This window comes from Mucilaginibacter sp. (assembly GCF_028288225.1).
Taxonomy (GTDB): Bacteria; Bacteroidota; Bacteroidia; order Sphingobacteriales; family Sphingobacteriaceae; genus Mucilaginibacter.
In genome coordinates this window covers 1-57,671 of sequence record NZ_JAQBOC010000028.1, presented here as the reverse complement: position 1 = coordinate 57,671, position 57,671 = coordinate 1, and the positions used below count along the sequence as shown (strand labels likewise).

Annotated in this window: 44 protein-coding genes (1 of these 44 running past the window's edge); 21 read left to right on the top strand and 23 right to left on the bottom strand. The window is 41.5% G+C overall.

Annotated elements, in window-relative coordinates:
* The 4 genes from JWQ54_RS08315 to JWQ54_RS08300 all read left to right on the top strand — a co-directional run.
* Positions 1–879: the 3' portion of a CehA/McbA family metallohydrolase gene (locus JWQ54_RS08315; protein WP_299582935.1), read on the top strand. Its footprint begins 354 nt before the window's first position; 879 of the gene's 1,233 nt are visible here — the last part of the coding sequence; the start codon falls outside the window, past its left edge; it ends in the stop codon at positions 877–879.
* A 249-nt stretch (positions 880–1,128) separates the two neighbouring features.
* Positions 1,129–1,815, top strand: coding sequence for a DNA alkylation repair protein (locus tag JWQ54_RS08310; protein WP_299582932.1), 687 nt, complete (start codon positions 1,129–1,131; stop codon positions 1,813–1,815).
* A gap of 566 nt (positions 1,816–2,381) precedes the next feature.
* The gene (locus JWQ54_RS08305; protein ID WP_299582929.1) at positions 2,382–2,816 is read left to right on the top strand and encodes a hypothetical protein; all 435 of its coding nucleotides are present in this window, start codon (positions 2,382–2,384) and stop codon (positions 2,814–2,816) included.
* Between the two features lie 5 nt (positions 2,817–2,821).
* Positions 2,822–5,338 carry a DUF5686 and carboxypeptidase-like regulatory domain-containing protein gene (locus JWQ54_RS08300; RefSeq protein WP_299582926.1) on the top strand — a complete coding sequence of 839 codons (2,517 nt, stop codon included), beginning with the start codon at positions 2,822–2,824 and terminating at the stop codon, positions 5,336–5,338.
* Between the two features lie 62 nt (positions 5,339–5,400).
* Here the strand turns inward: JWQ54_RS08300 and JWQ54_RS08295 are convergent, their stop codons facing one another.
* From JWQ54_RS08295 to JWQ54_RS08270, 6 genes are all read right to left on the bottom strand, one after another.
* Positions 5,401–8,676, bottom strand: coding sequence for a GH92 family glycosyl hydrolase (locus tag JWQ54_RS08295; RefSeq protein WP_299582923.1), 3,276 nt, complete (start codon positions 8,674–8,676; stop codon positions 5,401–5,403).
* Positions 8,677–8,724: 48 nt separating this feature from the next.
* The gene (locus tag JWQ54_RS08290) at positions 8,725–10,920 is read right to left on the bottom strand and encodes an alpha-N-acetylglucosaminidase (RefSeq protein ID WP_299582920.1); all 2,196 of its coding nucleotides are present in this window, start codon (positions 10,918–10,920) and stop codon (positions 8,725–8,727) included.
* Positions 10,921–11,036: 116 nt separating this feature from the next.
* Entirely contained in the window at positions 11,037–12,512 is a 1,476-nt protein-coding gene (locus tag JWQ54_RS08285) for a RagB/SusD family nutrient uptake outer membrane protein (RefSeq protein ID WP_299582917.1), read from the bottom strand.
* A 4-nt stretch (positions 12,513–12,516) separates the two neighbouring features.
* On the bottom strand, positions 12,517–15,885 hold the full coding sequence (locus tag JWQ54_RS08280; protein ID WP_299582914.1) for a TonB-dependent receptor: 3,369 nt from the start codon (positions 15,883–15,885) through the stop codon (positions 12,517–12,519).
* Positions 15,886–16,081: 196 nt separating this feature from the next.
* The gene (locus JWQ54_RS08275; RefSeq protein ID WP_299582911.1) at positions 16,082–17,173 is read right to left on the bottom strand and encodes a FecR family protein; all 1,092 of its coding nucleotides are present in this window, start codon (positions 17,171–17,173) and stop codon (positions 16,082–16,084) included.
* A gap of 459 nt (positions 17,174–17,632) precedes the next feature.
* Positions 17,633–18,613: a GlxA family transcriptional regulator gene (locus JWQ54_RS08270; RefSeq protein WP_299582908.1), complete on the bottom strand. Its 981-nt coding sequence runs from the start codon at positions 18,611–18,613 to the stop codon at positions 17,633–17,635.
* Positions 18,614–18,742: 129 nt separating this feature from the next.
* On the opposite strand from JWQ54_RS08270, the gene JWQ54_RS08265 reads away from it, so the two are divergent.
* From JWQ54_RS08265 to JWQ54_RS08250, 4 genes are all read left to right on the top strand, one after another.
* Positions 18,743–19,153, top strand: coding sequence for a VOC family protein (locus JWQ54_RS08265; protein WP_299582905.1), 411 nt, complete (start codon positions 18,743–18,745; stop codon positions 19,151–19,153).
* Positions 19,154–19,165: 12 nt separating this feature from the next.
* A complete protein-coding gene (locus JWQ54_RS08260; RefSeq protein WP_299582903.1) occupies positions 19,166–19,777 on the top strand; it encodes a DUF1801 domain-containing protein in 612 nt (203 codons plus the stop codon).
* A gap of 133 nt (positions 19,778–19,910) precedes the next feature.
* On the top strand, positions 19,911–20,339 hold the full coding sequence (locus tag JWQ54_RS08255) for a VOC family protein (protein WP_299582900.1): 429 nt from the start codon (positions 19,911–19,913) through the stop codon (positions 20,337–20,339).
* A 5-nt stretch (positions 20,340–20,344) separates the two neighbouring features.
* The gene (locus JWQ54_RS08250; protein WP_299582897.1) at positions 20,345–20,731 is read left to right on the top strand and encodes a nuclear transport factor 2 family protein; all 387 of its coding nucleotides are present in this window, start codon (positions 20,345–20,347) and stop codon (positions 20,729–20,731) included.
* A gap of 25 nt (positions 20,732–20,756) precedes the next feature.
* Here JWQ54_RS08250 and JWQ54_RS08245 read toward each other — a convergent pair whose 3' ends face one another.
* The 8 genes from JWQ54_RS08245 to JWQ54_RS08210 form a co-directional block, all read right to left on the bottom strand.
* Positions 20,757–21,293 carry an RNA polymerase sigma-70 factor gene (locus JWQ54_RS08245; RefSeq protein WP_299582894.1) on the bottom strand — a complete coding sequence of 179 codons (537 nt, stop codon included), beginning with the start codon at positions 21,291–21,293 and terminating at the stop codon, positions 20,757–20,759.
* 387 nt (positions 21,294–21,680) lie between these two features.
* Entirely contained in the window at positions 21,681–22,838 is a 1,158-nt protein-coding gene (locus JWQ54_RS08240; RefSeq protein WP_299582891.1) for an aminoglycoside phosphotransferase family protein, read from the bottom strand.
* A gap of 114 nt (positions 22,839–22,952) precedes the next feature.
* A complete protein-coding gene (locus JWQ54_RS08235; RefSeq protein ID WP_299582888.1) occupies positions 22,953–24,755 on the bottom strand; it encodes a DUF5107 domain-containing protein in 1,803 nt (600 codons plus the stop codon).
* Between the two features lie 11 nt (positions 24,756–24,766).
* On the bottom strand, positions 24,767–26,590 hold the full coding sequence (locus JWQ54_RS08230; RefSeq protein ID WP_299582885.1) for a glycoside hydrolase domain-containing protein: 1,824 nt from the start codon (positions 26,588–26,590) through the stop codon (positions 24,767–24,769).
* Positions 26,591–26,625: 35 nt separating this feature from the next.
* Positions 26,626–28,278, bottom strand: a complete 1,653-nt coding sequence (locus JWQ54_RS08225; protein WP_299582882.1) for a RagB/SusD family nutrient uptake outer membrane protein — start codon at positions 28,276–28,278, stop codon at positions 26,626–26,628.
* 8 nt (positions 28,279–28,286) lie between these two features.
* The gene (locus JWQ54_RS08220; protein ID WP_299582880.1) at positions 28,287–31,658 is read right to left on the bottom strand and encodes a TonB-dependent receptor; all 3,372 of its coding nucleotides are present in this window, start codon (positions 31,656–31,658) and stop codon (positions 28,287–28,289) included.
* 278 nt (positions 31,659–31,936) lie between these two features.
* Positions 31,937–33,070, bottom strand: a complete 1,134-nt coding sequence (locus tag JWQ54_RS08215) for a FecR domain-containing protein (protein ID WP_299582878.1) — start codon at positions 33,068–33,070, stop codon at positions 31,937–31,939.
* A gap of 98 nt (positions 33,071–33,168) precedes the next feature.
* The gene (locus JWQ54_RS08210; protein WP_299582877.1) at positions 33,169–33,747 is read right to left on the bottom strand and encodes an RNA polymerase sigma factor; all 579 of its coding nucleotides are present in this window, start codon (positions 33,745–33,747) and stop codon (positions 33,169–33,171) included.
* 340 nt (positions 33,748–34,087) lie between these two features.
* Here JWQ54_RS08210 and JWQ54_RS08205 point away from each other — a divergent pair, with 340 nt between their 5' ends.
* Positions 34,088–34,378 (top strand): hypothetical protein, encoded by a 291-nt coding sequence (locus JWQ54_RS08205; RefSeq protein ID WP_299582875.1) that lies wholly within the window; start codon positions 34,088–34,090, stop codon positions 34,376–34,378.
* A 182-nt stretch (positions 34,379–34,560) separates the two neighbouring features.
* Positions 34,561–34,998, top strand: a complete 438-nt coding sequence (locus JWQ54_RS08200; RefSeq protein ID WP_299582873.1) for an Hsp20/alpha crystallin family protein — start codon at positions 34,561–34,563, stop codon at positions 34,996–34,998.
* Positions 34,999–35,227: 229 nt separating this feature from the next.
* Here JWQ54_RS08200 and JWQ54_RS08195 read toward each other — a convergent pair whose 3' ends face one another.
* Complete coding sequence (locus tag JWQ54_RS08195; RefSeq protein WP_299582871.1) at positions 35,228–37,300, bottom strand: beta-galactosidase; 2,073 nt, start codon at positions 37,298–37,300, stop codon at positions 35,228–35,230.
* A 149-nt stretch (positions 37,301–37,449) separates the two neighbouring features.
* Positions 37,450–38,484, bottom strand: coding sequence for a WYL domain-containing protein (locus tag JWQ54_RS08190; RefSeq protein ID WP_299582868.1), 1,035 nt, complete (start codon positions 38,482–38,484; stop codon positions 37,450–37,452).
* Between the two features lie 383 nt (positions 38,485–38,867).
* Between JWQ54_RS08190 and JWQ54_RS08185 the strand changes: the two genes are divergently transcribed.
* The 7 genes from JWQ54_RS08185 to JWQ54_RS08155 all read left to right on the top strand — a co-directional run bounded on the left by JWQ54_RS08185 (position 38,868) and on the right by JWQ54_RS08155 (position 49,683).
* Complete coding sequence (locus JWQ54_RS08185; protein ID WP_299582865.1) at positions 38,868–40,337, top strand: RtcB family protein; 1,470 nt, start codon at positions 38,868–38,870, stop codon at positions 40,335–40,337.
* 256 nt (positions 40,338–40,593) lie between these two features.
* Complete coding sequence (locus JWQ54_RS08180; RefSeq protein WP_299582862.1) at positions 40,594–40,971, top strand: hypothetical protein; 378 nt, start codon at positions 40,594–40,596, stop codon at positions 40,969–40,971.
* Between the two features lie 19 nt (positions 40,972–40,990).
* Positions 40,991–41,809, top strand: coding sequence for a hypothetical protein (locus tag JWQ54_RS08175; RefSeq protein WP_299582859.1), 819 nt, complete (start codon positions 40,991–40,993; stop codon positions 41,807–41,809).
* 276 nt (positions 41,810–42,085) lie between these two features.
* A complete protein-coding gene (locus tag JWQ54_RS08170) occupies positions 42,086–45,583 on the top strand; it encodes a hypothetical protein (protein WP_299582856.1) in 3,498 nt (1,165 codons plus the stop codon).
* 777 nt (positions 45,584–46,360) lie between these two features.
* Complete coding sequence (locus JWQ54_RS08165; RefSeq protein ID WP_299582853.1) at positions 46,361–46,969, top strand: hypothetical protein; 609 nt, start codon at positions 46,361–46,363, stop codon at positions 46,967–46,969.
* A 764-nt stretch (positions 46,970–47,733) separates the two neighbouring features.
* A complete protein-coding gene (locus JWQ54_RS08160; protein WP_299582850.1) occupies positions 47,734–48,231 on the top strand; it encodes a hypothetical protein in 498 nt (165 codons plus the stop codon).
* A gap of 363 nt (positions 48,232–48,594) precedes the next feature.
* The gene (locus JWQ54_RS08155) at positions 48,595–49,683 is read left to right on the top strand and encodes a glycoside hydrolase family 43 protein (protein WP_299582848.1); all 1,089 of its coding nucleotides are present in this window, start codon (positions 48,595–48,597) and stop codon (positions 49,681–49,683) included.
* A gap of 231 nt (positions 49,684–49,914) precedes the next feature.
* Here JWQ54_RS08155 and yiaA read toward each other — a convergent pair whose 3' ends face one another.
* Together yiaA and JWQ54_RS08145 are read right to left on the bottom strand one after the other, a co-directional pair.
* A complete protein-coding gene (yiaA, locus tag JWQ54_RS08150; RefSeq protein WP_299582846.1) occupies positions 49,915–50,331 on the bottom strand; it encodes an inner membrane protein YiaA in 417 nt (138 codons plus the stop codon).
* Between the two features lie 174 nt (positions 50,332–50,505).
* On the bottom strand, positions 50,506–50,928 hold the full coding sequence (locus JWQ54_RS08145; RefSeq protein WP_299582842.1) for an SRPBCC domain-containing protein: 423 nt from the start codon (positions 50,926–50,928) through the stop codon (positions 50,506–50,508).
* A gap of 229 nt (positions 50,929–51,157) precedes the next feature.
* On the opposite strand from JWQ54_RS08145, the gene JWQ54_RS08140 reads away from it, so the two are divergent.
* Positions 51,158–51,622: a hypothetical protein gene (locus JWQ54_RS08140; protein WP_299582839.1), complete on the top strand. Its 465-nt coding sequence runs from the start codon at positions 51,158–51,160 to the stop codon at positions 51,620–51,622.
* Between the two features lie 3 nt (positions 51,623–51,625).
* Here JWQ54_RS08140 and JWQ54_RS08135 read toward each other — a convergent pair whose 3' ends face one another.
* The 5 genes from JWQ54_RS08135 to JWQ54_RS08115 form a co-directional block, all read right to left on the bottom strand.
* Positions 51,626–52,000 (bottom strand): DUF1684 domain-containing protein, encoded by a 375-nt coding sequence (locus JWQ54_RS08135; protein ID WP_299582836.1) that lies wholly within the window; start codon positions 51,998–52,000, stop codon positions 51,626–51,628.
* A gap of 20 nt (positions 52,001–52,020) precedes the next feature.
* Positions 52,021–52,227 (bottom strand): hypothetical protein, encoded by a 207-nt coding sequence (locus JWQ54_RS08130; RefSeq protein ID WP_299582833.1) that lies wholly within the window; start codon positions 52,225–52,227, stop codon positions 52,021–52,023.
* A gap of 157 nt (positions 52,228–52,384) precedes the next feature.
* Entirely contained in the window at positions 52,385–52,744 is a 360-nt protein-coding gene (locus tag JWQ54_RS08125; protein WP_299582830.1) for a hypothetical protein, read from the bottom strand.
* Positions 52,741–53,385: a TNT domain-containing protein gene (locus JWQ54_RS08120; protein ID WP_299582827.1), complete on the bottom strand. Its 645-nt coding sequence runs from the start codon at positions 53,383–53,385 to the stop codon at positions 52,741–52,743. Before JWQ54_RS08120 ends, JWQ54_RS08125 begins: the two co-directional genes overlap by 4 nt.
* Positions 53,386–53,502: 117 nt before the next feature.
* Positions 53,503–54,333, bottom strand: coding sequence for an SDR family oxidoreductase (locus JWQ54_RS08115; RefSeq protein ID WP_299582824.1), 831 nt, complete (start codon positions 54,331–54,333; stop codon positions 53,503–53,505).
* 384 nt (positions 54,334–54,717) lie between these two features.
* On the opposite strand from JWQ54_RS08115, the gene JWQ54_RS08110 reads away from it, so the two are divergent.
* The 3 genes from JWQ54_RS08110 (at position 54,718) to JWQ54_RS08100 (ending at position 57,307) form a co-directional block, all read left to right on the top strand.
* Positions 54,718–55,824 (top strand): AI-2E family transporter, encoded by a 1,107-nt coding sequence (locus tag JWQ54_RS08110; protein WP_299582821.1) that lies wholly within the window; start codon positions 54,718–54,720, stop codon positions 55,822–55,824.
* Positions 55,825–55,868: 44 nt separating this feature from the next.
* On the top strand, positions 55,869–56,099 hold the full coding sequence (locus JWQ54_RS08105) for a DUF4287 domain-containing protein (RefSeq protein WP_299582818.1): 231 nt from the start codon (positions 55,869–55,871) through the stop codon (positions 56,097–56,099).
* A 77-nt stretch (positions 56,100–56,176) separates the two neighbouring features.
* Positions 56,177–57,307: a hypothetical protein gene (locus JWQ54_RS08100; protein ID WP_299582815.1), complete on the top strand. Its 1,131-nt coding sequence runs from the start codon at positions 56,177–56,179 to the stop codon at positions 57,305–57,307.
* Positions 57,308–57,671: the final 364 nt, after the last annotated feature.

The following is a 57,671-nucleotide window of genomic DNA, read 5'->3' as shown; positions in this document are numbered from 1 at the left end:
TTTAAGTCAGACTCTGTCCTGCTTCTGTATGGCGCGGAATGGACAACTACCCGGGGCCACGGCAATGTATTCTCGGCCAGGCCATATGATCACCAGCGGCTGTATGATGTTCGCGATCAGCGCGACGTGGTGGTCGGGGCTGTGAAGAAGGAGCTTGGAATTCATCTGTCGGCAAACCATCCAAGCGGAAAAGACCATTTCGGATACTCTTATGACATGGTAGAATCGATAGAAGTATGGAATTCTGCGGTCTGGCCCAAAAATGCCAATGCGATCATGATTTGGGACGACATGCTCTCGTCGGGCCGCAAGCTAACCGGCAGAGGTGGAAGTGATGCGCATCATGGTACCCCGGATACACCCGACAAGGCAACGAAGAACAGTTACCAGGCTAAAGCCAATTATGTTGGAACCCCAACGACCTGGGTGTTTGCCACAGCGCGGACCTCACAGGCGGTTGTGGACGCCCTTACGAACGGGCGGGTTTGCATCAGCGCAAATCCCTATGCGCCCCGGGTTGAATTCTATGCTGACCTCAACCAGGACGGCAAGATGGACATGATGATGGGTGATAATGCGAGGGCGACAGGGAAACCCGTTAAATTCCGTGTTCAATTAACAGGGAATACTGTTCCGGAAGGGACCTATACCGTCAGCATAGTGAAGAATGGCAACGCGTTCGGCACTTTCAAAGCTACCGGTAAGGCGCCTACGATCGAGTTCACCGATACCCCCGCAACACCTGGCCGGACTTATTACCGCGTCGTAGTTGAGGGTCCGCCTACTGCTTATCCGCAGGTTCCTGAATCGATGGCGCTGAGCGGGAACATGGTCGGACTGTCGAACCCGATCTACTTCAATTTCGACCCGAACTTTTGATCGCGGCAGATAGCTTAATTCCCTTTAAGGTGCTCTAAAACGGCTCTCTTTGTCTTTGTTTTAACATCATATTTGAAAATACGATTTCAAATCCTTCACAAAACACTTCAGGATTTGCTACTTTAGGGTCATTTGAAAGCCTTTCAGCATTACTGAAGGGCTTTTTTATTGGTGTAGATGTCTTACAAACAAAGTTTGTTTGTAGTGAGAAACTATGGACAGCGGAAAAATTAATAGCTTCGCAATTAAATGAAAACGTCCGGTTATACCGTTCAATTACAGGAAGTATTAAGCCACCTCCGCAGCGTGCAGGGAAGTGTACCGCTGCACCGGCGGGAATCCAGACGGGTGTATTCCTTTTCCGCATTGCCGTTTGCGGAGCAACTGGCTATTTGGGACGAGCTATGGCATACCGAAAATAACTTCTGGGTAAAACTGCATGCTTTTTTCTTTTTGGAGCGTCACCTGAAAAAAGACAGCGAGCTGCGGGAAATGTGGCCGGTCATAGTCCGCTGGCAAGACCAGGTGGATGACTGGGGGCTTTGCGATGCGCTGGCTAAAGTTTATACCAAGATCCTCGAAGTGGAAGCTACCACCGTTTATGAACAGCTCAAAACATGGAATATAGACCAGGACTTATGGAAGCGCAGGCAGTCAGTAGTTTCTCTTTTATATTACAGCCGTACCAAGAAGCACTTTTTAACATTCAGCCAAATTGAACAACTCATCAGTCTCTTGTTGGCCGATAAAGCATATTATGTGCAGAAAGGGGTTGGATGGTCGCTGCGCGAATTGTATACCGTGTATCCCGGCGAAACACTTCCCTGGTTAAAAGTACATATAAAACTGATAAGCAGCATTGCCTTTACTATTGCCATTGAAAAAACGGATGCAGTAACCCGAGGTGAGCTCAAAGTACTCCGAAAGACAAGTTAAAATCTTCCCTTCTTGTTTCTAAATCAAAGTAGTTTGTCAAGTGAACCAGTACAACTTATAGTACGGTATTATCGCTTTTAAAATTGCTGTTTTTTTTATTCTCCAAATTTTAAAGCCACAATTCTCTTCCCTACCCTATAAGTGTTCGGAAGATTGTAAAAAGCCCTTTTTCTCATTCTGAGTCCCAACCAGGCTGGACTGGAAAAACAGCGACGACGTAAAAAAAACAATCTTGATAATCAGCCGCTTAAACCCACGCTATTACAAGCGAGAGCGAAGAACTATCTCTTTAGCTTCGGCGAAAAATCTTCTCTGTGCGACATAAAAGCCGGACAAGCATGTGAGCTACCTATCTATTTTATAAGATCCTTTACTGCGTTCAGGATGACAAATAGAGGTAAGGTTAAAAGAAGTTAAATAATTTGATGGCAGACGAAATACCAAAATAAATCAGAATTGAGTTGGATGTTTATGTAACAAACCTATTACAGTAGTTATAGTGTGACTTGTGCCTCCTGATCAATGTTTAAATCATGTGGGCTTACAAATAAATAAGTCAGGTAAATATGAAAAAGATCATTTTAAGTATGTTAATGGTTGTGGCAGCAGTCACTGCATTAAATGCACAAAAAGTAAAAAGCCCCATTGTCCCTGAAAAAGTAAGATCGGCTTTAACTGTAAAGTATCCCGCTGCTGTTAACATAACCTGGGGAAAAGAAAAAGGGAACTATGAAGCAAACTGGGGTGGTAAGTCAGGAGAAGATATGTCTGTACAGTTCACACCTGAAGGAACTTTTATTGAACAAGTTGCAGCCATAAAAGTAAGTGATTTACCGGCAGGTGTAGCCGCTTATGTTAAACAGCACTATAAAGGTGTTAAAATAACTGAAGCAGGTAAAATTACTGATGCTAAAGGTATCACTATGTTCGAAAAGGCAGGGACCTGGTATTTGATAAAAAAGGTAGTTTCCTTAAACAAGATTAATCCGCTATATTTATAAAACCTATGAGCAGATCATTGCTTTTCTTTCTCGTATTATTATTATTGGGAACACAGTTGGTTTGCGGGCAGAAGGTAATAATAAAAGGTAAGGTTACAGATGCCAACACCGGCGAGCCGGTTACCTATGCTACCGTTGGGATTAAGGGTACAGGGATTGGTATAAGCACAAATTTTGATGGCTTATTTAAATTGGAGTTTATAAGAAAAAGTGATTCCATCTCAGTAAGCTGTATTGGTTATTTGCAGCAATCATTTCCGATCGGCCATGCAGCTGAACAGTTCATAAATATTCAGTTAAAGCCTTCCTCCCAGTTGTTGCATGAAGTCAGGATCAGCCCTAAAGGATATATTAATCCGGCCTGGGTGATCTTAAAAGAAGTAATTAAGCACAAACCGGTGAATGATCCCCGTGGTTTGAAATCATATCAACTGGAAAGTTATAGCCGGATTGAATTGGATGCCAGCAATCTCAGTTCCAATCTGCTAAAAAAGAAATTTATCCAACAGGCTATTTCTATGGCTGACAGTATGAAAATAGCAGGGGCCGATAATATGCCGTTGCTCCCTTTATTTCTTTCAGAAACTGTTTCCGACTTTTTTTATCAAAGTAATCCGGAATCTAAACGGGAGTACATTAAAAAAACAAAAACCAATGGCATTGGTTTTGAAGACGGCACCCTGCTTGCCCAATTAACCGGCAGCACCTTTCAGCAATATAACTTCTATAAGAATTTCGTAAGCGCTGCAGGGAAGGAATTTGCATCGCCAATTGCTGACGGTTGGAAGAGTTGGTATGATTACGAGCTGGAAAACCGGAATGCCATAATAGATGGAAAAGCCTGTTACCAGATCTCCTTTAAACCCAAACGTCCCCAGGACCTGGCTTTTACGGGTACCATATGGATAGCACAGGAAAATTATGCTTTATACCAGGTAAGGGCAACTATTGAACCATCAGCAAATTTAAATTTCATTCACCGGATCTCTGTTCAGCAACAGATGGACGGCAAGGCACCGGATCAGCCCTGGCTTCCGGTAAAAACCCGTATTTTAGTAACTGTTGATCAGCTAACCAGTAATACGAGCGGCCTGCTGGCCAAGTTTTATACCGTAAATAAAATTATAAATACTGATAAGGTTTATCCTCCCGGCTTCTTCAAGGATAATATTATAGTGGCGGCAGATGCACAACAGGCCGATAACTCCTTTTGGGAAACGAACAGGCCAGATTCCTTAACAATGGCTGAAAAATCGGTATATCGTTTGATCGACACAGTTAAAACACTTCCCACTATTAAAAATTACCTTACAGCTGCAGATATGCTGATCAATGGTTATTACAGAGCCGGAAATCTCAGCCTTGGTCCTTTTCTGAATACCTACAGTTATAACAATGTAGAAGGAAACCGGATCAGGTTGGGTTTCAAAACAAATTCAGGCTTTGATAAAAAATTGATCCTCGGAGGCTATGTTGCTTATGGCTCAAAAGATCTGGATGCAAAATACGGCGCTTCGGTTGACTACATATTATCACGGAAACACTGGACGGAAGCAGGGATCAGCTTTACACACGATCTAAACCAGGTGGCGCTGTTGAGTGATAGCTACCTATACCAGCGTAATAATCTGTTCTCTGCGCTTACCCGGTTTGGCCGTATTGACAGGCGAAAGGTATTTGATCAGAATTTGCTGAACTTCTATATTAGCCGAGACCTTTTTAAGGGCTTTACAGAGAAGATCAGTTTTTCAAGCTGGTCTTTAGACCCCCAGTTTTTATTTAACTTCAATGATCCAAAAAGTGGCTTAAGTAATCAGCTATTTGTTTCAGAATTTCAGTTTGAAACCAAATGGGCCCCGGGAGTTCAACCGTTGCTTTCCGAAACCATCAACCGCCCTGTCAATATTAAAACAGACATTTCCAAACCCGTATTTACGTTCCGCTACACTTTGGGTTTGAAAAATATATTTGGCAGTGATTTAACTTATCATAAATTCAGTTTTAATATTATGCAGACCTTAAAAATGGGGAGCCTTGGCAGAGGGAAATATTCATTTTCGGCAGGGTATATCCCTTCAAGCGTTCCTTTTCCTTTATTGGAAAATCACCTGGGTAATGCCACTTTTCTATATAACCCCAATGCTTTTAATCTGATGCGCTTTTTTGAATTTGCCAGTGACAAATACGCCAGTTTAAATTACACCCAGCACTTTGAAGGGTTATTGTTAAATTCAATACCCGTAATTAAGAATTTCAAATGGCGTTTGGTGGGGACAGCTAATATTTTGTACGGAAGCATATCCCGAGCCAACCAGAACAACATATTTGACCATAATAAATCTCTTGACTTGCACGGCCTGGGTAGTGTTCCATATGTTGAAGCAGGTTATGGAGTTGAAAATATCCTTAAATTCTTCAGGGTCGATTTTATTCATCGCCTTAGCTACAAGGATAATAACAATGCTTTGGATGGAAGTGCCAAAAATTTCGGGATCAAAATTTCAGCACAGATCAGGCTTTGATCATAGACGAAACTAAATATTATCGACTTGTGTAAAAATAGTGGGGTGTCAAGTTACAGCTTTTAAAAAGCCCACTTAATTACCGGTTCTTCCTTGGTAAATACAACCTGGATTTCCTTAGCAGATAAAGCTTCCTCAAAAACTTTTACACCATCCATATAACCATGGAAGACCCTTTCGGATGGAAACTCTTCATTTCTGCCGATCTGCCATTTATTGCCTATGGATAAATTAACAATCCCTTCAACTTTTGAGGTTCCGCTTAATTTGCCATCAATGTAAACGGATAAAATATCGCCCTTGCACACGCCTGCAATATGGTGCCATTGCTGTTTCCAGTTAGCCGGCAAGTTAACGGTACAATCGCCCCTGCCCCATCCTCCAGCAAAAAAGGTAAGTGTTTTATTATTCATCATTTGTAAAACATGGCTGTCGCCTTTGGTTAGCAGGTCAACAAGGCCGGTTTCATTCCCTTTTGGATAAACCCAGGCCATCATGGTGATGTTTTCGCCCATGTTATCAAGGCTCTGTGAATTGGGCACTTCTACAAAGCAACTGTCTCCCAATGAAATTCTGCTGCCTTTTACAGCTTTACCCGGTTTCGGCCTCATAACGCTGCCATTATTTTCAAAACCTGACTTGTCAGCAACAGTATTGCCGCTCTCAGTTAGGGAAAGGTCTAATAACAAAGTAGATGTGTTACTGCTGTAAACCTTATATTTTACCTGGGCGCTACCTGCTTTAATGGTTGTAAGTCCTGCTTTACTTACGATCAAACGGTGCATTATTGCTTTCCTCTCGCCGGGCTTGAGCTTGATGGAATCACTATACAACAACGAATCATCAGCTGTTACCGGGATGGTAAATAACTGATCTTTGCCCGTAAGGTTTTTAATATGATATTGGATTTGTTGCTCGCTATTGATTTTTATAACAGGTTTTACTGTTAAACCGGATATCATAAAAGGATGCGCTACAGGATGAGCTGGTTCAGCAACTTCAACCATCTTTGCACCGGTACTGTCCGAACCTACCGTTGCCTGCCCCAATTTATACAGGCGGCAGCTAATAGAATCTGTTAAAATTGTTCCTTGAGGGACAAGGCAATTCTTAAAACCATATTCTTTTCCGTTTACAAATACTATAACCTTTTTAGTTCCCAGGCTACCTTTGTTTGTGATTGAAAATCGCAGCCAGAATTGTTCGTTCGGCTCAACTTTGGTTTTTGAGAGGGAATATTTCAGGATTTGCAGATCAGCGGCACTTTTGGTTTCTGAAAGTTCCAATGGGTCTTTATTTTTAGACCATTGTTCATTCGCATTTTCACTCATTACAAACTGCATCGTCCCTCCCTTTAGCAATAGAGAATGCGGGATGCTTAGTTGTTCATAAGGCTCGCCATTAACGATTAATGATCGTACATATTTGTTTTTAGCCGATTGATCTTTGCTTTCGATCACAAAGATTTTTTTATTGGCCAGGTGCAGCTTTACCGACTGAAACAATGGTGCACCAATTGCATAAAGCGGGCGCCCCGGGCATACCGGGAAAATCCCCATGGCATTAAACAGGTAAGCACTTGACATTGCTCCAAGGTCATCATTCCCGGGCAAACCATCGGGGCTAGCCTTAAATCGCGAAAGCATGATGTCCCTGCACCACTTTTGGGTAAGATCAGGGCGACCGGCCTCATTAAAAAGATAAGGCAAATGAATAACCGTTTCGTTATCAAATAATATCACCTGATTAGTTAAAGCCGAATCAAGGCGATTGGAGAATGCTTTATTTCCGCCCATTAAGTTTACCAGGTCTTTTGTATTTTGCGGCACAAAATAGGAATACACCCATTTATCTCCCTCCTTATAGCCCGACATTCCAGGATTTATCTTAAAGTCGTTCCCGTTTCGCGGAAGCATAAACAATTCGGATGGATTAAATAAGTTCCTGTAATTATAGCCTCTTTGCTGTAAAATAGCATAATCTTTATCATTGTTTATCACCTGTTTAGCGTATTGCGACAGCGCCCAATCGTCATAAGCATATTCCACCGTGCGCGTAACAGATTCTGAACTGGTAAAAGGGACATAGCCCATCCGTTGGTAAATTGCAAGATCATTTTGTACAAAAGGAGAATCAACAATATTCTTTTTCATGGCCTCATAAGCCAGTGCCTTATCAAAACCTGTAATACCTTTTAAGTAAGCATCCACAATAATAGGCACAGCATGATTCCCCGTCATCGACTCGGTGGGCAGGTGACCGGTTTGCCTGTAAAGATCCAGCATGGATAGTATGATATCATTTTGCTTTTCGGGATAGAGCAGGCTCAAAAGCGGGTGCAGGGAACGGAAAGTATCCCAGGGCGAAAAAAAACCATATTCTTTTTTTCCGTTTGTTTGTTGAATGGCGCCGTCAGTGCCCGTGAACCTGCCGTCAACATCCGAAATTACCCAGGGGATCAACAGCGAATGATATAAGGCAGTGTAAAAAACGGTTTTGTTTTGTTCATCGGGATCTGTCACATCCATTACCGAGAGCTGTTTGGCCCATTCATCGCGGGTACGCTTAACAAGCTGATCAAAGCTTAACTGCTTTAATTCTTTATCGATATTATTTTGCGCACCGGCAAAGCTTACGGTGGATGTACTTAATTTAAGTTCGATAATTTTACGGCCGGCTGCTGTACTTTTAAAGACAAGCAGATAACCGTTTTTTATTTGTTTTTTTTCGGTATAATCTTCGCTGAAATTAATTACCGTATTTGCCATTTTTCCATGCAAGATCCGTTTGGCAGGCATGGTAATATTACCAGCATCCCCCACAAAAATTTGCGGTTTTACCCCCGCTGCAAATGTAAAACGGAGCACACCTGTGCGGGTGGACGCAACTGCCTCGGCAATGGTTTGGTTGTCTTTAAAAACTATTTTGTAATAGCCGGGTCGGGCCACTTCATCACGATGCGAAAAACGCCTGTTGTATTTACCCGGCTCAAAATGTTGCCCTTGCATAACCGGCAGAATAAATAAATGCCCGGCAGAACCATCAGGGAAGCCGCTTGGGTGGTTAATACAGCTGAAATAATAAACGGAGGTATCGGCATAATTATAACCCCTGCCCCCGGTAACATGTGTTTCAGGACTTATTTGAATAAAACCTGAGGGAGCCACAGCGCCGGGATAAGTTCCGCCATCACCTCCCCAACGGGTAAACACCCCGCTTTTTGTTGTGCCGATAAAAGGATCAACATAGTGCAGGTGATCTTTTTCCTGGGCGTAAACGCTGTTAATTACCACCAGGAAAAACAGTGTGAGCTTTATAAAAGTGGCCATTTTATTCATGATAACAGATTTTATATTTTGATATAGATCTTTATCATCTGTACCGGACTAATAAGATTGTTGTATGATGCTGTTATATTTTGCAAACAGCAGTTTAGCTTGTTCAATAGCATTGCCTTTAATTAGATCCGGGTATGCATTACCATGCTTATTAACCCATTGCCATTCCCAATCCTTTACCTGTTTATCAAAGGCTTTATCATCAAACGGAGTGTTGGAGGTCATTGCTTTATCAAGCTGCGAAAAATACAGCTCCCACCTGGGTTTATAATATCCTTTTATTAGCCCGGCCCATTGCCGGTTGGAGTATTCACGCAGTCCGCTTTCTTTATCGCCCCATAAGGTTATCAAATCCCTCGCATTAAATTCATAAAGGTTTTTTTCCTCGTCAGTAACACCATTTGCCCTGGCTTCATTGATCCATTTACCCAATAAAAAATCCTGCCACATATTCAGCAAGGCATCTATATCATCCATTAGCTGCAAAAACTCACCGCAGTATTTCTTAAAGCCCGGCTGATCTTTTTCGCGGTAGGCTGCTGCAATTTTTTGTTGCAGCGGACTTGCATAATTAGCAAGTACCTGCCGGGTTATATCAACAAGGTCATACTCAAATCCATCACTTAATTTTAAACTGTCTGATGCCTGCATGAACAGTCTCCAGGCTTTAAGCAGTTTCAGCGGGTCATATTCAAGTTTGGTATTAACCCGGTCAATAGTTTTTTTTAATGTTGGCCTTGCAACTATAATTGATTCCGGACCGCCTTCACTAAGTCCCCCACTATATACCGTATTTAATAAAATATTCCAGGCTTCACTCATTAGCCGGCTAGCTTTACCATAACGGCGTTTGGCATAATTATTTACCCACGCATCTGCATCAATGGGTGTGTCTCTCCAAACATTTTCCAGCATTAATTCAAACAGCGCCGGGTTTTGTTCTATCCCCTCCGGCGCTAAACCAATCCCTACCATGTTTTTCGATTCCGGGTCGTGAAGGGCAATAGCCGGATCAGCCGCCACATGGCGCATCCGCCCGAACAGGCTGATGTTACCGCCAAAATTTTGCAGCATATTCCAGATCCAGGGCTTGCCGTAATACGCATCTGTACGGTTCCAAACAGGGTGAGCATCACTATACAGATCAAGAATGATCATTTGATCGTTAGGAATAGCATTCAGCAAAGCCCTGATTTGCTGGGGCTGCCAGAATTTATTATTGTAGTGAAACATCCAGCCCTGCATAACCCAAACCCCCTTAGGGTCAGCAACGGTCATTGACCGGAATACTTTTTTACTCATCCCATCCAGGTAGGTAGAATCATTGGTGGGCGGTACATTTTCATTGAACGTATCGGCAGAATAAAGGTGGTCTGTACCAAACTCTTTTGTTTGCGCTTCGATATATTTCTTGCCAATGGTTTCAAACATTTCATCATCCGGATCAAGAATAAATACGTCAGGAAAGCCGGCGTCCCAGTTGGTCTTTTTAACCTTTGCCTTCGGAAACCTGTCTTTGAAAGATGGCGGCACATGCCCGGTAAATGATGACAACACAGGTTTCATTCCGAACGAGCGTTCGCGCTCCAGGATCTTTTTTTGCAATGCTTTATGGCTATCCATCCAGTGCTGCGGTAACGGACCACCCCATGCATCAATATTACCCATCCAAAACCAGGAGAAATAGGCCGGCCCGCTAAAAAATGCAGCCAGTTCCTTGTCAGTAAAGCCCATACTTTTATATACATCCTGCCAAACAGCTTCTTCGCCCGTAATGGCAAGCGGCATATTAATACCATTCAACGCCATCCAGTCTATCTCTTTCTGCCAACGCTCCCAATCCCACCAGGCCATTGAATAATTAAACGTGCAGTAGTTGAGGTAATAACGGTATTGGTATGGGGTTGATTTATGGATCTTGCTTAAAACTATCGGTAAACTTACCGGTAGTTTTAAATTGGTGCCATTCCATCCGATATCGCAAAAGCAGTAATTTTTAAGGTAATAATTTAAAGCTGCTGCTGCAGATAAGCCATTGTTGCCACGTAAAACTATTTTACCATCGCGGCTATTAAGCTCAAATGCATCCTTACCATTATCCCGGTTTATGGCTTCTACCAGGAAAGATGCCGACCTGCCAGGAATAACCCTTTCAATAAAATCACGGGAAGCTTTTTGATCAACCTGGGCATAAGCGTTTAAACCAAACACACTTATAATAAAAATGAACAACCAATTTTTCATCTATATATGAACTTTTAATTATGAACTTTAATGATAAATAAAAGCCGACAGCCTGCATAAACCTATTTGCTAATAGTAATATATGACGGGCTGCCGGCAATATAAATGATTGTTTTTTAGAAGTTTGGATTTTGCACCAAAATGCCCTTACTCTTATCAATTTCTACCTGTGGTAACGGGAAATAATAATTTTTAGGGCGAATAAATGTCACCGTTTTTGACTGATCAATAGGCGCCTTTGAAATTGGCAGATTGTATATTGCTGCAATGTCAACAATTTTAGCTTTGTCCCAGCGCATCAGGTCCTGGTGGCGTTCGCCTTCTCCAGCTAGTTCAACACGGCGCTCGTGGATCAATTGTGTCATACCGGCACCAGAAACGGGCGGCAATAAAGTTGATGCACGGCGTCTCACCTGGTTTATCAATGCATCGCCTGCACCAGCACCGTTGGTACGGATCAGGGCTTCTGCTACCAGCAGATAAATATCAGCCGAACGCATTAATGGTACCGCGTAAGTATGGTCAACCCCGCCGCCTGCAGCCGCTGTGTTAAATACAGCATACTTTTTAAAAGCAAACCCGGTTGCCGATAAATCGGCAGTAAAAGTAGTTAATCCGTTCCCATCACCAAGGTCTACCTTATCGCCAACGCTTAAAAGTGTAGCGGCCTTACGCGGATCATTGGCTTCAAATTCATTTGCCAAACCCTGCAAAGGCTGGCTAAAGCCATACCCGCCCCATGGCCTTGGAATGTAATAAACGGTAAAATCGTTTTGAACAACGTTTTGTACTGCCTGGATAGAGAATAACAATTCGGTACTGCTCTCATTAGCACGGGTAAAATTATCCTGGTAATTAGCAGCCAATGCGTAATGGGAATTTGATATCACCTTTTGGCCCGTTGTAATTGCCTCAGGGAGTTTTTCCCAGTACATATAAAGCTTGGTTAAAAGTCCGAGGGCTGTTCCTTTACTTACGCGGCCACGGTCGGCAGCGCCATAGCTTTCAGGTAACAGGTCAACCGCTTTCAGCAGGTCGGCTTCAATTTGTTTCCGTACATCCTCTATCGGCGATTTGGGAACATTAAAAACTTGCTTGGTATAATCATCCTCGGTAATGATAGGTACATCGCCATAAATTACCATTAAACGCCAGTAACCAAAGGCCCTTAAAAAATAAGCCTCGCCCATGCTGCGCAATTTAACTTCAGCAGAAATAGCAGTGATCTTAGGGATGTTAATGATGCAATTGGTGGCGCGGTTAACGGTTTCATACTTCCATTTCCAGGGATACCTTATAGCTGCGTTTGAAGCATCGTAAGTTAAATTTTCTATTCCTTCATCTTCACCATGATCGCCGGAGCGCCAGTAATCATCAGAAGGAACGTCATACGTGGCTTCTGCGTGGCCTATATAATCCTCTTCCTCTAAAAGGCTGTAAATACCTGATACGGCATTAACGGCATCAACTTCGTTTCTAAAATAATTCTCTGAGGTATAAACCCCTTGTTGTTTAAGATCAAGTGCTTTTTTACAGGCGCTGTTAAATAACACAAGCACAATGACTATATATATTATTATTTTCGATTTCATGATTTTATAGTTTAGCTGTTAAACCGAATGTAATTGTTCTAACCGAAGGGTACTGGGCCACATCAACCCCTCTTTGCAAGTTGCCGTTGGTATAACCAAGTTCCGGCGTATATCCTTTATAGTTGGTTATGATAAATATATTCTGACCGGATGCATATAGCCTTATATTGCTTAAAGTTGTTTTTTTAGCCCATTTAGCAGGTAAGGTATAACCTAACGTTGCATTTTTAAGGCTGAAATAGCTGCCGCTTTCAACAAACAGATCAGATGTGCGGTAGTTATCATTTGCACGGTCGAGCGATAATCTTGGGATACTGTTGCTTGTTCCCGGGCCGGTCCAGCGGCCTAAGTCTTCGGCATAAAGATTAAACGGATAAGTTGGGTCTATCCCCTGCATCCTGTCGGCATTGTATAAGCTCACACCAAACACTCCTGTAAAACTTGCCGAAAAATCAAAGCCTTTATAGGACAAACTACCCTGCAAGCCGGCAGTAACATTGGGGTTAGGATTGCCCAGGTTGGCACGATCATTACCATCAATTAAGCCATCGCCATTTAAATCAAGGAATCGCACATCGCCTGGCCTGATCCCGCTTTTTCTTGAGTCGTTTTTAAGGGCCGGGTCACCATCAATCTCTGCCTGGGTTTGGTATAAGCCATTGGTTTTCCACCCATAAAATGAAGCGATAGGTTGTCCCTGGTAAGTTCTTGAAATCTCCTGGCTTGAGCGGCCATAAACCACCGATCCGATAAAGGTGCCCTCGCCGTTAAGCTTGGTTACTTTATTTTTAATAAACGAAGCATTTGCGCCAAAGGAGTATTTTAAGTCGGTACCACCCTGGTAGTTAAACTCCACCTCAACGCCACGGTTATTCATGGTGCCGATATTTTGATTAGGGATGGCTACCGATCCTGCTGTACCTACTACAGGTGGTGATATCAGCATATCTTTAGTATCCTTATTAAACCAGGTTATTGTTGTATTTAACCTGTTATTTAAAAAGCCTGCATCAAGGCTTATGTTGGTCATGGCAGCGCGTTCCCAGGTAATATCAGGATTGGCAATGCTTGTAACTGCGGCACCGCTTACACCCGTGCCACCAAAGGCGTAACCACCATTTTCATAAGTGCTGCCAATTTTTATTAAACTTAGATATTGGTAAGGACCAACGTTCTGATTTCCCAGCTCACCGTAACCACCGGTTAATTTAAGGTTATTTATCCAGGTTAGATCTTTAATAAATTGCTCGTTAGATAGTCTCCAGCCTAATGAAAAAGCCGGAAAATAACCCCATTGTTTGCTCGGGGCAAATTTTGAAGATCCGTCTGCACGGAAGGTTACTGTAGCAAGGAACCTGCCATTATAATCATAAAACAGCCTTGCAAAACCTGATTGAAGGGAATTAGGCTGCACCGGCAAATTTGAATTAAACTGGCTGTTGCCCTGGTTAAGTACCCTTTGGGCCGGGTCTGTATCATCATATCCAACCCTTGATGCGTTAAAACCATAATCTTTAAAATTTTGATAAGAATAACCTCCGGTAAAGGTTACATGGCTTTTGCCAAATACCTTATCATAGGTAAGGAATGATTCCAGCAGCTGTGATGATACCTCTTCCTCGGTTTGGGTTAAGGTAGATGTTGTATTTTGCCGCGCCTGGTTTACATCTGCTATGTTAAAATTGTATCCACGGTTTATAGCGCCGTCAAAAGCATAATTAACCCGCAGTTTTAACTCCTTCATAAACGTAATTTCTGCAAAAGCATTAGCCAGGGCCCTGTATTTTTTGCTGTACCTGTCTGCTTCCTGGATTGTTGCGTAAGGACTGTTGATATCACCCAGCTGGTTGGCAAAAGCTTTTGATGTGCCATAAGTACCATCCGGGTTAACCAGTGGGATGGCAGGGTTAAAGCGCAATGCCGAGAAGATCAGTCCTGTTTGCGAACTATAATTATCAAAGCCATTCTGACTGCCGTAGGTTAATTGAATGTTTTCGCCCAGCTTTAACCATGGTTTTACTTTATGCTCCGAATTGATGCGGGTGCTGTAACGCTTAAAATTAGTTTTATTAATGATCCCGTCCTCGTTATAAATAGAGGTAGAAAAATAATAGTTTGACACCTCATTCCCACCTTGTATGTTAACATCACCATTGGTTACATGGCCCGTACCCATTATGGCGCGCTGCCAGTCGGTTCTTTGCACGGCATAATATTCATCGTTCCATGGGGCATCAATGGCTACGCCATCATTAGTATATCTTTCCCGCTTCAGCTTATACAGATCAGGTGCAGTAAGCAGATCGATATATTTAGTTGAGTTAGAAAACCCATTATAAAAATTCACTGTAGTACTTAGCTTTTGGTTATACGTACCTTTTTTAGTAGTTACCAAAACCACACCATTTGCAGCCCTGGTACCATAAATTGCACTTGAAGAGGCATCCTTTAAAATATCGATTGATGAAATATCATTAGGATTGATATCGCTTAATGCATCAGGATTACTGGTAGGTACACCATCAATTACTACAAGCGGATTAGCATCATTGATGGTACCGGTGCCACGAATCCTGATACTTGGCGCTGCCCCCGGCGAGCCATCGTTACGTACAATGTTCACGCCGCTGGCCCGGCCATCTAAAGCCTGGGCGGCAGAACTTACCGGTAAATTTTGAATATCCGCGCCTTTAACACTTGAAATTGAGCCCGTAACATCAACTTTTTTACTTGTTCCGTAACCTACAATTACAACCTCATTTAGTGATGAAGGCAAAGCAGTCATGGTAATGGCTAAGTTTGTTTTACCCTCAATTTGAACAATTTTTTTTTCGAAACCTATATAGGTTAATTCCAAAACGCCATTTTCAGGTGCTGCAATTGAAAATTCACCATTAACATTAGTGGTTACCCCTAAATTGGTGCCCTGTAACTTTACACTTACCCCAATAAGCGGTTCGCCTTTGTTGTCAACAACCTTTCCTTTTACGGTGATCTGGGCATTAACATCATCCGGGTTATATATTATAACCACATGATCATCTGCTATTTTATAGGGGAGTTTGTTCTCTATAATAGCATCTAAAATTTGATTGATGGTGGCGTCTTTTACCTGCAAGTTTACTTTACCAAGTTTTTTGATACTTGAGTAATTGTAAAAAAACCGATAATCACTTTGTTTTTGAATTTTGGTAAGTATGTTACTTACTTCGGTTTGCTTAATATTTAGCGAGAATTTTTGCTGGGAGTATACACTTGCCGACACTTGCAGGCAGGTAACCAGTGTTATTAAAAATGCCGCTTTCATTAGCAAAATAAATTTAAAGCATGGTTGTGCATATATAAACGCAAATGCCTTTACTAATTTTTTCATTAGATTTGTTTTTGAAAGTTAAGGAATGGAGTAAGCTGTCTGAAAACTTTTACTCCTGTTATTTAATCCCGATTTTTAAGGGGAAGAGTACCACCTCTTCCCTTGTTTATGTGGCATTTCAGGAATCCGATAGGTAAGTTTTTTTCATAGTAATTTTAGTTTGAGTGAATATTGAGTGAATTGAGTTTCCTGTATGTTAAGTTCCTGTATGTGTTAAATAAATAATTCTTCCATCTATTCTGAATTTAAATGGCGTAATCATTTTTATAATTTGCAGTGCCTGTTCCAATGATTCATTTTCCAATACACCACTTATCTGTTCGTTTTTAAGTGATTGTTCGTCAAATATCATTTGCACATTATATTTCCGCTCTATTTGTTTGGCTACCTCTTCGAAACTTTCATTGGTAAATACAATTCTGTTATCAAGCCAGGCTGTTTCTTTAATACCTTCTGTTTTTACCTGCGGCAACGCTGTAACCTTGTAATCTATCTTAGCTCCCCCGGTATTTACAGCCGATGCATTTATTGTACGCGATAAACTATTGGCCACAATAAGTTTTTCATTCGGGAGCAGTATAATGTTTTTTTCAGTTTCGTTTTTCAATTCAACTTGTACCTTACCTGTCAACAAGGTGGTTTCAATATTTTTGTCGTTTCGGTAGGCTTTTACATTAAATACCGTACCCAGTACTTTTATTGTAAGTGTGCTTGTATGCACCAAAAATGGCTTTTTAGCATTTTTTGTAACTTCAAAAAAAGCTTCGCCTTCCAGGCTTACTTCCCTGGTGGCTTTTGAAAATGTTTCAGGGTAAAAAAACGAGCTCCCTGCATTCAGCTTTACTTTTGTACCATCAGGCATTACTATTCCTGTAGTTTTCCCATAAGGCACATAAATATGATGAATTACTGCTTTTGTTAGCTGGTTAACAGATCGTGGTCGACTGGTATAAAAAAACACACCGCTTATAGTAAATATTAGTACAGCAGCAGCGGCCCACTGCCAATTAACTAAAGATCTTACCTTACTTTTTCCCCCGAAGGGAACAGAGCTTTCACCTGAGTTTTTGATCTTATACCAAAGCTCTTCAATCCTTTCGCTAAGGTCTTTTTGTTTTGCTGTAGGATCCGGTTGTTTTAAATCACTCTTCAACGCATCGGTAACCTTTTGCATTTTTCTATATTCAGGAAACTGGTCAAGAAATACTTCGAGCTCTGCCAACTCTTTTTCAGTGGCAGTTTTGCCAATACTCTTCGCCATAAGCTCAATAAACCTGGATTTTCCCATAATAATTTGGTGTTCTGCTGTAAGGACACGGCCAGGCGGAGATTTTCCTAAAAGAATTTAAAAAAAGTTGAAATATTAAAATAACGTAAGTTCGATATAAAGGTTGGCAGTATAGCGCTTGATTATCAAGCACTTACATTTACTCAATTCTTAATAAAAGTGAAACGTACTGATAATGAGCGCGTTTCATAACGTTCCGGGTGTTCCGTGGTAAAAATGGAACGCTTTGCCGGCGTGGATACACAAATTTGCGCTTCGCATCAACGCTGTTGCAGAAGGGTTTGGGGTGAGGTGACAATTTGCTTATGTCGAACTCACGTTAACTTAAGTGATTTCGGGATTAATGATGTTCCGCTTTTGGGAGCTGTTGCTGCGGCATCTTAAACATTTGAAACCCGGATTTAATAAAAAGAGAGGCAAAGAGAATCAGCCTGTTCCAACATGTTCAAAAATAAAATCTCAATCCTGCACGGCCATCTTATTATACTTATTCCTGTATTCAACCGGAGTTAAGCCGGTTAACTTTTTAAACATTGCCCTGAATGCTTTGGTATCTGTATAGCCAATATCATACATTACTTCGTTAATATTTTTACGGCTGTTCTCAAACTGGCGCTTGGCCGCTTCTATCTTTACCCGGTGGATATATTCTAGTACCGAATTATTGGTAGCCTCCTTAAATCTTCTTTCAAAACTTCTTCTCCCTATGGCAGTAACATCAGCCAGGTCATCAATAGAAATTTTTTCCTGTGTATGCTGTTCAATATATTCCTGCGCTTTTTTTATGCTTTCGTCACCATGATTTTTTTGGCCCATAAACATAGCGAAAACCGCCTGGCTGTCCCTGTCAATATCCACAGCAAAATATTTAGAGGCAAGCACGGCAGTTGCCCTATCGGTATATTTTTCTAATAAATGCAACAGCAAAGTCCAGTAAGAATTAGCGCCGCCGCTTGAATAGATCCTATGTTCCTCTGTGATAATACTTCCGTCAATCACTTCCACATCCGGGAACATCTGCCTGAACTCATTTTGAAATCCCCAGTGTGTGGAGCACTTTTTTCCATTCAATAGCCCTGTGGAAGCTAACAAAAAAGCGCCTACGCAAAGGGATGCCACCTCGGCGCCGTTTTTATATTGTTCATTGATCCAGGGCAGCAGTGTTTTGTTTTTTGATATGGCTGTTTTCATATCCCCAAACAAGGCAGGTATTAAAACAAGGTCGGTCTTCGTTACATCATTCAGTTGCTTATCGGTATGCACAGAGAACAATCCATCATTTAATTTAACGTCTTTTTTTGCTCCAACTAATTCCACATGAAATAACGGCGCCTTTCCTGATGCCACCAGGAACTGGTTTGCTGCAGAAAAAAGATACTGAGGGTCGGCAATGGCCTGCATTACTGACGATTCCGGAACCAGGATGCTTACATACTTCATGTGACTAAGGTAATATTTTTGTCGCAAAATCCCCTTTATTTGGCACATACTTACAGCATCTGTTTCCGTTTTCCTTGCCAACTTTGTATTGTCAATATATTCATAACAAAACAATTTAAATTTTACAAAATGGAATCTCAGGTGTTTATCAATTTAGCAGTAAAAGACGTTAACAAATCAATGGACTTTTACACCCAAATAGGCTTTACAAACAATCCGCAATTTTCAGACGACACCACTAAATGTATGCTATGGAGCGAACACATTTTTGTAATGATTATGTCGCACGAAAAATTTCAAACTTTTATAACTAAACCCATTGCTGATACGAAGAATAACACTGCGGGATTATTTGCATTGTCAGTAGGGAGTTTGGACAAGGTAAATGAATTAGCAGATAAAGGAGTTGCCGCAGGGGGCGTTGAACCCGTACCATTTGCAGATTATGGTTTTATGCAGAAAAGGAATATTGAAGATTTTGACGGGCACACCTGGGAGATCTTTTTTATGGACATGAGTAAGTTTCCGGCAAACAATTAAATTCTGAATAAAATGGCACAATTCAATCCACAAGTAGATGCGTATATTGCTAAGGCAGCAGATTTTGCAAAGCCTATATTGGAATACCTGCGCAAAATAATTCATGAAACATGCCCCGAAGTTGAAGAGGTAATTAAATGGGGGATCCCTCATTTTGATTACAAAGGCGATATGATGTGCATCCTGGCGTCCTACAAAAAGCATTGTTCGTTCAGCCTTTTTAAAGCGGAATTAATGATCCATCCAAAACTGAAAGAAAATGCCAAACCAGGGCAATCAATGGGAAATATGGATAAGCTCACCTCTTTATCTGATTTGCCTGAAAAGGCTATTTTGGTTGCTTATATAAAAGAAGCGATGGCTTTAAACGAAGCCGGCATAAAAAAAGTACGCCCTGTATCTGAAAAACCACAGGTAATTGAAGTGCCGGATTATTTTACTGAAAAGCTGGCAACCAAGCCGCTGGCGAAAGAAATTTTCGAAAGTAAATCACAGTCTTTTCGCAAGGACTATTTAGTTTGGATAACAGGTGCAAAAACAGATGCCACCCGCCAAACCAGGATGGAGCAGGCGCTGGAGTGGATAGCCGATGGAAAAGGCAGATTTTGGCAATATGAGAAGTAACCTGGTGTAGCGTCAAAATGAATTGACATTTAGTCTCGAGTCTTAAGTTCTAAGTCAGAAGAAAAACAAAATTTGACTTAAGGCTTTCGACTTAAGACTGTTGACTTAGCACCAGTATAATACAATGTAAAAAATGAGTACGATCAATTCATACCTTACATTTAACGGCAACTGCCGTAAGGCCATGGTATTTTATCAGCAATGCCTGGGGGGCGAATTGTTTTTTCAAACCATTGGGGAGTCCCCATTGTCTGAAAAGATGCCCAAAAAGATGAAAGATCTCATCCTGCATTCAACCCTTACTAATGGCAGCCTGCTATTAATGGGTTCTGATATAACATCTGAAACAGGCTTGATCAGGGGGAACGGAGTTTCATTGGTCTTGAATTCAGGGAGCGAAAAAGAAATAAAAAACTGCTATAAAAAACTGGCTGCAGGTGGCCAGGCAACTCAGCCATTACAGAAAAACTTTTGGGGCTCCATGTTTGGCAGCCTCACCGATAAGTTTGGGAATAACTGGCTGCTCAATTGCCAGCCGGAACAATCGGGCAATTTAAATTAATTAAAATGACCAACGAAGCACAAATCAGAATGCTGATTGAAAACTGGGCAGCGGCAATACGCAACAAAGATATTGACGGCATACTTGCGCACCATTCTGCAGACCTGGTAATGTTTGATGTGCCTTTACCATTTCAGTCGGTAGGTATTGATGCCTATCGTAAAACATGGGACCTGTTTTTTAAATATACAAAACCCGGGGTGTTTGATATCACGGAGCTGAACATAATAGCAGATGAGCAGGTTGCTTTCTGCTATGCAACCATGAAGTGTTCTGATAAAAGCAGTTCGGATGAATTTGTGGAATTGCCCTTCAGGCTAACCATCGGGTTAAAGAAAACAGGTGAGCAATGGGTAATTGTGCATGAGCATCATTCTATACCAGGCAATTAATTAATCCCAAATTTGGTGTAATTACTTATGCCCGAAGCGCCTGGTCGAGCTTTTTAAGGGCAATGGTAAGCTGGGCAAATACGGTTTTATTTGAAAGGCCAAGTATAGTTGCTACTTCGTTGCACGACAGATCATCCTCCTTTACCATCCTGAAGATAAGCCTGCACCTTGGCGGTAATTCATTAATCGCTTTTAAAACCTCGGTTTGCAACTCTTTACTGATAAGAAGCTGTGCCGGATCAATAGATAAATGGAAATAATATGCTTCCGTCAGCTTTAGTTCCCTAACCCTTTTTGATGAGATACTTCGTAAATGATTAAGGCAGGCATTTTTTACAGCAACATATAAATAAACCTGTATGTTTCTTATCGAATTGAGATTTTTGCGACCTATCCAAATCCTCAGGAAAACATCATTTACAATCTCTTCCCCTGCTTCCCTGTCGTCTAAAAACGAATATGCAAACTGGTATAATTTAACTATATGCTGTTTATATAGCTCATTGAATGCAGATTCATCGTCATTAAACTGAATTTGATGAATAAGTTCATGGATAGTCACAATTGAGTATGTTTCTTAATAATTATTTGAGGTTTCCCCGAAATACACTGCAATATAGCATAGTTAATGTAAAGAAAATATTACAAACTAAAATATATGGCTTTGTGGCAGGTATTACAGGCCCTTAGCCTTGCTCTTTTGCAGGTTAACGGCGATGTTTGTTTTAGCAACGCGCCGGATACTTTTAATGAAACGACCCTGTAGACATGCAGCCTTTGCTTCCGAAACCAAATTACAGAAGAAATTAAATGAATTATTACCAATTAAATAGCTTTGATCGCAGGCGGGAATAGAAGGTGCAGGTACTGATTTGGGCAAAAGAAACCTGCCCTAATTAACAATGTGTGAAAACTGCTGCAAAGGATGCAATTGCCTCATAGTATATTATTAAACGGCTTCACTTCTGTTTGTATTTATATCCTTATTTAGATGTGTATTAGCTGCTTGCCAAATAAACCCTTCTATTTTGGCATACTGTTCTTCCAGTTTTCTGAGTAATTGAAATTGGGCACGCGCACGCTGAAGGTTGTGATCAGGAACGTGTGTTTTATAATAAACGTCCCCATTTAAATAATCTGTGAGGAAACGGACTCCCTGCATGTAGGGAAATAGCAGCACGCTCAGTGGAAGTGATCTTATTTCGTTTTCTGTCAGGAAACCGGCAGATTCTTGTAAGTAGCCCCGGGTAAAAGCTTCGAAAAGGGGGATATTTAAACTGATCTTATTCAAATCCGCCTCATCTTCCGGCGCGGTATTAATAATGGAACGGATAGCGTCTCCAAAATCATAAGCTACATAGCCGGGCATTACGGTATCCAAATCGATGACACATTGAGCCTGATCGTTTTCATCCAGCAATATATTATTGAACTTTGTATCGTTATGGGTGATCCTTAGGGGTAATCCGCCTTCTCTGCCCAGGTTCAGGATCGCACACATATGCTCTACACGGTGCTGAATAAATTCCACCTCTGCCGCTACGGTTTTTTTTCTGTCTAAAGGATCAGTCTGTAAGGATGTATTAAGCCGGGTGAGCCTCAGGCCGATATGATGAAAAGCAGGAATTGTGTAATTCAATAAATTAATATCCAGGTCAAATAAAAGCATCTGAAATTTTCCAAAAGCTTTGCCCCCTTCAAAAGCCTGTTCATTTGTTTGAACAATATCAATGCTTTTGGTATTTTTAAGATACTTATACATTCTCCAGTAATTGCCCCGTTCATCTGAAAAATAATAGCTGTGATCGTTTGTCATTACCAGGGAGAGCACTTCCTTATCCGGGTCAGCACCAGGAATTTCTTTCAATTTGGATCGCAGATGGTTGGTCACCAGGTGAATATTATTTATTAAAGAGGGAATGTCTTTAAAAACCCGGTGATTGATCCTTTGCAGTAAATAACCAGGATCTTCCTTGTTAGTATTATTTATGTAATAGGTATCATTAATATGTCCTGAACCGTAAGGTTCTATAGAAGCTACATCTGCCCCAACTATAAAATTTGAAGCAATTTTTAATAAATTCAACTTCTTCTTAGCCTGAATCATAGTTATTGTTGTGTAAGTAAAATTCCCCGGCCTTTTCGGAGACAACACATGGTCCATTTGCTCACCATTTTTTCTGCTGCCTGACCGGGGTTTGGATTTTAATGCAATCTATCTTTATTCATATTCCCGGTAGGCGCCAAACCTCGCCAGCTGATCTTCACCCAACTGGTTTGGTATAGGAAGTGCCGGGATATTAAGTTTTTTGCAAATTTGCATCCACAGACCGGTGCGGGTATAGGTTTGATGTACCAATTGAAATGGAACAGATAAAAGCAAATCTTTTGCGGCCTGTGGTTCACCTTTATCAATCAGCAACTGAATCTTCCGTTCAATAACCCATTCATCTTTCAACGCATCAACTTTCGCCAGCCATTTTTCGCGCTCAGCAATGGTTTGAAGTCCAAGATTTCTCAGTACTTTATCCCGTTCGATTATCACTTGCGGATGTATTTGCAGCCATGGCTCAGTAATTGCATCAAATGCGTGCCTGGCACCCGTCATATCTCCTTTTTGTTTAAGCAGCCTGGCCAGGAGCACTTTTGCCAATCCGGCTTTGGTGACCGAAAGTATTTTAATAGCTTCATCTGCCTTTCCCCGACCCGCCAGCCATGTTCCGTAATAGAAACGCCAGTTATCCGCTGTTACTCCGCTTGTTTTATCAATGGCCCACTTAAAGGAAGCATCCATATTTTCCATCCCGGATGGCGGCCAGAGGTTCTGATCGGCTTCGGGAGGAAGCGGCAGAGGTACTTTCTTTTGATAAGCATAAACCAGCTTATTCCATACGGCTACATCAGCCGCCCGGGCCCATTCAAAAAGAGGGATTTCCTTAACAGGCCTTAACGACTGCTCCGGAACTTTTAACTGGTAAATATCCATTGCTTTATCGGAAGGAATCCAATATTCTGTGTGCCACCTGGTTTCTTTTGGATGTAATTCCAATTTGATGGACTGATCGCCTATGGGGCCGCCCTGCAATTCAATGTATTGCTGGCGCTTTGCTGTACTCAGCATTGACCATGAAGTGTCGCCCGCCACACCATAGCTCCATAACTTCATGCCGGGAGCAATGGTTTCTTTTGCTATATGATACAAACCGGTACCGGATGATGGCGTATAGGCGCCAAAAGCATTTGCGTCCCTGCTTTCCCAAAAATATCCGGTCATTTCTTTAATGTCTGCCTGCGTACGGGGGCCATTTTTTTCCCAGTCTATAGTATCAACTTTTGATGAGTGAGATAATACTTTGCCTTTAGGGAAGTAAAATTTTGTGTCGGGAGCCGATGGTATTGCGGCGTTGGACCATGACATCCAGGGATAAGCTTCGGTTCCAGGGTTGTAAAAGATAGCGCGCTCCGTCAAAAATCCGTCTTTTGGCCCCAAAGAATATTCAACCGACCATTTCATGCCAAAACGAAGTTCTCTTTCGCCACAGGTAACATAGACCCTATCAGCTGTTTTGTCAATTTTATAACTTACTTTTTCATTTTGGCTGGGCGAGTGTGATATGGGGAAACTTACCTCAATTCCGCCAGCTGTAAAATAGAATCGGGGCAAAATTCTTGTCTGCCGTATCACATCCGGCACATACAAAACCTCCTTACCTGATTTTTTAAGAATCATTGAGGTTACCTTTCCGCCCAGGTCAGGGCATATTGTTACCCTAACCTGGTCGTTTTCGAGCGTAATAAAGTGATATTTTTTCGGCACCGGCCGGTTGGATGTTTCACAATAACTTACATAAGGATACACGCCATTGGGATCATAAGCTGTTGGCACCGGGCCAAAAGGCGTTAAATTGTGCGTCAGCTTATAGTCCTGGTATTCTTTACATATAACAGTTGATCCGGAGGTTTGGGCAATGCTATTAAATGTAACACCGGTTACCAACAATAACATCAAAATTTTAAATCTCATAGGTAATGAATTTATTTGGTTCTATGCACTAAACGGTCACTCAATTCCCTTATCATTTTTTCACCTTCATAAACCTGCGTCTTTAGTTTGTCCTCATTAAATTCATGTTCGGTTGTCAGCGTTTTTAAATGCGCATCAAATTTGCTCATCAGGTCCCTGGTTTTAGTATCCGTTGATGCTGATGCCATTGCCCTTATGATCCTGATCTTTTCATAATCAGCAATGCCCTCTCTTAATTTTTCAAACCTGATCCCGCTGTTTGCCCCCGGGTAAACCAAATAGCAATCGCCTGCGGCCCAGCTTCCATGGCGCGCATCCCTTACCGGGTCCTGTGTCCAGGCATCGTATGCCCAGCGCAGAAAGCCGTTATAACCGTAAGCTGATGCATACCAGCTGATCCACCTGCCCTCAATGGGTGGCGAAAAGAGAAAATTATTTGGCTTGGGCGGATTACAGCAAACATAATAGGTAGTTGTAAACCCTTTTGCGGTACGGTTCTTTACCACATCCACAGGTGATTCCTTCCCTGCGAGAAAGCTGTAATCGTTTAAAAGATCATTCAGTTCAGGATGCCAGTCGCCTGCATAGGTGATCTTCCAGTTTGGTGAATTATCCCTGACCACTTTAATGGCTGCCAGGGTTTCGTCCATAGCATTCTCATTAATGCCGATATAGGTTTTATCCAACCAGCCTTTCTTTTTCAAATGTGCGCGGAGGTCATTAAGGAACGGGTTCCAATAAGCTTTGAATTTTTCTGATGTCGGCGGCCATGACTCCGTTACATAATCACCAGTCTTTTCATCAATATACCGAAACCGGTATCCTCCGGGAAGGGGCGTATAAACAGTGATCGCTTTATCAATTCCAACACTCATTGCTAATTCAACATACTCATCAAAAATTTTGTAGTCGAATTTCCATGAACCATTTTTTTGCTTGGTAGATTCGATCATACCGCCTTCAATTGTATATGAATTATCACTCCAGGGTGAGTTTACCGCATAGGTGGTAATGTACTTACCGCCGGCATCGGCATAAAGCTTCAAATGCTTTTTTAATAACAATTTATGCTCTTCAGACCAGGGCTCCAGATGATTATCCCAGGCAAGCACCCAGGGGTTTTGCCACAGATCAAGCCTGTATTTCCAATCATGCGGAAGCGGCAGCACTTGATTTTGCACATCAACATTCAGTTCAAGTGAAGTTTCAAAGCCTTTAGCCTTTACGCTAATGGTGCCCTTATAATGGCCCGGCGAAGTACCGGCAGGAATATTTAAAGTTAGCCAAACCGGCCTTACTGTTTTTCCAGGCACATCAAACCGGTCAAATGTTTCAAAGCGATCGGGCATTAAGTAACCGTTTTTATAAGGCGAGTCGCCGCAGGTTACGTTACTTGCCCCGTAAGGGTAATTTGCCAATACGTACCGCACCATATTCAGCTTCATATTGTTTTTGCTGATCACATTGCCTTTAGCATTCACGAGGTTGCCCAGTTTAAAACGAACCTGTTCAAGGGTATCTGCCGACCATACTATTACCTGGGCATTCAAGCGCTCCCCTTTCCATCCGCTGCCATACCATGATTTCGTTTCTTTTTGTACACCAGGCACCTCTGTACGAAAATAGAGCGCGTCTGTTGATCCAAAGCTAACATGGAGGCCCTTTTCTGAATTCCAGCGGGCCGGGTTTGTGGATTTGTCTAAAGTATATTCAGCCTGGTAATGCGTACTTAACGCCGGCATCAGGGATGAATCAATTTGTCCCTGGTAAACCTGGGCCAATGCCGTCCCGGCAATTAATTGTATTAACGATATGATCAATAATGGTTTTCTCATTTTTTTAGTCTTTAAATATCCTGTTATGCCGGAACTTACCAACCTGGATTTTGTTTAAGCGTTCCTTTTGACAATTGAATTTGTTGCAATGGAATCGGATCAAGGTAATGTTTAGGAAGGAATTTGCGGGCAGCAGCCGGTTCAGCAATAATAAATCCATTTTCATCAACTTGTATGTCAGAACCAATTTTCAGATCGGGGTATCTTTGCTGATATTCCGTTCCTGTAAATTTAACTCCTTTTAATGCTTGCGGCAATACCGTTTCTGCAATTTTCCATCTTCGCAGGTCATCCCGTCTGTAGCCCTCAAACGCAAGCTCAACAGTCCGTTCCCTCCGTATCTCATTTAACATATTTAAACCATTAGCAGCAACAAAGGCGTTGGTAAGAGCAGGCATATTTACCCTGCTCCTGATCACGTTAATAGTACGGTTGAGGTCCTGGTCGGATATTTGTCCGTTTTGCTCATATAATGCTTCTGCCAGAATCAGTAATACTTCGGCGTACCTGAACTCTTTAAAATCATACGCCCCCTGAAATGTTGCCGCATCAATGGTTTCATCTAAAAACTTCCTGATCATATAACCGGTATGCGTAGCATTCGAGCCGGTAAAGCCGGGATAAGTAGGCTGCATTAAGCCGCCTTCGAAAAATATAGTGCTACCCGGAACAATGAAGGTCATTGACATCCTCGGATCTCTGTTCTGGAACTCACTGGTAAGTGTATTATAACCGTGAAATAAGGGCGATTGCGTAATTGGGCGCCCATCAGTGGCGAGATACTGATCGGCCAGGTCTTTTGTAGGCACCATTGCGTTAAACCATAATTCCCTCGTCCAGTTGTGCACAATGCGATTGGCATAATACCTTCTGGCAAGTATTACTTCTTTACTGTCATCTCCCTGCAAAATAAAGAGGTATTTATAGCTATCGGCTCCCTTTTCTGTATACAAAGCATATTCATTGGATGTTACCGCCAAATTTGACGCAGCTACAGCTGCCTCCAGGTATTTGGCCGCATCACCCTCACCGTGATATTTGACCCAGGTACCCATATAAAGTGCTACCCTTGCTTTTAGGGCCAGGGCTGCACCCTGGGTAACACGCCCTTGTTCGCCGGCACTTAACTGGCTTTGTTTGGGCAATTTACTGAATGCATTATCCAGGTCACTTAAAATAAAGTCAATGATCTCTGTTTGGGTTGATCGTGGTGAATATAGTTCAGAAGAGGTTACATCCAGTACTTTATCAATTTTAGGAACACCTCCAAAAGTTTTAACCAGTTTCCAATAATTATATGCCCTAAAGAATGCTGCTTCCCCTACCCATCTGTCAATAGCTGTGCCTAATTTAGATTCAGGTGCTTTTTGAAGCAAATAATTAATTCCCCTGATATGCGAATAGCAGGAATCCCATACAGCGGATGTAGCCGCCGGCAGATAAGAGCCATTACTAACCGGATTTGCCCCTGAACCAAAGGCAATATCAGAATTATTATCAATATACTCCGGCGCCTGCTGCAACCCGTAATAAAAATTATTTGCTGCTAACTGGAAATCTCCGGGCGCTTTCCAGAATGACGCGTCTGAAAGCTGATCCTTGGGTGTAAGCTCCAGGGATTTTTTGCAGCCTGTAACTATCAAAACTGCAAAAAGGAATATGTATTTTTTATTTATTAATCGTCTCATGATTTCTATTACTTTAATGTTATATCAAGACCAAAGGAAAAGAATCTCTGGAAGGGATAATTAAATCCACTTTGCGATGCTTCCGGATCCCATCCTCCCAGCACACTATCCTTTTCCCATAAATCCTGTCCGCCTACATAAACCCTGGCCCTTGAAAGGAAAGTTTTTTCTAACAGGCTTTTAGGCAATGAATAACCAATTGTTAAGTTTTTAAGCCTGATATAAGCACCATTTACTTTCTGTAAAGTTGAAGGCTGATAATTCCAATAGCGGATATTTCCATTGCTTAACTCCGGATATTTTGCATTCGGGCGATCTGCATTCCAGGTTTGATTAAAATAAAATTCCGGCGGCTGTCTCCACCAGTCACTCCAGGGGATTGAGTATTCGCCTGTTCTGAATAAAGTACGCTTGCCTACACCTTGTAAAAAGATGCTAATGTCAAAATTACTGTAATTGGCGGTCAGGTTAATTCCAAAATTATATCGCGGGGAAATTGTACCCACATTCTCCACATCGCCGTTATCACCTGGTTTATTGCCATAAGCGCTTATTTTACCATCTCCGTTTAAATCTTTAAACCTGGCATCGCCTATTTGTATATCCGACGGAACACCATCCAATTTTTTATAGGCATCCAGCTCCTGTTGGTTTCGTATTAAACCGTCAAAAACATAAGCAAAGTAGGTATTGATGGGGTAACCCTGGCGGATAGTGTTCAAACCGGGAACATAAGTATCAGCACCGCCGTAGTTAATAACTTTGTTCTGCGCATCGCTTACAATCACACGGGCAGAGTAATTAAACTTGCCAACTTTATCCTTATATGCAATTGAAGTTTCAAAACCCCATGTTTTCAATTCCCCGGAGTTGGAATATGGTGCTACGGATCCTAAAATACTTGGATAGGTTACCGGGATTAACAGGTTTTTATTATTTTTTATAAAATAATCGAAGGAAAAATTAAGTTTAGAATTAAACAAGCTTGCATCCAATCCGATATTTTTATTAATTAGCCTCTCCCATGTCCTGTTTGTAGATACCATTCCGGCCAGTGTAGCTGCTTGAGTTTGGCCGCCAGCTCCAAAAGGATATGAACCACCAACATTTATCAGCTGTAAATAATCATACAAACCAATGCCTTCCTGGTTACCGGTTTGACCATAAGATGCCCGTAATTTTAAATCAGATAAAAATTGAACATCTTTTAAAAATTTCTCCTGCGAAATTCTCCAACCAACTGAAACACCAGGAAATAAGCCATACTGGTGACCCGGTTCAAATCTTGAACTCCCATCATATCTCAGGTTTGCTTCCAGCATATATTTATTATCATAAGCATAGCTAAATCTCGAAAACAAAGAATTGATGCCCCAGTGATTTCCACCACCGGCATTACTCATGTTGTTTGTTCCGCCCAGGTTCAATGCCCATACATCCTGGGATATAAAGTTATCCCTACGGGCATTAAACCAATCAAAGTTACTTTCCTCATGAGAAGCACCCGCCATGAAATCTATTTCATGCTTTTTCCACAATTTTTTACTGTATTGTAAATAGCCGGTGTAATTATGATAGGTTGTGTGTGAATTATAAACCGACAGACTGCTTTGACTGGGATTTGCTATAGCATAGTAAGCGAGATTTCCGTCCCAATTGTATAATGGCACTGATTTGGCAATATCATTATCATTCTCTGATGAATAATTTACGCCAGCCTGCAGGTTTAATTTTAACCCTGTGGCAACGTCTGCAGTTAATTTAAAATTTGTGTTCAGGTTACGTGTGTTAAAGGTAGATGTTGCCGCTTGTTTAGCTTCGGCAACCGCATTACCCCATCCCCCCTGGGCAAAAAACTCGCCTTCCTTGTTATAAACCGGAACGTTTGGCATTCCAAAAATGGCTTCCGTTATCAATCCGCTTGATCCTACACCTCCTATATCCGTACGATCCTGATTTTCAATTGAAACCTTTGTTTCCAGGCGGAGCCACTTTGCAAAATCATAATCATAGTTCAGCCTTAGGTTATATCTTTTGTTACCATTATCTGCATATTTAATAACGCCTTTCTGATCAGCATATCCTCCTGATAAATAATAAGTAGAATTCTCTCCGCCTCCCGAAATATTAACATTGTGCTTTTGCTGAAAGCCATTTCCAAGCACAGCCTTTACCCAGTCGGTATTGGTAAAGAAAAGCTTCCAACCACCATAAAGGGGATGGTCAATAGGATTTGGATCGTTATTTCTTATCCTTTGTAACAGGTCTGCAGTATACATTGGTGCCGAACCATTATGAATATTTGCTTCATTATCCATCAAAGCCATTTGATAATTGGTCGGGCTTTTCATCATGCCCGATTCTTTTGTTATGGCTGCATTTCCACTGTAGCTCACAATGGGTTTACCTTTTTTACCTCTTTTGGTAGTAACGATAAAAACCCCGTTTGCCGCCCTGGCACCATAGATTGAGGCGGAGGCATCTTTCAACACATCAATAGATTGAATATCATCCGGATTTAATAAATTAAGGTCGCCCGGAATTCCATCAACCAGTACGAGCGGCGAATTCCCTCCGTTTGTTGAAGAATAGCCTCTTACATTAAGGCTAAACCCTTCAGCTCCCGGCTGCCCGGTGGATCTTTCTATCACCATTCCCGGAATTTCTCCCTGTAATGCTGATAAGGCATTAGATGTTGGGCGCGATTCAAATACTTCCGATCCGACAGAAGAAACTGCCCCTGTCAGGTATTTTCTTTTCTTTGTTCCGTATCCTATTACTACTACCTCATTTAAGCTGGTATTGGTTTCTTCGAGGATGACATTTAGTACATTGCTGCCATTCACAGGTACTTCCAGGGTTTTATACCCTATATATTTAAAAATCAATATTGCATTTTCAGGAACAGTGACATTAAAGGCGCCTTTTATATTGGTAACTCCAAGCGCCTTGTTTGTAGATTTTAAAAAAACGGAAACGCCTGGGAGCGGACCAGTTTTATCACTTACTGTTCCACTAACTGAAATATCAGCAATTGCAGCGCTGGTTAAACCTGTTGAGACAGGCCTGCTGCTGATCATTGATTTTTCTGCTGCTTTTATAACAATCGTCTTTTCATAAAAAGTATAAATTAAAGATTGCCTCTGAAGGCAGGTTTTCATTACCTCTTCTAAAGGGGTATCGTTAAAATCAGCATTGATTTTTTGATTAGCCTTTAATTTGTCAGGCTGGTATAGCACGTCATAGCCGGTCTGCTTTTTGATCTCTTTAAAAACTTGCTTAAGCGTAACCCCTTCCTTTTTCAAACTCAGTTTTTGAGCAAAGGTTGTGGCGCTTACCTGCATCATGGTTGCAATCAATAAAATAATTGTAAGTTTCATCGTCAGCAGCAGTTTAGAAATATGATGGTGTAGCCGGCATAAAAATTTTGAGTAAATTTTATACATTTGAGTTGTCTGTTTAAATTTAAAATAGTATTTCATACACTTATGAGGCTTTGATCAGGCAATTCTTCAGGGGTGTTGTAGCACCCCTGATCTTTTATTCTGACCGCCGTTCCCGGTACTGCTAAGGGTCTTTTTTCTGTCTCTTCATTTTAGGTCGGTTTTAGTTTTATAATTAGGTGATTTGATTTTGCAGGTAAAAAAAATTTGACAGGTTAATTGCTTACTATGATCTTATTCCCATCTATCTTAAAATGAACCGCATTGGTTAATTCAAGGATCCTGGTAACCTGTGAAACATTTTTGTACTTTGATACAGTACCGCTAAAAACCAGTGATAGCGGAGCATTGTCTTTATACTCCACATCCACGTTGTACCAGCGGGAAACTTTCCGCATGATGCTTTCAAGGTTTTCGTCGTTAAACTGGAAATATCCATTTTTCCAGGCGAGAGCTTCATCCGGATCTACCTGTTGTACATTTACCCCCAGTGTGCTTACTGTTGACTGCTGCCCGGGTTTGATAATTATGTTTTTGTGGTTAGTAACTGCAGTAATCTTCACGGATCCCTCCATCAAAGTAGTAGCTGTTGCTTTTTCATCACTATAGGCATCCACATTAAAATGTGTTCCTAATACCTCTACTACCTGCTGTTCCGTTTTCACTCTGAATGGCATCGTTTTATTATGGAATACTTCAAAATAAGCTTCGCCTTTTAGCTCCACTAAACGCTCCTTATCACCAAATACAACAGGATACTTTAATGAAGACGCCGCATTTAACCATACATGCGTGCCATCAGGAAGAATTAGTCGATACTGTTCCCCTCTTGAGGTTTCCAGCATATTGAATGGACCCGGGGATACTGCTTTATTATCAGCTGCACCTGAAGTGTAAATAAGTTCCCCATTTTTGGTTTTGCTGATAACTACCCCGGCTTCATGAGCCAGCTGCCCGGTAATTGCATTTCCTAATACCAGCTTTTTCCCATTAGCCAAAGTCAAAGTAGCTTTGTTTTTTCCGGGAGCAACGTCATTTTTTGCAACAATATTTGTTGACACCCCGTTTTTTGGATATAGCAGAAAATAACTTCCAGCAGAAATAAAGACCAGGACAATGGCTGCTGCAGCAATACAATACCATAAGCTCATCTTCTTCAGAAAAGCCTGTTTCGGCTGTATAAGCATCCACACGCTGTCCAAATCTTTGGCCCGGTCCTCATCCTTCATTGTAAAAGGATCGGATTGATTATAAGTCAGGTACCAGCTTTCCAAAAATGCCTTATCTTCCGGGGTAGATTGGCCGGTTCTGTAACGTTCCAATAATTCATTTAATTCTCGCTCTTCCATGTTAATTAAAGGCTTACTGTGCCTTAATTAATAGTAAGGAAAGATCAAAGGGCGGAACAGGTAGAAGAAAATTAAATTTTTTATTTTTTATAGATGGCTTAGCGATGCATCATCAAAAACAGGTATATTAAAACACCTAATTTTACTTTAAGAATTCTTAGCGCATTAGTGATTTGCTTGCTGACTGTTTGCTCAGAGATCTCTAACTTCCAGGCGATTTCTTTATGACTCAGGTATTCCTTCCTGCTCAGCTCAAAAACCTCCCTCATTTTAGGCGGCAACAGCACAATCTCCTTTTCAATAACCTCCCTGAGCTGCTTTTCTCTGATCAGATGGTCTGTAACCACATTTTCCTGGCTGGAAAATACTTTTATGGAATCAATGTACTTTTCCTGAACTTTTTTATGGGCAATTTTGTTTAAAATGGCATTACGGACCGCACCATAAAGATATCCCGATAAATTTCCGGAAAACTGGATCACCTCACGTTTGGACCATAAATAGCTAAAGACTTCATGGATTATATCCCCGGCTTCTTCCCGGTCGCGCAATTTGTTTACAGCATGTGCATGAAGAATAAACTTGTATCGGTTATAAATTTGGGCATAGGCCATATGATCCCCTTTATTCAGAAGATTAATTAATTCCAGATCTGCTAATTGGTTATAGTCTTTCATTTACTCATCAATTAGGGAATGTGAGTATACATATCGCAACGTAGCTATAACTGGATTAAATTCGTCTACAAAGCAATACGCAAACGTTTGATCAAACATTTAAATAACCGTATATGCGATGGTTAAGATCCATCCAAAGCGCCCATTATATTGCAGTAATAATTGGTTTTAAGGCACTTACCTACTGTTACATAAAATACTTCCATAAAACAATGCGCAAACGTTTGATAAGCATTTTAAATGAACTTTTTATGCTTTCTGACCGAATCAATCATACGTTTTTAATGATCGAAATTGGAACAAGGTTTGTTTGGCAATTTGAAGTTAATCCTGTACAGTCATGAAAACAACCTATTACATTTCATTGAATATCAAAACACCTGGCGGTTTTGAAACTTATGGCTCATTTTGCCTGGGAAATGAGCGGGAAAAAGCCGCAGCCATTTTCAACCAGTTAAAAGGTTCTGACGACTTCTCTGAAAAATCAATCCTGCACATGGATTTTACGGAAATGAGAGATGGCATACCACTGCCCGTCAAAATCCTGCATTGTACGATTGATGATATCGCGGTCAACGCCCGGATCATAACGCGGGACATCTTTAAAAACCGAAGTCTTGAAAGCAGCTGAGATAATGAAAAATTGACATTCGGGCTGAAATTTTTTCACAGTTCACTGCCTGTTTTTCATGCTCTATTTTGTAATAATCTGTTTGGCATTGAGCTTGTACAGCTATATCAGGATAACGATCCGGAGTTTAATTAGTTAATTGTTCATTTATTTTTTAAAACCATTTAAAGGAGAAAAAGGCCATGACATTGGTTAAATTTAACAACAAAAACAATAACGCATTAATGCCAGGCTTTAATGACGTTTTTGAATCTATCTTCAATGACACTTTTTTTGCTGACCGCATGGTGACCCGTGTACCTGCAGTAAATGTCAGCGAATCAGCCGGCCGTTACCACATTGAACTTGCTGCACCCGGCCTGAAAAAACAGGACTTCAAGATCAATATAGAGGATAATGTATTGCATATTTCGGCTGAAAAGCAAACTGAAAACACCGATAATAACCGGAAATATAACAAACGGGAGTACAGCTATAGTTCGTTTGTACGTTCCTTCAACTTGCCTGAGCTAGCTGACGAGAACCAGATTGAAGCTGCCTACGAAGACGGTGTGCTGAAGATAGATGTGGCAAAAAAGGAAGAAGCTAAGACCGTAACCCGGCAAATCGAACTCAAATAATTAACATTGCATATAGCCGAACTAATGGAAAAGCCCGCTAAAATTAAAATTAGCAGGCTTTTTGTTTATTATTGATCTGTAATCTACCAAAGATAATGGCTAATTAAACATTGGGCCATAATATCCTGCTATTCCATGCGTGGCCGGAACAAGCGGAACAAAATAGTAAGCCCTGGATCTCAACTTAAAACTTCCGACTCAAGACTCAAGACTTGAAACTCAAGACTTTTTATAACTCCTCAATGATCCGGAAACCCCAGGCAGGTAAAGTGACCCGGCTTTCCATCGCCACGCTTTCACCTGTGAGCAAAGCTATGCCTTTGGAATATGGATAATTAAATGTCTTAGCCTCACCGGAATAATTGAAATAGTAATGAATGACCTTACCCAGCTGATTTGTACCTGATTTGGTAATCAGTGGGAATTTCAGCGCCTGATCTTTTCCCCACAGTCCCGCATCTTTCACGGCACCTTCAAGAATTTTTTCGGTGATAGCATTACTGGTACCACAACCGATATAGGTAGCTAATCCCTTGCCATAAACATTTTGAGTCACCGCTGCATACTTACCCCAGGCTGGATGGTCATACCAGGCCAGTACTTTGGCGGTGGTGGGTACAATCAGCTCCATCCATTTATCTGTGTAGTTCTGGTTACCCACATGATACGGATCATCCTTCAGGCTAACTTTTTCGGGAACCGTAAACTCACTGTACCGGATGCCACAGGCTTCGCTGATAATACCCGGCTGGCGTACTGACCTTACTTTATTGTGTTCATCGGCAAAGCCGCTTTTAAAGGTATATAACACATGACCTCCGTTTTTAACAAACCGGTTCAATCGCTGTAACAAGCTGTCGGGCGCAGCGTATAATGCCGGCACCACAATTAATTTATATTTTTCTATTTGCTTACTTGATGGGTCAATAAAGTCAACCCCCACGTTCATGTTATAAAGAACATCGTACATCGGCCTTAGAATGCCATTGTAATTACCCGGGCCAAAGGAGTTATACGCGGTTAACGCTTCATTACTGAATAAGATCGCTACATCATTTTTCTTTTTAAGGTTAGCCAGGTGCGGCCCCAGTTTTTTGAAGTCGGCGCCGATGGTTTGGGCCTCCCCGTAGGTTGGGTTGGGTTCAAAATCATGGCTGAGCAAGCCTTTCCAATAGGTTTCCGCTGAATTATGTATGGAATGCCAGTGCCAGTAAGAAACCATATCAGCGCCGGAAGCCAGGTGACTGAAGGCCTGTAACCGCAGCTGCCCTGGATAAGGCACCCATTGCGGAAACCCCTGGGCCTCTGTTTCTATCACCAGGTAATTCTGACCGCCTTTCATGGACCTTGCTATGTCTCCTCCAAAGGAAATCTCCGCCCCGGTAAGCTTATCCTGCGAGGGGTGGTAAATGTCAATACCCGCAATATCCAATACTTTTGCAGCAGCAAAATGATCTACGTCCGGTTGAATGCCATAGCTGTAGCCATGCCAGTCCAAATCAAAGTTCTGTGTAATGAACTGACCGGGCTTTTTGTATTCACGGACGATCTTCGCCTGCCATGCCAGGTAGTTTGTAACCAGCGAACGCTGAAACTTAGCAAACTCTGCATTAAGGCTGGCGTTGATACTTCCGTTAACCGAGGGAAAATCGTCCCAATTGTTGATCCTGTTGCTCCAGTAATCCAGGCCAAAGATCTTATTCAAACTATCCAGTGAGGGATATTTGGTTTTCATATATGCCACGAACTGAGCCTGAACATTGGGGCCGCTTGTTCCGTATGACTTGGTTTCATTATCTACCTGGTATCCGATAATTGCAGGATGATCCCTGATATGCTCCAGCATTTTACGGATCGCTTTTTCAGCATAAACCCTGAAGTGGGCGTTGATGATATCCATATTCTGGCGTGCCCCATACTGGTTAGGGCCCCTGGAAGTAATAGCCAATACATCAGGATACTTTTTGACCAGCCAGGTTGGCACCGCATAGGTAGGGGTTCCTATAATCACGCTGATGCCGGCTTTATGCATTCCGTTGAGTACCCCGTCGATATGGCTAAAATCGTAAACGCCTTCCTGGGGCTCCATGGTACTCCAGGTAGATTCCGCTATCCGAACAACGTTGATACCCGTCTCTTTCATCATTTTGATATCCTTATCGAGGCGGTCATAAGGCATGTATTCGTCATAGTAAGCAACGCCAAATAAAAGTTGATCTTTCTTGATTTGTGCAAAGCTTGTACCTATATTAAAAATAAGTGTACAAAAAACACTTATCAAAATGAGTAAATTTTTTTTCATTTATTTAGTTTTATTTTGACTAAAGTAGGATAAAAGAAGTCGTAATCAAACAAATGGCAATAATATATCCCGGAAAAATCCGGCTATAAATAATTTTCTTTACAACCTATTTAAGTAGATTAAACATCAATTGTTTAATCTAACATGAATTATACTGCTGTAGCCACTTTTTCCGCTTTGTAGCGCTCCATGCTTAGCCAAAGCTGATCTTTTATGCGCTTTACCAGAATCCGCGGGCCCAATACTTTTATTTTGGCGCCAAAGCCCAGCAGCTCCCGTTCCAGCTCAAAATTGATGATCACCCGGATACTGAAGATCTTGCCGTCAACATCTTCGCTTAGCAGTTTCTGGGTATGGTGCAGCGGTTTGGTTGTTACATACGGGGCGTTAGCAACGTCAATCCAAAACACTACTTCGCAATCCCGCTGGTTAGGGCTTTTGGTTACGCCCAGCACATCGTTGTAATAAGTGGCCAGGTTAATGCTGTTATTTTCGCGGTAAGCGTCTTCATGTTCTTCAATAGCCCGTACCCTATCCAGTGCAAGCGTTAACAACGGTGAATTCCGCGCATGCGAAAGCCCAAGCACAAACCACCTGTTGCGGTATTCTTTTAACAAATAGCCGCTAAAGCAAAATGTGCTTGCTTCCCGTGCCTTAAAACTCTGGTAAGTTATACAAAGTGTTTTCTTAGCTACAATGGTCTTGCGGATCACCTCAATCCATTCCAAACCTTTCAGGTTATCGTTTTTTTCAAAATCAATAACCGGGTTGCTGTGTGTTTTTTGGCTGTAGATCTTATCTTCCAGTTTGCTCACCATTTCGTTAAGATCAGTAAAATGGCTGAAACCTTTAAACTGCTGCAGCAAGGCGGCAACCTCGCCCAAAACCTGCATGTCCTGGTTATTGAGCGGACTATTGGTAATGCTGTAGTTTTTATCGGCGTAGGTATAATACTTTTTATCAACCACCATAATAGGCGCCTCGTAGCCCAGCTTGTTGCTGCGCATCATCTCCAGGTCGGCTTGGATGGTACGACGGCTTACTCCTGTGTTAATCCCCTGGAATTCGTACAAAGCGTCGGAGCAGGCATCAATCAGGTCATCAAGTGTCCATTTTTTGTAACGGTTTTGCAGGCAGTTGTCGATGGTTCGGTAGCGGATAAGGGCGTTGCGGTTTACGGGCATGTGATCAGAATTTACAGAATTAAAGAATTTACAGGATGCGAATTCAACAGAAAGCAGTGCTCACAATAATTCTGCTAATTTTAAAATTCTGTAAATTCTGATTCAGACGAATTTATTGATTTATTTTTTACTGCGCAAATAGATTGCGCAGTGGGGGTTTTATTTTGTTGTGTTGAATGTGAGAAAGGTGGGTGAATCCTAGTGATTTTACCCTCCCCCGGCCCCTCCCTCAGTTGAGGGAGGGGAGGCAGTGGCGGATGAGAATAATAATTAAAAAAAATATAAACTCTAAAAGAGCGAAGCCAAAGTCTCCCTTTTTTTAAGGGGAGATTTAGAGGGGTAAAAAGAGGATGACTTGGAGGGGTAAAAAGACATGCCTTAGCGTGAAAAAGAATAAAATGGAAAAAGAAAAAGTAAGTAACAACGAGTTAAAAGCCCTTGGCATTAACGATGTTAAAATATTAGAAAGCTTTAGTCGCGTGGCCAACGGGTTGCTGAAGCATGGGGTGATGGATAAGCCGCAGATCCTGGCTAACCTTGAGGCGCTGATTGACGACCCTATGCCCTACGCCCTTAAAAAAGGCGGCAAGTTTAAAAACCTGGCCGAAAGCATTATTGAGCTGCGTAAGGACGGCAAGTTTTTAAAACAGCAGCGAACCAACTTTAAGCTAAAGGAGGAGATTGCCGATTTCCCCGTATGGGGACTGGAACATATTGAGGTGGGCGCCCTGGCACAGATGAAAACAGCTATCAAATTGCCGGTAGCTGTTGCCGGCGCCCTTATGCCCGATGCACACCAGGGTTACGGGCTGCCCATCGGCGGCGTGCTGGCTACTACGGCCAATACCATTATCCCCTTTGCCGTTGGGGTTGATATTGCCTGCCGCATGTGCCTGAGCATTTTCGATCTGCCTGCCGAAGCGGTGGATACCGAAACCGCCAAATTGCAAAACATGCTGGTTGACCATACCTATTTTGGGATTGGCTGTACCACTAAATCATATCACGACAGCTCGTTGTTTGACAGCAAAACATGGAGCGAAACCAAGGTGATCCGCAGTTTGAAGGATAAGGCGTATGCGCAGTTGGGTACAAGCGGCACCGGGAACCATTTTGTGGAGTGGGGCGAACTCACCATCACTGATGGAGCTTTGGAAGGCATCCCGGCAGGGAGGTATTTGGCCTTGTTATCTCATTCCGGTTCACGCGGGTTTGGGGGCAGCATTGCCAACCACTACTCAAAAATAGCCATGAGCAAAACCAAATTGCCTGCCGACGCCAAACATTTGGCATGGCTTGACCTGGATAAGGACGAGGGACAGGAATACTGGATTGCCATGAACCTTGCCGGCGAATATGCCAGCGCCAACCACCACGAGATCCATAACAAAATTGCGCGTGCGCTGAACCTTGATCCGCTGATGCGGATTGAGAACCACCACAATTTTGCCTGGAAGGAACGGCTGGCAGACGGTACCGAAGTAATGGTGCACCGCAAAGGCGCAACCCCGGCGGGCGAAGGTGTGCTGGGCATTATCCCCGGCAGCATGAGCACACCCGGCTTTGTAGTGCGCGGGAAGGGTGCTTCGGCAAGTATTAACTCTGCCAGTCACGGTGCGGGCCGCCTGATGAGCCGAAGCGCAGCCTTCAAAACGCTGGACAAAGCCGCAATTGCCGCCAACCTCATCAATAAACGCATTACCCTGATGGGCAGCGACATGGACGAAGCCCCAATGGCCTACAAAGACATCCACGCCGTAATGGCTGCCCAGCATGATTTGGTGGAAGTGCTCGCCAAGTTTGAGCCGAGGATTGTGAAAATGGCGGATGCGAGGGAGAGGCCGGAGGATTGAGGGAAAGAGGTAAGAGGTCAGGAATCAAGAGACAAGTTGGAAGAAGTTTTATTTCTTTTCTTGATTCTTGACTTCTTGATTCCTGGCTCTAAATTCCCCGCGTCATGCCGAACTTGTTTCGGCACCCCATTATAAAGGTAGCCCAGATGCTAAGTCTGCGCCCGGCAATGCTTGGTGTAAACTTAGCGTGTGGGGTGCTGAAATAAATTCAGCATGACATGAAGTAGAATTTAATTTTTTATTTAAACAATTATCAATGACAGATCAACGCATAAACGTCCAAGCTTCTTTTAATGACTATTTCCGCAGTTTGCTTGAATTTCATTTATGTGATGCGTTTGGTGATTTGCAGGATAACATTTTAAAGTATTTCTGGTGTGATGGAATTAGTGAACCAGCAATAAATGAACAATTTACAAGCAGGAACATTACAAGCATAAAACAAATAATTACTAAAGCATGGATAGGCCCCAGGGGGAATGGCAGGTACGATATGATCATTAAATTGGGGCGATGCTCAAGGAGACGGGCTTTAAGGGGATTGGATTTAAAAGAATGTTTGCCGGATGGGGAGTTTGCAGAATGGGTGGAGATTGATGTGGCGGGGTGTTTAATAACTATTCAATTAAATTAGTAATATTATATAACTAAACATGTCACAATTTAAATCATCAGATTTTTCTTTATTGCTTGAAGTGTTTTGGGAGGGATTGCTGCGTGGTTTAATTTCAAGGGATGAAGTTGTTGCCTGGGCCGACCAAATAATAAGTGCTGAAGATGAGCCGGATTATTTTTTTATTGAGATCTCGCTTTCTGGTAACACAAATAATTTGCTTGGAATTTTAGGTAAACATGTTGTTACTTCGAAAAGCATAATTCCTGTGCGGGTAGTTTTAAGCTTGATAAGTCAAAAACTGGCCGATCTAACCATAGATATCAAAAAAGTTCTTGACATTTTAAATGAAATAAATGCTGATAACATAATAACTTCATTTGAAAAGGATCAGATTTATTATCTTGATGACCAACGGGATTATATTATTTATTGTGGTAACGATCCGGACTATGTGGAAATTACAAAAAACACCATGGAATTTGTTAGCCATTACAGTGATTTTAATCTGACCAATTACAATAGCTGGACGGAAATCAACCAAGAGGTTGAAGAACATCTGGAAGTTGAAGAGGCAGAACAAACAATAGCTAGTGAAATACTTATGGCGGGGTATGCCAAACAGAATAAGGCTAAGCAAAGAAAGATTAAGATAAAAAGGATAAGCTTGTATGTACTGATTGGCATATTGATCCTTGCTGCAATTTACATTGTATTCGTTGTCTTAAAAGTATTTACTGGCAGGTCTATGATATCGAGTTTTGAACATGGGCTGTTTTCTGTTTCCGGAGGCGCCTTCTATGCTGGATTAAGGATAGCTTATGTTTTGTGGACAAGGGTTAGGGTGAGAACGTGGTAGACCAAGCAGCGGGCCACAAGTGACACACTTGCGGCAGCCGGGGAAGTTTGATTGTGGTTAAGTTAAATTGATTGCAAAGTAGATAATAGCGCCTGGCAATTTAGCTGGCGGTGGCACGAGTACGCCACATCTTTGGCCTGCTCTGCATACTAGAGCTAGGTTGAAGATCTTTAAAAAAGAGTTATCAAGTCTAAGTTGGTTGAATGATCCATTCGAAGGCAATATAATATATATTTGTCTTAGTACAATTGAAATTATTGATTTAATTTAGCAGTAATGAACCTGGAACTTATCAAAGATGACATTCAGTTTGAACACTTTTGCAAATGGATTGCCAGGGATGCTTATGGTCCTAATGTTTTCCTTTATCAAAGGAAAAATCAGTACGGCATTGACATTTATTGGACTAAAAAAGGCAAATACTATGTTATTCAGAGTAAACTAAGAAGGGAGCCTAACCCATCGGAACTTATAGCCACACTTGAAAGTGACTTTAAAAGGGCTATGGATTATTTTAATTCCGATTTGCAACTTTTCATATTTGCAACGACTGCATCCTTAGAAGTAATATCCAGAAAAGTTCATAGGCAAAACAACATTTCTGAAAGTTTAATTGATGTGTGCAACAGACTGGCAAAAGAAAGTAAAATTGAGGTCGTCCCATGGCATTGGAATTATTTACAGGAAAAAGTTTCAGAATCACCTTTTTTATTAAAGCATCTTCTAAAGTTGGAAGAGGGTGGGGAATTGATTGATGACGAATTCGTCAAATCCAACTGGACTAAAGGACGTAAAAATGAAAGGCAAAGAAAACTAGAATATTACGGCGGGCATGAAGACGTCCAATGGTACGGAATTTTCAAGAATTGGGACGCACCAAGAGAAATTTATAATCACTTTGAATATACTGTTACCACTTCCTTTGGGCACAATGAGCCTGTAGCATTTGTAATACGTGGTGAGGGGGGAAGTGGAAAGTCTGTACTTCTCAGAAGAATAGCTTTCAATCTACGAAACCATTATCCTGTTTATTGGATCGGAAGTAATTTAGAAGCTTTCATAAAAAATGAGTTTTTTTATGATGTGCAACGTAATCCTGAATCTAACTATGTAATTATTCTTGATGATTGGTACCGAAACGTAGAGCGTGCTGAAAATAAATCCATTGTGCATAAATTCCTGCATGAGTTAAAAAAAACTAGTAACGCGAGATTAATCATTGGCGATAGAAAATACAAAAGAAAAATATATGACGATTTTGTGTTGTCAAAAAACATACATGACTTGCACAATACTGAAAATACGCAATTACTTGCTAATGTACTTGAACAAATGCCAGAGTGGCAAAAAAGTGTCAGTTCTGAGGAGTTAAAGGACATTACTAATTCGACGTTTTTTATAGCACTTTTTGTCTTTTGCTATAATGAAGAACATAACGATGAAAATTTAAAGGACCGATACAAGAAAATATTTAAAAGCGACTTTAGTAAACTTTTAGAAAGGGATGAACCATTTTGGAAAGGCATCGCAAATTCGTTATATATTTATGCTAATTTATATAGTCTTTATGGCATCACCTTTACATTAGAAACGGCAGTTGACTTAGCTTGCCATTATAGTAATTGTTCAATTCCCATTAAATATCAAGCCGATTTAAATGACTTAGTCAAAGATCCAATATTAAAAAAATATATACATGTAGAAAAGGTTCGAACAAGAACTAGCGGAATAATAAATAGAATAAAGTTTCACCATGATACTATAGCGGAACAAGGATGGGCAACAGACCATGAATTAATTGATATTTCATTTAATGAAGATACTGTTGATGATTTGATAGCGATTTTAAAGCTCATTAAGCGGTCTATTGATTTGGGCATTATCTATTACAGACTGTTGAGACTTCCTGGTAAAAAAGGAAAAGAAATGGCCCGCGATTATCTAAAAACAGAAAAACCTGATAAAAATCATGTTGTTTTTTGTGCCTGTCTTGAATTATTAAGTGGGGAAGAATTATCCAAAGAGGCTGCTAGAACTTTTCTTGAAACTGAAAATTCCCACTTAAATAAGCTGGCTTTTAGGACAAGCTTGGATCTATTAAAAGGTGAAGCATGTGTTAAGCTTGCAGCAAGAAAATTTCTTAAATCTAATAACCCGCATATCAATAGCGAGACATTTTGTAAAAGCCTTAATTTATTAAAAGGCGAAGAATGCGCGAAAAATGCGGCAAAAACCCTACTGAAAATTGAAAAATCTTACAATTATCCCGGCCCTTTCAACGCTAGTATCGCCCTAGTGAAAAATGAAGGGATTGCAAAACAAATTGCAAGGGATTTTTTAAGGATTAGTAACCCAAACGAAAATATAGGCGTTTTTTGTTCCTGTCTGAATATGCTAAAGGACGAAGAACCAGTCAAACAGATTGCGAGAAACTTTCTGGCAACCAATAAGGCATACGAAAATAACGAGGTTTTTTGTGCTTGTCTAAATGTGCTCAAGTATGAAGGGCTTGCCAAACGCGCAGCACGAGACTTCCTGGCGACCAGTAAAGCGTATGAGAATAGTACTGTTTTTTGTAATTGTCTAAATATACTTGGAGAAGAAGAAACAGCCAAACAGGGTGCGAGGCTTTTTTTGAAAACCAATAGCCCATACGAAAACAGTTCTGTTTTTTGCTCTTGTCTGAATGTGCTTAAATACGAAGAATTGGCCAAACAAACTGCGAGAATTTTTCTTTCAAGCAGCAAAGCATATGAGAATAATTCTGTTTTTTGCGCATGCCTAAATGTGATTGGAGACGAAGAACTAGTCAAGCAAGTTGCACGAGACTTTTTGGCAACCAGCAAACCCGACAAAGGTGGTGCTCTTTTTTGCTCAATCTTGAAATTACTTAGCAAAGAGGAAATTGGGAAGCAGGCCGCTAGGGATTTCCTAGAGACAAATGAATCATATTATCAATCATATATCTTTTGCACATGCTTGTCTGTGCTAAAGGGAGATAAGGTAGCAAAAAAGGTAGCAGGTGAGTTTTTAACAAGATCTAATTCATATAAAAATACTCGCATTTTTTGTTCTTGTCTAAACTTACTTAAAGGGGAAGAGACTGCAAAAAGAGCTGCACGAGACTTCTTGCAAATCGACCCCCCCCGATTTTACCCAGACGTTTTTTGTAAATGTCTTTTGGAATTAGGCCAAGAAGTTGAAGCTTTGACTCAGAAAATTTTGCAGAATCATTTATTAGAAGATTGGATATTTGTCTATACTTCTTTAATAATTCTATGCCAAAATAAAAACCTTAATAATAATATTATCAGCTCTATTGTAAATGATATAATTGCCAATAAAAACAAAGATAATCTCAAATATTGCATGTTATTAGAAATACCTTTATTTAACGATCCTAATTGGTTAAATGAGGCCACATTCTTAATAAATCATTGGAAAGAACAAACGGGTTTCAGGCGAAATTATCTGTATTCAGTGACAAAAAGTCATGAAGAATTTCCTGAAAAAATTAAAGACATGTCGATAAATATTGTTAGGAACTGGAAGAATGAGTTTATCAATAAGACGAGGCATCAGGCATATTTCATTCGTTGTCTTGCGAATATTAATACAACCGGCGATAAAAAATTGGTGGACGAAGTCATTCAAATATGCCATGATATTATTAATTATCAAAAGTCAAATTCCATCCAAATCAATTTCGCTCTACAAGAGTGGATAAGAAATATAGCTATTCATGGTGAATTTCCTATCTGGAAATTTCATTAATAAGCATTCCATATTATTCACCGCCCAGCTACCGCAAGCGTTTTTGTCCCCTTTCTGGCGCTAGTATGCAGCGCTGGCGAAAAGAGGTGGCGTACTAGTGCCCCCGCGTTTAGGTAGCCCCCCCAGCTACCGCAAGCGTTTTTGTCGCTCCGGCTTTCCCGCTGCCGCAAGGCTCCTGCCTTGTGGCCCGCGTTTAGGTGAACCAACGGATGAGTAACCCAAAATGCCGGTAACAAACCATCACGTAAAGTTTGTATTTTTAGTTTTATTCAGCAAAAAATGGACTATACTTATAATAATCTCCGTAGGAGTCCTTTGGACCAGTAGAAGCCGGCTTTGCAGAAAACGATCATGAGTATTTGTATAGCAGTGCAAGAGATTATTGTGGTATAAAAGGATTGGTTAAGGTTATAATTGATTAGGCTATATGGCGGATTATTTTTCGCTTACATACCTATCAGCGGGCCACCCCGATAAATCGGGGCGGCAGCGGAGAAAAGGTGATAGACCAGGCAGCGGGGAAGCACGCAAATCTCCGCATTAGTGATGGCAGTGGATACCGGCCACTTCGGGAACCAGGGTGCAGGCCGCGCCTAATGCCTGCAGCCGTATGAACGCACAGCACGGCCCCGCCTCTACCGGCGGGGAAATGCCATAATCCGCTAATCCTGAAAATCATAGTTTCAAAACCGGGTTTGGCCGCCCCCTGTTGCATATTTAAATTGCTTTTCTTACTTTTAGCTCACCTTAACATTTACATCTTAAACCTAACATATCATGAACTCTCTTCAAATTAACTTCGACGCTATGGGCCTTAACAATATAATGAACGCAGGCTACAGTGTTTTAATTTTTAACCTTATTGACGGTGGCACGCCAGTGGTGTGGGCGGCCTTTCAGCCCATGATGTCGAACCAGGTGCAATGGGACGATAACGCCAGCGTTTACAGTTCGCAAAGTATGGTTATACAGGGAAGTATGGTTTCAGTTTATGGCATGCAGAGCGCCAGCCCGCAAAATATGTATACCTGGACTGATGGCGGACAGTTTTCCGTATCGCCCGCGTCGCAATTGAGCGGCAGCCAGTACGGCGTTACAAACAACAGCCACAGCATGGGCAATCTTACTTTCGGCCTTGCAAAACCGGTGTATACAAACGGCCAGGACGGCGGCGCCACGCCGGTAAATATACAGTCTTTGATGGCCAACAGCATGGCCGTGTTCGGATACACCAATAAAATATATGTTTGCTTAGGGCAGAATTACCAGGCGGGCGTGGTAGTGCAGCAATTGCCGCCAACAGCCGGCTGCACGGTCGATTTTAGCACCAGCAACGATTTGACTGTGTTTTTCAACGATGCAACAAGCACCTTTATGCAGCAATAGCTATACCACTAATAAGCCAAAAAATCAGGATTGTTGCAACTGGGGTTCGTTGCAAAGCGTTTTTTCTACTTCGAGGCTATCGCAAGTATTTTTGTCGCTGCCGCAAGGTACTACCTTGTGGCCCGCGTTTAGGTAAACCAACGGATGAGCAACCCAAAATGCCGATAACAAATTAAGCCAACCCCGCTTCCTCCAGGCCTGAGTGTAAACCCAAATCGAGATTAACCAACAATTTTAATCAATACAAAAGTGGAACACGCTGATTATAAATAAATTACAACAAACCATCCGAAAGTATAAATATTTAAAACATTTGATTATCAGACACTTACTGGTAGTAAAAATGTTATAATACTGATAATAAGCATGTTCCACAGCGTTCCACCCGTTCCGCTGTAAAAGTGGAACGCTTGCCGGCGTGCAACTCATGCCTCCGCGTTTAGGTAACCCGCTTAACTTTTTGTTCCCGTCATACGCACCAGAGTATGCTGCTAATTTGATCCACCTTTTTTGCGCTATATTGCTGACAGGTGGGCGACTATGAGTAAGTCTTATTTCGAAATCCAACATATCTATTGTATGTTTTTATCGTTAAATTATAAATCGATTTAAAAGAAATCCCGGAATCGAAAATCCGGATTATACTGCCTGAAAATGAGTATATTGTGAAAGCTTAACAATTAGAGAATCAAAACTCCAAATTGAACCTGTGAAGGGATTTAAAAATTCGCAACAAAAATATTAACAGCTAAAATCAATTAAAGATGAAAAATGAACTTTATAAGTTAATTTTCTTTATTTCAGTGTTTTTGTTTAGTTGCAATCACGACACAAAAAACACAGCACTGCGAAGCGGTGATAAATATAAACTTATCAATTATCCTGAACACTGTTTCATAGCTATCTATCAAAAAGATAGTGCTTTTTTGAAATTTAAAACAATGCCGAACGGTAAAATTTATGGTAAGTTAGTGATAAAGTATTCAGAACGCCAATCAAATAACCAGGAAAAAGAGTTTGATCACGGCGAAATTATAGGGCAGTTTAAAAAGGACACTTTATTTGCAGACTATATATTCGCCGATGGCACCAAAAGAACACATTACAGGAATCCGATTGCATTGTTAAAGAAAGGCCCCAAATTAGTTCTCGGATTTGGTGCAATAGGATACTACGTGGGAAAATCCTGGTTCATAAATCACAAGGCAATTAATTTTACTAGGAGCAGATTTCAATTTTTGCCAACTGAATGTGCCAATTAATTCGTTCTGCTATGGTATAAACCAGTTTCAAAGTTGCTTTAATTAAAGGATTGTGTTTTTATGAATTATCAACCGCTCTTTGGTCTAAGTTACGCTACGCTAAACTTAGACCAGGTGGAAAACTGGAAAACATTGTAAACTTTAAACAGGATTATTCACTAAAAAGTGTAAACTTTTTTCAGGACGAGACAAATTTTAATCAACTCAAAAACTGGAACACGCTGATTATAAATAAATTACAACAAACCACCCAAAAAGTAGAAATATCGAAATAATTGATTATCAACTACTTACACACAGTAAAAAAGTTATAGTTTTGATAATCAACATGTTCCATAGCGTTCCACCCCGTTCCGCGTAAAAATGGAACGCATAGAACGCCAATTAATGGGTAAAACATCACCGGCAATAATAATTATCTTAGCCCCGTTACCCTTATACGACAGTGCCAATCACCGCCCCATGAAAATACTAACCCTGCTCATCTGCCTCACCCTGGCAACCCTAATCCCCATCACCGCTTTTTCCGCAAATTCAACCTGCCACAGCTCATCAAAAGATACCATCTGCTTAGCCGATCCAACTATTTTTAAAGACAATGGCAGGTATTATTTATATGGTACAGGCAGCAGCGATGGCATTTGGGTATACCAGTCGCCGGACCTTAAAAACTGGACCGGTCCGGTTGGCAAGCGCAACGGGCATGCGCTGTTGCGGGGCGATAGTTATGGCACCAAAGGCTTTTGGGCGCCGCAGGTATTTAAGCGTAATGGCAGGTATTATATGGCATACACCGCCGATGAGCATATAGCTATTGCAGAAAGTGATAATCCGTTAGGGCCTTTTACTCAAAAAGTATTCAAATCAGTGTCGGGCGAGGGGAAGCAAATAGATCCTTATATTTTTGAGGACACTGACGGCAGTTTATACCTGTATCACGTTCGTCTGCAAAATGGCAACCGCATATTTGTTGCCCGATTGAAAAACGACTTGTCGGACATAGAAGAAAATGCGGTTAAGGAATGCATCAGCGGCCAGGAGTCGTGGGAGAATACGCAAAATGCAAAATGGCCTGTTACCGAGGGCCCAACGGTAATGAAGCATAACAATCTTTATTATTTATTTTATTCGGCCAATGATTTCAGGAACATCGATTACGCCGTAGGTTACGCTACCGCAAAGTCGCCCATGGGCCCGTGGACAAAATATCCGGGTAACCCTATTTTAAACAGGGCGCTTATCGGCCAAAACGGAACTGGTCATGGTGATTTTTTTACTGACAATTCGGGCCGGCTGTATTACGTGTTCCACACGCATCATACCAATAGGATGGTAGGAAAAAGAAAAACCGCCATTATCAAAGCAGCATTCTCCCGGAAGAGCCCCAACACTTTGATTATGGACAAAAACAGTTTTTATTTTTTAGAATCAGGGCGCGATAGCACAAGATAAAAATGTGGACACAAAAATTTGCGCGAGAATGCTGCGCCAGCCAAAGGCGCAAAGGCTTCCCGTGTTCCGCTGCTAGGTAACCACCTTACCGTAGCGCTACCAATAAACTATTCATGCCGCTTTAAACCTGCCAACCCAGTGATCCGTTAAAATATAAATGCCCGGGCGTTCCAGCCAGGCATTGTTTTCAGTTTGACAAAGGGCTTTTGAACAGGCCCAAATAAGATCTTATTAAGAGACAGTGCTTCTCCCGGCCAGCTTATCAAAATTGATCAGGTCACGGGTGTTTTTCTGCACGGCTATAGCAGCAAATAAAGTCAGCAAAAACGACATGGCATAAAAGCCTTTTTCGCTCAAAGTAAGGGTGGCATTCCATAAGCCTACGGTAAGCAACAGCACGGAAATGAGCGTACAGGTCCAGCTTAAGCCATAATAGATATTGGTCACCGGGATTCCTTCCAGCCTGTCGCGAACGCTTTTTTGTACTGATACTGCCGCGAATAATCCAAAAAGTAATATTGTAAAATAATAGCCTTTTTCGTTAAGCACCATTGATGCATTCCACAAACCTATGTTGTAGCTTACAAAACCGATGATAAGGGCCGCCCATGATGCCCCGATAAACGCGTTTGATGGTTTTTGATCCATATAATTGTTTATAATTTGATGATAAAGATAACAGAAGAGCGTTAAGAAACAATATGGCAATTAATTTATTAAAGATTGGTTCTTCCTGCGAATGAGGCGATGGCCAAATTGTAATGGCTTTTCGTGTCCCGCTGCTAAGTAACCAAGCTTACCGTAGCGCTGCCAATAAACTATTCACTTCCCCTCCACATACCCTTTAAACCCATCCAACACTGCCTGACAAAACTCCTGTTGCGTGGCAATGGGCTGGGTATTATCGGCTTCAAAAGCTTCAACCAATTTAACGGAAGTGCCGGAGGTAAAGGTGATGGTACTGCGGCGGCCATCGTTAAGGGTATAGGAGATGAGCTTGTTGGTTATCACCTCATCGTAGCTACCGGTGAAATCAAAGTTGAGGCTACCGTCTTTTAATGCCATAGCAAAAAGGAATTTGCCGCCGGGCCGCAGGTCGTTTTCTACGCGGGGGGTGTGCCAGTCGGCATTGGGGTTGTTCCATTGCATAATGTCTTCCGGGGTGGTCCACAACGCCCAAACTTTTTCAATGGGTGCGTTTATTTCGGTTTCGGCAGTAAGGGTGGTTTTGTCGGAGTTATTCATGATGATTGATTGTTAACACAAATTTAGGATTCATCTGCCGGAAAAACACAGGGCAACAATGACAATGTGAGGGGGTATTTGTGCCAATGGGTGCATAAAACCTTGCATACGTAAAAGTTTGGCGGAGAGCCTAAAGAAAATAAAAAGCATACATCGCTACCGGAAAAAATTAATGAAAAATAAAATATCTTCGCCGCCCGGTCGTCAGCCATTTATATAAGTTTATCCTATGTATTTAGTACTTCTCGCCATTCATTCGTTAATCCGCTGGTTTGTTTTGTTGAGCTTGCTTTTTGCACTTTACCGGGCATTTAGGGGCTGGCTGCTTAACAAAACATACACAAAGCTTGATGATAACAGCAGGGTGGCAGCAACAGAAGCAGCACAGATTCAAATGGTTATCGGGTTGTGGTTATATTTCATCAGCCCTGTTGTACACTACTTTCTTCATAATTTTAAAGATGCGGTGCATGAGCGGCAAATAAGATTTTTTGGAATGGAGCATATTACCATGATGCTAACCGCTATAGTTCTTATTTCCATTGGTTCGGCAAAGGCAAAACAAAAAATCACTGATAGAGAAAAATTTAAAACAATGGCTATCTGGTTTACAATTGCCCTGCTGATAATTCTTTCCTCTATTCCCTGGTCATTTTCGCCATTGATAAGCCGGCCACTATTCAGGGCGTTTTAAAGGTTAATGCTTCTTACTGCCGGCATAGTTTTTTTCACCGGCTTCAATTGCAACCTGCAGTCGGTTTTCATCCGGTGGTTTTGGGCATGAATATCCTCCGCCAAAAGCACAGTATGGGTTATAAGCTTTATTAAAATCTATTACCAGTGTATTTCCTTTAAGGTCGCCGGCACGCAGGTCGATATATCTTCCACCTGCGTAAGTAGATGCGCCATTAGTTTCATCAGCAAAAGGAAGGAACAGGTAATCCTTGTACTGCGGCAGCTTTGACAGCGAAATACTTTTGTATAATGAGAGTTGCATTGGCTTGCCCTTAAGCGTAAAGCTCAGCGTTGCATACCTAACATATTGCTGCCCGGTGCCGCTGAATACCGGCATTATAAAACCAGGCTGATTTGTTAAACCTCCACTTTGGCCAAAACTTTGTAAGCGCTGTCAGCATCGTAAAAACGCAGATTTTGCAGATCTTCTTTTTTTAATGGGGAATTTTTGTCCGTAAGAAAATCATCCATGTATTGCTTGCGGTATGTGGCAATTTGCGCCTTATAATCCTGCCCGAAGCAGTGCAGGCTTGCCATTAAGATCAGGGTCAGGAAGTATTTCATATCTCAAAATTTACCATCGTTGGCAGGTGCAATATATCTAAATTTTCCCGTCCCGGAGTAAGCATCAAGCTAGTGTTGAGTCAACAGTCTTAAGTCGCAAGCCTTAAGTTAAATTTTGTCTTTTTCTGACTTAGAACTCAAGACTTTCGACTCAGGACTAAGCTATCGTCCAAACCCCTTCCAGGTAAAGCATGTAACGGAAGGGTTGAAATTCGCCGTAGGCAAAAACAATAATGGTATTATCTTTTTTGTAGTAATACAATCTTAAGCCATCACTATTTTTGTATAGATTCAGGAATCCGCCGTCGGGAGCAAATCCCCCGGTTTTTACAATAAATTCAATGTCATCGTTATTAATAACCTGGCGCAGATCTTCAAAATTATTATTGGCAAAGTCATAAAATTTTATTGCTGTGCTTACAGCTGTTCCTGTAACCACGTCGAATACTTTATTCAAGACCTCCGATTCGGGCCCATCAAAAATCAATGACTTTGCATTTTTATATTTTGCGATCATTTGGGATGCTCTTTATCTTTTTCTTCTGCAAGATAACCTCCTTTTTTCAGATCATTAATATTATAAGGTAATTCATACTGTATTCCTAAACCTGGTTTATTAAACCAGGGAATAATTTGCCCTTTTTTAACATCCACAATTGGTTTAACAATTTTATAAACCCTGTAGGGAGAGCTTAAAGTCTTATCAGGCAAAGCACGTTTCGGAAAGGGCACATCTATAAATGACACAAATGTCCCCTTGTCCTGGAATACACTATCTGCATCATAATAACCGCCGTAGCGATCAACTAATAATCCGGATTGTAGTGTAACAATTTTTAATGATAAAGCACCCCGATTAGGCGGCCAGCCCCCATTCAGGTTATTGGCACTAAAAAATTGCTCCAGTTCGCTCCATCTTTCATTTTTCCAAAGCTTCCATGCGGTTTTGGCAAGCGGCTTTTTGGTAGTGTCAGCAAAATCAGAAACAGACTTCTCAAAAACACTAAAAGAAACACCTCTTACAAGGCTGTCACTTTTTGCATGTGCTTTTAACGAATGGGCAATGTGTTTGTGTGGTTTTTGCGACTGCTCCGTTTGCGCTTTAGAAAGGAACGGCAGCAGCATTACTGCGAACAGCAGTATTCTTACTGTTTTCATAGGACAAGATTGTTGGTTAAAAATTAAATAAAGATAATAGATGCAAAACTTTCGTCAATAGAAAATGGCATATTTATTTTTTATGTATTGTGCTTTTTGGTTAAAAAAAGTAACGGATCAATTTAACCTAAACTTCTCCCTAAAATCTTTCACTGATTTATTACTTACTTTTAGGTAAAGGCCTTTAAACAACCGCGAAAAATGTAAAAAAAGCCCCGCAACCCGAGGGAACAGGATCACTTCCTTGTTCCTGGCAACACCATTTAAAATACACACCACAGCTTTGTTTACAGGCAAGCCCGGTTCAAACGGCTTTATGGCCTCGCGGTTCCAGCCAGGTTTTGAATTTACGGCAGGCGAAGCATCAATAATGGGTGTATTGATATACCCGGGACAAACCGTATTTGCATTTATATTAAAAGCCTTTGCCTCATACCGCAGCACTCTGGTATAATTTAAAACGGCATGCTTTGAAACACTGTAAGGCCCTATCAGCGGGATCATGTCAATCAAACCTGCAAGCGATGCCGTATTTACGATCTGCCCGAAACCCTGTTTCAGCATCTGCAAATAAGCCGCCTGCGAACCATAAAGCACCCCGTAAAAATTAATATCCATTACCTTTTTCCAATGCTCAATAGATAGATCGCGCAGCTCGCCGCTTATGCCGATACCTGCATTGTTAAAGATCAGGTCTATCCGGCCATGTTCTTTTACTATCCCGGCAATTGTTTCTTCAAAATCGGCCTGCTGGGTAACGTCAAGTTCCCTGGCAGTAACAGTGTCTTTACCAATTGATCTTACAGTTTCTTCAATATTTTTCAGGTTGATATCCGTACAGGTAACTATGGCGCCGCATCCGGCCAGTCCTTCACACAATCCACGCCCTATGCCCGAGCCGCCACCAGTTACCAGGACTACTTTATCTCGGTAATAATTATTATACATTGTTTTGTGAAGGTTTATATTGGGTGCCAACAGTGTTTTATTGCTATAAATGTAAGCGATTATTCAGCTATGCTGACCTGTTTTTAAAATATCTTTTCGCTCCCGTGAGCTTTCAGTTCGTGGTTGCGCATTGTTGCAATTTTCAACTACACTTAACAACATTTTATTAAAGGCATAATTACCTATTGAGCGTTCGGGTTATCTCATTTAATGCCAATCATGTCCGCAATTTCTACACTGCTTGTCATTTGCAGCTTGTTGCTCTTTCATTTTTTTCCTATCTTCACACACCCCGCGCACTGTTTAAATACAAATCCGGAAAGGTTAAAAACCATTTTCCAAAACAAATACCCCGGTTACAATATTCCGCTTATAAATATATAAATGTCAGTAAAAATAAAAGATCAGCCATTTTATATCCAAAGCACAGCCGTGCTGTTTGGCCTTGTTTTGTTGGTTTATATTATGTCGCAGCTTGCAGATATATTGGTGCCCCTGGCATTTGCTGCATTCCTGGCCATCTTGCTTAATCCCCTTTGCAATTGGCTTCAGCATCATAAATTCAACAGGGTTTGGTCTATTTTTGCGGCTCTGCTTATAGCCCTCGGTGTTGTTACCGGGATCTTTTATTTTTTATCTACACAAATTATCCAGTTTGGCGATTCTTTGCCAATGCTTGAAAAAAAATTCTCACTCATCACTATTCATCTCAAAGAATGGATCGCTGTCAACTTTAATATATCCATTGCAAAACAGGATCAAATGGTGGAGGAGACTTTGCATAACAGCCGAGCTATGCTTGGCAAAACTTTAAACGGGCTTTTAGGAACGCTGGGGGTAATTGTTTTGCTTCCGGTATACATATTTTTCATGTTGCTTTATAAAGCACTGATCCTTAATTTTTTATACGAGGTGTTTTCTGAAGAAAATTCAAAAAAAGTAGGTGAAATTTTGGGCGAGACCAAGGGTGCAATTCAAAGCTATATAATAGGTTTGCTTATTGAAACAACCATTGTGGCCATTTTAAATTCGACCGCGTTGCTTTTACTGGGTGTAAAATACGGAATATTAATAGGTTGCATTGGGGCAATTCTTAACCTTATCCCCTACCTGGGCGGCATCATAGCTATTGCCCTGCCTGTATTAATGGCCACCGTTACCAAGGATGGGTATTCAACCCAGATTGGGGTAATTATTGCATACATAGTTATCCAGTTTATTGATAACAATATATTAGTCCCCCGTATCGTATCATCAAAAGTGCAAATCAATGCCCTGATGTCTATCATCATTGTGTTGCTTGGCAACCAGCTTTGGGGGTTATCGGGAATGTTTTTATCAATTCCATTTGTAGCTGTTTTAAAGATCATTTTTGACAGGGTCGACGGTCTTAAACCGTGGGGAAAGCTGCTGGGCGATAATATCCCAACCAGGCACATGGGCCAGCGCTGGCCGAACCGGAGACCTAAAAAACCAATTTTACCCGCATAATGATAAAAACCTTGCTTAATTTAGCAGTATAAACCATAAGCAATATGTCTTTCCAGGGATATTTAAATACAATAAAAGAAAAAACAGGTAAAGGCCCTGATGATTTCAGACAGCTTGCGGCCGAAAAGGGATTTACCCAAAAGGGTGACCTTGCACCCGGTTTAAAAGCCGCTGATATTGTAAAATGGCTCAGGGAGGATTTTGAGCTGGGGCATGGGCACGCTATGGCTATTTATGCTTTATTAAGCGGTGTGAAAAGCGAAGATAGCAAATAGGTTCTCTTGAAATTAGCTTGCGGAAACCAAAAGTTATTCCGGCATATTTTGATCAATATTAAACAAAACAAGTAGTTATGGGCAAAAAAATCAATGTGTTTGTTTTACTCCTGACCGGGCTTCTTCTCGTTTCAGCCAAACCAACCCTCAAAGCCAAAATCACCCACAAAAAACCTGAACCTGCAACGCACCATTATCTCTACGTTGCTGTTCCCGGGATCCGCGATTATATGGGTTACGGCGGCCATGGATTACTTGTGTTTGACATGGATAATAACCATCAATTTGTAAGGCGGATTGAAACAAGCGGCTATCATCCCAACAAAAAACCATCCAATGTTAAAGGTATTGCTGTAAGCGTACCGCTTAACAGCATCTATATAAGCACGCTTGAATCATTGCAGCGGATAGACCTCAGCACAGGTAAAATCATCTGGGAGAAAAATATTATTGATGGCTGCGACAGGATGTCGATCTCCCCTGATGGCAAGTTAATGTATCTCCCTTCACTGGAGAACAAGATCTGGAACGTGGTTGATTGCCAAACCGGAGATGTAATTAAAAAAATCCCGGGGTTCCTGAGATCTCACAATACTCTTTACGGACTTTCAGGCAATCATGTTTATTTGGATGACCTTGCGTCGCCCTGGCTAAAAATAGCCGATGCCAAAACCCATACTGTTGTTGGTAAAGTAGGTCCGTTTGGAAATTTCATCCGCCCGTTTACAGTTAATGGCAAAGAAACCCGTGCTTACGTAACTGTCGACAGCCTGCTTGGTTTTGAGGTTGGCGATTTAAAAACAGGCAAAAAACTCGACCGGGTTTTGGTTGAAGGCTGGGAAACCGGGCGTGTAAGGCGGCATGGCAACCCAAGCCATGGTATTGGGCTTACACCTGATGAAAAAGAGATCTGGCTGTGCGACGGTTTCAATATGCGCCTGCATGTTTTTAGCAATGTTGAGCCCTACAAGCAATTAACCACCATACCTCTACAGGATATGCCCGGCTGGATTACTTTCAGCCTGGATGGCAAATATGCCTATCCGTCGAGCGGGGAGGTGATAGACGTTAAAACGCGAAAAATATTAACAACCCTTAAAGATGAGTTTAACAACAGCGTAGCCAGCGAGAAAATGGTTGAGGTTGACTTTGAGGGCGGCAAAGCCGTAAAAGCAGGTGATCAATTTGGGATTGGGCGGGTGATGTAAAGATTTTTCTTGCCCTGCGTGTGCGCAGCATAGGGAGGGCAGGTCCATCCGCTGGCTAGCGGAGTCGACCGGGTGAGGAAATATGCTAGCGATATTAACGCCAATGCTTCCTCGCCACTGTTTTGCATAAACGTATGGCGCAGAGTTGACTCACCCGACATTGCTTCGCTCGTCGACCTCTCTTCGCTGCGTGATTGTTGCGCAACTAGATAAGTCAGCAATGGCTAAAATTAAGTTCTTTGAAATATTGATTAAAATATTGGTTTTTAGTATATTAGGCTATGCAAGGGAAAAAGACGCATCAGGAAAGCTTATTTATACAATTTCAGCTTTCCAACTATGTTCCGGCTGACAATTTCTACCG

Coding starts and splice junctions, on each gene's coding strand:
- JWQ54_RS08225 (WP_299582882.1), bottom strand. CDS start 28,278: ATGAGACGATTAATAAATAAAAAATACATATTCCTTTTTGCAGTTTTG.
- JWQ54_RS08240 (WP_299582891.1), bottom strand. CDS start 22,838: ATGATTCAGGCTAAGAAGAAGTTGAATTTATTAAAAATTGCTTCAAAT.
- JWQ54_RS08155 (WP_299582848.1), top strand. CDS start 48,595: ATGGAACGCATAGAACGCCAATTAATGGGTAAAACATCACCGGCAATA.
- JWQ54_RS08205 (WP_299582875.1), top strand. CDS start 34,088: ATGAAAACAACCTATTACATTTCATTGAATATCAAAACACCTGGCGGT.
- JWQ54_RS08230 (WP_299582885.1), bottom strand. CDS start 26,590: ATGAGAAAACCATTATTGATCATATCGTTAATACAATTAATTGCCGGG.
- JWQ54_RS08285 (WP_299582917.1), bottom strand. CDS start 12,512: ATGAAATCGAAAATAATAATATATATAGTCATTGTGCTTGTGTTATTT.
- JWQ54_RS08135 (WP_299582836.1), bottom strand. CDS start 52,000: ATGCCGGTATTCAGCGGCACCGGGCAGCAATATGTTAGGTATGCAACG.
- JWQ54_RS08145 (WP_299582842.1), bottom strand. CDS start 50,928: ATGAATAACTCCGACAAAACCACCCTTACTGCCGAAACCGAAATAAAC.
- JWQ54_RS08195 (WP_299582871.1), bottom strand. CDS start 37,300: ATGAAAAAAAATTTACTCATTTTGATAAGTGTTTTTTGTACACTTATT.
- JWQ54_RS08215 (WP_299582878.1), bottom strand. CDS start 33,070: ATGGAAGAGCGAGAATTAAATGAATTATTGGAACGTTACAGAACCGGC.
- JWQ54_RS08275 (WP_299582911.1), bottom strand. CDS start 17,173: ATGGGAAAATCCAGGTTTATTGAGCTTATGGCGAAGAGTATTGGCAAA.
- JWQ54_RS08125 (WP_299582830.1), bottom strand. CDS start 52,744: ATGATCGCAAAATATAAAAATGCAAAGTCATTGATTTTTGATGGGCCC.
- JWQ54_RS08170 (WP_299582856.1), top strand. CDS start 42,086: ATGAACCTGGAACTTATCAAAGATGACATTCAGTTTGAACACTTTTGC.
- JWQ54_RS08255 (WP_299582900.1), top strand. CDS start 19,911: ATGAGTACGATCAATTCATACCTTACATTTAACGGCAACTGCCGTAAG.
- JWQ54_RS08105 (WP_299582818.1), top strand. CDS start 55,869: ATGTCTTTCCAGGGATATTTAAATACAATAAAAGAAAAAACAGGTAAA.
- JWQ54_RS08160 (WP_299582850.1), top strand. CDS start 47,734: ATGAAAAATGAACTTTATAAGTTAATTTTCTTTATTTCAGTGTTTTTG.
- JWQ54_RS08290 (WP_299582920.1), bottom strand. CDS start 10,920: ATGAAAAATTGGTTGTTCATTTTTATTATAAGTGTGTTTGGTTTAAAC.
- JWQ54_RS08115 (WP_299582824.1), bottom strand. CDS start 54,333: ATGTATAATAATTATTACCGAGATAAAGTAGTCCTGGTAACTGGTGGC.
- JWQ54_RS08140 (WP_299582839.1), top strand. CDS start 51,158: ATGTATTTAGTACTTCTCGCCATTCATTCGTTAATCCGCTGGTTTGTT.
- JWQ54_RS08165 (WP_299582853.1), top strand. CDS start 46,361: ATGAACTCTCTTCAAATTAACTTCGACGCTATGGGCCTTAACAATATA.
- JWQ54_RS08110 (WP_299582821.1), top strand. CDS start 54,718: ATGTCAGTAAAAATAAAAGATCAGCCATTTTATATCCAAAGCACAGCC.
- JWQ54_RS08210 (WP_299582877.1), bottom strand. CDS start 33,747: ATGAAAGACTATAACCAATTAGCAGATCTGGAATTAATTAATCTTCTG.
- JWQ54_RS08200 (WP_299582873.1), top strand. CDS start 34,561: ATGACATTGGTTAAATTTAACAACAAAAACAATAACGCATTAATGCCA.
- JWQ54_RS08180 (WP_299582862.1), top strand. CDS start 40,594: ATGACAGATCAACGCATAAACGTCCAAGCTTCTTTTAATGACTATTTC.
- JWQ54_RS08100 (WP_299582815.1), top strand. CDS start 56,177: ATGGGCAAAAAAATCAATGTGTTTGTTTTACTCCTGACCGGGCTTCTT.
- JWQ54_RS08295 (WP_299582923.1), bottom strand. CDS start 8,676: ATGAATAAAATGGCCACTTTTATAAAGCTCACACTGTTTTTCCTGGTG.
- JWQ54_RS08190 (WP_299582868.1), bottom strand. CDS start 38,484: ATGCCCGTAAACCGCAACGCCCTTATCCGCTACCGAACCATCGACAAC.
- JWQ54_RS08305 (WP_299582929.1), top strand. CDS start 2,382: ATGAAAAAGATCATTTTAAGTATGTTAATGGTTGTGGCAGCAGTCACT.
- JWQ54_RS08250 (WP_299582897.1), top strand. CDS start 20,345: ATGACCAACGAAGCACAAATCAGAATGCTGATTGAAAACTGGGCAGCG.
- yiaA (WP_299582846.1), bottom strand. CDS start 50,331: ATGGATCAAAAACCATCAAACGCGTTTATCGGGGCATCATGGGCGGCC.
- JWQ54_RS08120 (WP_299582827.1), bottom strand. CDS start 53,385: ATGAAAACAGTAAGAATACTGCTGTTCGCAGTAATGCTGCTGCCGTTC.
- JWQ54_RS08310 (WP_299582932.1), top strand. CDS start 1,129: ATGAAAACGTCCGGTTATACCGTTCAATTACAGGAAGTATTAAGCCAC.
- JWQ54_RS08300 (WP_299582926.1), top strand. CDS start 2,822: ATGAGCAGATCATTGCTTTTCTTTCTCGTATTATTATTATTGGGAACA.
- JWQ54_RS08260 (WP_299582903.1), top strand. CDS start 19,166: ATGGCACAATTCAATCCACAAGTAGATGCGTATATTGCTAAGGCAGCA.
- JWQ54_RS08235 (WP_299582888.1), bottom strand. CDS start 24,755: ATGAGATTTAAAATTTTGATGTTATTGTTGGTAACCGGTGTTACATTT.
- JWQ54_RS08220 (WP_299582880.1), bottom strand. CDS start 31,658: ATGAAACTTACAATTATTTTATTGATTGCAACCATGATGCAGGTAAGC.
- JWQ54_RS08270 (WP_299582908.1), bottom strand. CDS start 18,613: ATGAAGTATGTAAGCATCCTGGTTCCGGAATCGTCAGTAATGCAGGCC.
- JWQ54_RS08175 (WP_299582859.1), top strand. CDS start 40,991: ATGTCACAATTTAAATCATCAGATTTTTCTTTATTGCTTGAAGTGTTT.
- JWQ54_RS08280 (WP_299582914.1), bottom strand. CDS start 15,885: ATGAAAAAATTAGTAAAGGCATTTGCGTTTATATATGCACAACCATGC.
- JWQ54_RS08130 (WP_299582833.1), bottom strand. CDS start 52,227: ATGAAATACTTCCTGACCCTGATCTTAATGGCAAGCCTGCACTGCTTC.
- JWQ54_RS08265 (WP_299582905.1), top strand. CDS start 18,743: ATGGAATCTCAGGTGTTTATCAATTTAGCAGTAAAAGACGTTAACAAA.